Source organism: Chitinophaga rhizosphaerae (genome assembly GCF_003958645.1).
In the GTDB taxonomy this organism is placed as follows: domain Bacteria; phylum Bacteroidota; class Bacteroidia; order Chitinophagales; family Chitinophagaceae; genus Chitinophaga; species Chitinophaga rhizosphaerae.
Window position 1 is genome coordinate 115,344 of the sequence record NZ_RXLO01000004.1, and the last position, 57,671, is coordinate 173,014.

The window sequence follows — 57,671 nt, forward strand, 5'->3', positions numbered from 1 at the left end:
ATCGGCGCCACCTCCTATAACGGTGTACCGGTTATCCGCCCCAACTATTTCGACGGGATCGCGCAGAAAGACCTTTCGTGGGAAGAATCGCGCCAGGGCAACGTTGGTTTGGAAGCAGGGTTCTTCAAAGACCGCATCCGCGTGATCGCAGACCTGTACAACCGGAGCACGTCCAAAGGTTTCTTCAGCTACCTGCTCCCCAATTCCAGCGGCTACACCGAAGCGCAGACGAACGCCATCGGCCTCCGCAACGCGGGCGTGGAACTGACGATCAATACCAGGAACCTCAGTCCGCGCAGCAAACTGCAATGGTATACCGACTTCGTGTTCTCCCACAACCAGAACACCATCACGGCGCTCCCGAACGGCGGCCGTTCCATCATCTTCAACTACAACACCGGCGTTTACGGGCTGGATTACCTCCTGACCGTGGGCAGGCCGGCGAACCAGTATTATGTGTTCGAATCGAGGGGGATTTATTCCACCCAGAAAGACATTCCCTTCAACCTGCTGACCGGCCGGTTGCTGACGAACTTCGTGGGATATGAATACCATCCCGGAGATCCGATCCTCGTGGACCAGGACGGCAACTTCGACATCAAGGAACCGATGGACCAGATCATCGGCGGCGATCCCAACCCGCGGTATTACGGTGGCCTGAACAACAACTTCGAGTACAAGGGCTTTACGTTCGGCGTATTCCTGAGCTACACCTTCGGCCGTTCGATCATGAACAGCTACCTGAACCGCAGGCTGGAGTACCTGTTCGAAGGTTCCGGAGATGGTGGTGAAACGGCGTTTTCCCGCAGGGCCATCTTCGACGTGGACAAGCTCAATTACTGGAAACGCGAAGGCGACATTGCGGATTACCCCACACTCTCCCTGGTGAGAGACCAGCGTTCTCCCTACCGTTTCCTCGACAAGAACACGATGTACATTGAAGACGGCTCGTATGTCCGCATCAAAACCGTGACGTTCGGATACAATTTCCAGAAGCCCATCATCGAGCGGCTGAAATTGAACAGGCTGCGGCTGTACGGGGTGATCGACAACATGTACACTTTCCAGCGGAATAACATTCCCGATGCGGAAGCCGTAAATGCTTACGGTGTATATACCGGCGACGGTTATCCGATCCCGATGAAATTCACCCTCGGCATCGACGTAGGATTCTAGGCTTCCACTTTAAAAATGACATTATGAAACAATCAAGATATGTAATCGCCGCCGTACTGCTTTGTGCTATCGTATTCGGCAGCTGTAAGAGAATCCTGGAGCTGGAACCCAAGACGGGGCCTACCAGTCTCACCTTCTGGAAAAACGACAAAGACGCGCTGGCCGGTTTGATGGGAGGGTATGCCCTTACCCGCGAAGCCCTCATGGACGAGAACCGCTTCTTCGTGTACGGCGATATTACCGCCAACACGTTCCGCGTCACGTATTATTCCGACTATTCCATTCACCAGATCGCCAACGGGGAGCTGGACGGTGTATACTATGGTTACCTGGAAAACCTCCAGAACTGGACCTTGTACTACAAAGCCATCGCCCAGGCGAACCTCCTCGTGCAGAAAATCCCCACCATTCCGGATAACGCTTTCGCGATAGGTGCGCAAAAGGCTTACTATACCGGGGAGGCCCATTTCCTCCGCGCGTTCCTCTATTTCTACATCTCCCGCGTTTGGGGCGATGTTCCCCTGATCCTGGAACCCGTTGAAGACCTCTCCCAGGCAAAAAACATCGGGCGGGAAAAACAAAGCGTGGTGCTGGCCCAGTGCCTCAAAGACGTGGAATCCGCCATCCAGCTGCTGCCGGAAACGCCGATCCAGACCAACGACCGCGGCGTCCGCGCATCCCGCGCTTCCGCCCTCGCCCTGAAAGCGCATATCTACGCCTGGATGAAAGATTTCCCCAAATGCGAAGAAGCGACCCGCGACCTGGTGGCCAGTCCCGGCAAATACGGCCTGAAGTTCATCACCGACTCCGCCGAATACAACCAAATGCCCATCGGCCGCTCGATGGAAGCGCTTTTCGAAATCAATATCGACGAAAAGCAGAACGAAGGATCGGGCCCTGACTATTGGGGTAGCTTCCAGGGCATCGGTTCCAAAACGCTGTATGTACCCTACCTCGCCACCCGCGAACCCCGCAATCCGGACAATGTGCCCTGGATGGCGCATAAGACGACCTACGAAAACGTGTATTGGGAAGATGGCGACCTGCGCGCCCAGCTCTGGTTCGAGAAAGATCCCAATAGCTACATGGAAGGCAATTACATGGTGAAGAAATACGCCAACATCACTTACCGCGACGGCGACGTTAGGAAAGCCCCCCGGCAGTCGAACAACCTGCTCGTCTTCCGCCTTTCCGACGTCATCCTCCTCCGCGCCGAGGCACTGTTCAAAACCGGCAAGGAAGCCGAAGCGCGCGACCTGGTGAACAAGGTCCGCACCCGCGCCCGCCTCGAAGCGCTCGACGGCACTACGGCTGGCGACGATCTTTACTATTTCATCATCACCGAGCGCCAGCGCGAACTGTTCGCGGAAGGCCATGCGTTCTGGGACCTCCTCCGCTCCGGGTTTATCAACGATTTCAACGCACAATTCGCCAATGCGACGGAAATGGGATCAGACAGGTATGGCAAGAACTACTGGCCCATCCCCCGCGCGCTGTTCAAAGATAACCTGCTGATGAAACAGACGCCTTACTGGAACGGAAGACTTTAATCTCAAATCCTAAACCGACAATCATGCAATCAAACATAAAATGGATATGGATGTTGTTGCTGGCAGCCACTTTCGCTTCCTGCAAGAAAACCGATTACTTCATCGGCGGCAACCTCCACGATCCCAAATTCAACGGCACCACATACGAATTCCTGAAAACCAACCCGCTGTTCGACACGCTTGTACTGCTGATCGATAAAACCGGGCTGAAAGATGAAGTCAATGCCGCGGGCACCTTCTTCGCGCCTACCGACTATGCCATCCAGAATTACGTGAAGAAAGTGGTGCAGGTACGGAAACAGCTGGAAGCGAACGACGAAAACCTGAAGTTCGAATTCGGCGAGCTGGATTTCCCCAAGTACAAGGATTCCCTCCGCGCTTACCTCTTCCCGCAGAAAATAGAGCGCGCCGCGCTGACGAAAGATGGCCAGTATTATACGTCCAAAGACGGCGAAAAACGCCACATCACCCTGTGGGACGACCCCAGTGGTTCCTATATCAACGATGGCCTCACCCTCATTCCGCAATACATCTACTTCACGAAAGTCATCGGTACGCTCGACCCGCTGATCAACGACGACGTGCCCACCGAGGAGCGGGACAAACGCGTGGTAGTGCAGACTTCCGGCGTCATTACCAACAACGGCGTCGTGCATGTACTGGCGAACTATCACAACTTCACTTTTGCTGAACTCAATTAATTTTTCTACATGGCTAATAAAATTTTGCAACATACGATCCTGGGATGCGCCCTTGCCGCCGTTGCGGCGACAGGCATGGTATCATCCTGTAAAAAGATCCCGGAAGGCTACATCAGCGAGCAGATCCGTTACGTGAACGACACCTTCCGCGTATTGCGCGGCACCAACTGGAGCTCCGATCCGAAAGCTTTCGAGCTGGACGGGTCTAACTACCCGATTTCCGTGAAGCTGACGGAAATACGCGATCTGGCTACCGGAAAAGCTACCGATGTGTTCAGCCAAAAGAACAAGGTGTACGTCTGGACGGCACTCTTCGACCCGTCCAGCGATACAACGGTGGCGTTGCTGAACAAGAAACGCGAGATCCTGGAAATCCCGGCGCTCCAGCTCATGGAAAAATCCGGACAGCTGATGTTCAATGAAGGTACCGGCAACATTCCGGCGGGCAACTATGCCTTCGACGTGTCTGTCACCAACCAGAGCGGCACCAAAACGTTCCGGGATATTTCCGTGATCCAGCTGCTCGACCAGGCTTACCGGCAGGAAGGCGCGCCCGGATGCGCGTATTTCATCGACGGCACTAACACCAACGGCGACATGGGCTCTCCTGTCATGTCCGTTAAAAAGCTATCCGACGAGGGTTACCAGGTGCGGATCAAGATTACCGACAAAAACGGCAAGGCCTTCAATCCTAAAGCCGGCGAACTGATCAAACGCGGCGACCGCCCGCTGTTCGAATCCTACGCCAAGTTCCATCCGGTGGAATATACCGATACCACGATGGTCTGCAATTACGAAGTAACGCCGTTCCCCCTGAAGCAATACCCCGGCTACGGTTACCTCATGTATTACCGTATCCCCAGCCAGTTCGTAACGCTGGACCCTGGCGTGGCACCCACCGACGAGCAGATATACAATGTAAACCCGCGGTGGACGTTCCGCATTCTCGTAAAAGGCACGTTTGAAGTAACGTTCAAGCTGCCGAAGTGCTCGCGTAAAGCTTGAGCCGATCTGTCGACATGAAAAAAGGCCCGGAACGTTCCGGGCCTTTTTCGTTTATAGCGGTGTAACCTGTTAATGGATAGCGCGGAGGGCCAGGGCGAGGTCGCTGATGAGGACGCCCGGCTCTTCCAGCCCGATGTACAACCGTACCATCCGGTGTTTCGGCACGGCGGGGTCGAATTCGTTTTCCGCCAGGGAAGCGCAGGCCGGGAACGCCAGCGATTCGTGGCCGCCCCAGGAAACCGCCATGAGAAAGCGTTGCAGTCCGTTGCAGAACGCTTCCACCTGCTCCCGCTTTCCGGCTTTCAGCTGGATGGTGATGAGCCCGGCTGCGCCGTGCATCTGCTTTTTCGCCAGTTCGTATTGCGGGAAGGCGGGGTCCATCGGGAAAATAACCCTTTCGATCTCCGGTTGTTCCTTCAGCCATTCGCAGATCGTTTTGGTGCTTGATGCGCTGCGCTCCAGCCGGATTTCCAGCGTGCGGAGCCCCCGCAGCAGCAACCACGCGTTGAACGGCGCGATGCCGCTGCCGATATTAAGCAGTTCCGACATAAATATCTTCCGGGTCATTTCTTCCCGCCCCGTGAGCACCCCGGCCATGGTATCGCTGTGGCCGCTGATGAACTTCGTGGCCGATTGCAGGCACAGATCGATCCCCAGCTCGTGCGGGCGCTGAAAAATAGGGGTGCAGTAACTGTTGTCGATCATGGTCACGATCCCCTTTTCCTTCGCCAGTGCGGCCACCGCGGCAATGTCCTGCAGCTCGAAGGTGAACGAATTGGGAGATTCGAGATAAATGAGGCGGGTATTGGACTGGAGGGCGTTGCGGAAATTCGCGGTATCCGTTCCGTCCACGAACGTGGTGGTCACCCCAAACCGCGGCAGGATGGCCGTGAACAGCTGGCCGGCCCAGTTGTAGGGATCGCGGACAGACACGATATGATCACCCTGCTGTACCTGCGACAGCACTGCCGCAAAGATGGCCGCCGCGCCGCTGCCGAAGATCAGCGCGTCTTCCGCGCCATCCAGCGCCGCCAGCTTCTTCCGAAGGATATCGATGGTCGGGTTATTGCCCCTCGTGTACAGGAAGCCTTTGTATTCATCCTGCAACAAATCCCGCATCTCTCCCACCGATTTGAACGCAAAGTTGCTGCTTTGCATGATGGGTGGTGCAATGGCATTGAAATACTGCTCCCGGTCTTCTCCCAGTTGGTTTATTATAAATGAAAGGTCCATATGTCAAACTGATAGCGCTAATCACGCCGCCGTACGGCATAGCGCATGAAAAAATAAATGGGTAGCCCCGCTACAAACCAAAACATCCCTCCGAGCGCCTGGTTTAGATCTTTTATAAAAATATTGACAGTGACGAATAAATATACGGTGATGAAAATGGCGGGAACGACCGGGTAGAGCTTCATTTTGTAGATGCCCGTTCCGTCGAGGTGCGCCGTTTTCTTCCGGAGCACAAATATCGTGGCTGCAGCTGAAGCAAGGCCAATTGAGTCAAAAAGCATGACATATTGGATAATATTGTCGAAGTTGCTGAGGAAATACAGCATGCCGACGATGAGGATCGCAAAGGTGGTGAGCGCCACTTCCTGTACCTGGGTTTTGGAATTGACCCGTCTGAAAACACCCGGCAGAACGCCGTCTTCGGCCATGGCGTAATACATCCGCGGGTTCGACATGAGGTTGACGTTGGCGTATCCCAGCACCGACAAAAACAGCAGTACCGAAGTTACCTTGAAGCCATATTCCCCGAAAAACGCTTCGGCCATGCGTGCAGCCAGGGCTTCGGTGGTTTTCAGCTGCTCGAACCCGATCACTTTCACATATGCGTAATTGACCGTGACGTACAGCAACAAAATGATCCCGATCCCCAGCAGGATGGCGCGCGGCATGTTTTTCGACGGCTCGCGGACGTCTGACCCGAAGTTGATCGTTTGCTGATAACCGCCATAGGTGAAGAAAACCGGCACGAGCGCGGCCCCGAAAATATAGGCCCAGCTATGTTCCACCACCGAAACGCCTCCCGCGGCCGGGGGCGCCACGTGGCTGCTGAAGGCTGCCAGGCAGAGCAGCAGTACGAGGGTAATTTTGAAAACCGTCAGCACGTTCTGCCAGCTGGCGCTCATGCGGATACCGAGCATATTAATAATATACAATACGACCACGCCCGTGATGGCGATGGTTTTGCGCCCGCCTTCGTGCTGCATCGATTCCGGGAGGATCACGGGGCCGATATATTCCGCTCCCACGATGCAAACCGCCGCGATGGAAGCGGCATTTGATATGACAAGGGTCCAGTTGATCATGAAAGAATACGCGGGGTGGAAGCCGACCGACAGCACTTTGTAAAACCCGCCTGCCACGGGGAACCGGGAGCCGATCTCGGCATAGGTGAGCGCGCCACAGAGCGTAACGAGCCCTCCCAGCACCCAAACCATATAGAATAATTGCGGCGTGCCCGTTTCCCGGGCCACGCTCACCGGCGTGCGAAAAATTCCCATCCCGATGACCAGCCCGACCACGATCATGGTAAGGTCGAACGGCCCGAGTTTCGGTTTGATGCTCATGATATACAAGATAACCGATTAACGCTGTATTTACCAAAATATGCGTAGGTTTGCGGCCGGTACACGGTTGCCAGGTCCCTTTCCGGGGCCGGCATTAATAGGGAATCCGGTGAAAATCCGGAGCTATCCCCGTAGCTGTAAGCCCGCATTTATCGTTTTCCAGGACCCCAGCCACTGTTCCGGCACATCGGAACGGGAAGGCCTCCCGGGAAGCGGGCGAAGCCAGAAGACCTGCCGCATACCACTTTTAATCCGCGCTTTCGGGTGAAAAGCGGAGGGCATATGCGGCATTGCTGCCATCATACGTACTTTTCAATTCTCCCCGGCGCCACTGATTTTTTACAGTCTATGGCCTACATGAAAAAAACACACCTGCTCCTGACCGCCGGCATCCTCGCCGCAGGGCACACCGTGCAGTCGCAAGACTCCGCCCGCATCTCCGAACTGAGCACTTACACCGTAACCGCCACCAAATTCGCCAAGAAACTCGGGGAAACCGGTAAAGTAGTCACCATCATCGGCAACCGCCAGATCGGGCAGAACCTTGGCCGCAGCGTGGCCGACGTGCTCAACGAAACCACCGGCATCGTGATCGGCGGGGTTTATTCCAACCCCGGCAAGAACCGCGAAGTCTATTTCCGCGGCGCCACTTCCCAGTACACCACCATCCTCATGGACGGCATCCCCGTGGCAGACGCCACCGGGCTCACCGGCAACGCCATCGATCTCCGATTCCTGCCCATCGACCAGGTAGAGCGCATCGAGATCCTCCGCGGAACACAGACGACCCTGTACGGCGCAGACGCCATCGCCGGAGTGATCAATATCATCATGAAAAAAGGCGGGAACAAACCCGTGAATGTTTTCGGTGACCTGATGTTCGGCTCTAACCGGACGATGAAGGGCTCCCTGGGCCTCCGTGGCAAACAGGACAATATCGATTACAACATCGCATTCACCCATTTCAGCACAGACGGCATCACCGAAGCCGCGAAGCCCGATACCGTGAAAGACGTGTTCGACCGCGACGGCTACCGCCAAAACGGCCTCAACGCTACCGTAGGCATCCAGGCTACGGAAAACTTCCGCGTCCAGCCATTCCTTTTCTACAGCGATTATAAAAGCCGGTTCGACGGCGGGTCGTTCGTCGATTCCCGTATCAACAAAAACAAATCCGACTTCCTGCATTCCGGCGTGCGCACGCAATACGATATCGGCACCAAAGGCAAGGTGTACGGGAATTTCGCCTACCAGCGCGTAAACCGCTTCGACGAAACCGGATGGGATACCACGCACCTCGATGGCCGCTCGTATTTCGGGGAAGCCTATGGCCACTACGACCTCACCAACTGGCTCCAGGCCCTCGCCGGCGTGGAATACCGCCAGGCCGACATGGTGAACGCCGACGAACTGGATAAAACCTGGGACGTTCACAGCCAAAACACCGTGAGCCCTTATGCCTCGCTGTTCCTGAAAAACTTCCACGGCTTCAACCTGGAACTGGGCGGGCGATACACGGTCCATAACAAATACGGCAACAAGTTCACCTACACCATCAACCCGTCCTACGTTTTTTCCGACAAACTGAAGGTTTTTGCCACGGTGGCCTCTGGTTTCAAAGCCCCCACGCTCACATCCCTCTACAGCCAGTACGGCAACCCCGACCTGAAGGCGGAACATGCAGACAGCTATGAAGCCGGTATCCAGACTTACCTGCTGAAAAACAAACTGGACCTGCGCGTGGTTGGCTTCAAACGGAATATCAAAGACCAGATCTCCTACATCAATTACAAATACATCAACTTCAACCAGCAAAAAGATAAAGGCGTGGAAGTGGAAGTAAGCGCCCGGCCGGTCGAAAAACTGCTGATCAAGGCGTCTTACGCATATGTAGACGGCCAGGTGACGACGCAGAACGCCGCCGGGAAAGACACTACCTATTCCAATCTGGTGCGCCGCCCCAACCATACCGGCCAGATCGACCTTGCCTACCAGGCCACAAAAGGGCTGTTCGTAGGCACAAGCGTTCGCCACACGGGCACCCGAGGCGACCTGTATTATGCGCCCAATGCCTGGACGGCGGAGAGCATCCAGCTGGAAGCCTATACGATCTGGAATGCCTATGCGGAATATAATTTCGGGAAAGCCAAAATTTTCCTGCACGCAAATAATATCACCAATAACAAAAAATATTGGGAAATTTACGGCTACTCCGTCCTCGGTTTCAACATGCAGAGCGGCGTATCTTTTTCATTCTGATCTAAAAACTGACGCATGTCCATCAAACAAATCCAGCCACGTTTCTTCGTATTACTGCTTTTCATCGTAGCGGGCGGCGTGCTTCGCGTGCTTGCCGCAGGCCATCTCACCCCTTTCTCCAACTTTTCCCCGCTGGGCGCCATGGCGCTTTTCGGCGGTGCGATGTTCGCCGATAAATGGAAGAGCTACCTGTTTCCGTTGCTGGCGCTTTTCCTCAGCGATGTGATCATGATGAAAACGGTGTATGCGGCGTATGCGGACGGCTTCCTGTTCGAAGGCTGGTACTGGAATTATATCGGCTTCGCCGCGATGGTGCTCACCGGCCAACTGGTGATCCGCAACGTGAAGGCGCTCCCCGTTATCGGCGCTTCCATCCTCGCTGCGGTGGTGTACTGGCTGATCGTGGACTTCGGCACCTGGATGCGCCCTACCAGCATCGACATCACCACCGGCCTGCCCTTCAGCCGCGATTTCGCCGGCCTCATGAAGTGCTACGCCCTGGGCATCCCCTTCATCAAAAACACCCTGATCTCCAATGTCGTGTACAGCGGCATCTTTTTCGGCCTGTTCAGCTGGCTGGAAAACAGGGTCCCGGCGCTTTCCGCCCGATAATATCACGAAAAGGCCGGCCGCAAACCGGCCTTTTCCCTTTCCACCCAACTACCCGATCCAGATATGACCGCCAGTTCCTTCCTCCCCGCCGCTACGCAAATGATCTACGACATGGGCCTCCAGCATCTGCTCGACGGCATCACGTTCGAATGCCCGCCCGCCGCCCTGGCCGAAAAACAGAAAGTGGTCCGCTGCGTGCTCGAAGGCAAACATTACAGCAGCGAGGAAATCGACCGGATATTCTCCGCTTCCAAAGCGCAGGGCAAAAGCCTCTATTACGTAGACGAACCGCTGCTAGCTTCCATTGCGCCCGACGTGATCTTTACGCAGGACGTGTGTGAAGTCTGCCAGATCGATACGCATTGCACCCAGCAGGCCGTCTACAAGCTGGACAAGCAGCCCGCGCTCGTGAGCCTCAGCCCCAACAACCTCGACGATGTTTTCCAGTGCGCCATTACCATCGGCCGCGCCCTCGGTGAGGAAGCCGCCGCTTTCGCATACGTGACTGCGCTCCAGCAAAGGCTCGATGCCGTGGTAGACCGTCTTCGCCAGCACCGCTCGCCCCTCCGCCGCGTGATGATCATGGAATGGATGGCGCCCGTTTACAACTGCGGCCACTGGATCCCTTACCAGGTGGCCTACGCAGGCGGGGTCGACATGCTGTCTAACCCCGCGGGCGACTCCATCGTAACGCCCTGGGAAAAAATATTCCGCTACGATCCCGAAGTGCTGGTGATCGCTCCCTGCGGGTTCCTCACCGGCCGCTCGCTCGACGAGCTGGACCTCGTCACCAAAGTACCGGGCTGGGAAAACCTCCAGGCCGTGCGTAACAACGAAGTCCACCTTGCGGACTACGATCTTTTCACGCAACCCAGCGCCAGTACGCTCACGGACGGCGTGGAAGTGCTCGCGCACCTCTTCCATCCCCACATCTTCCCGCCGCCGCAACACTTGCAACATAAATTCCGCTCCATCGATTCCCGGGCGGTGACCGCATAAAAAAAGGGGCTTCCAGACGGAAGCCCCTTTGCGTTTCAATCACTGTTTACTTGATCAACCACATTTCGCCGTTGATATCGTCTGTACCGCCGAACTGCCGTTGCAGCGCGGCTTTCACCTGTTCGTTATTGGTTTGGTATTCCGCCTGCGGATAGAGCCAGCGCTTGGGGATGCGCCCGCCATTGGCATTGCTAGGCCCGATATCGAACGCCGGAATACCGGTACGGCGGTACTGATAATACGCCTGGCGGCCGGAGTTCATGAAGAAGGCGAGGTATTTCTGGATGAGGATCTGCTTCAACCCTTCGTTGTTATTGCCTTTGAACTGCGCCTTGGCCGTGGCTGCGTACCAGGTGTTTAACGTGTTGGCGTCCAGCCCGTAGAACGCGAAGGAAGCTTCGATACCTTTTTTGTACCAACTGCCCGCATCGCCCGGCACCCATCCGCGAACGATCGCTTCTGCGATGGTGAAGCAGGTTTCAGGGTAACCCAGCTGGATGCAAGGCTCGCCGCTGCCGGATTGCCAGTAGCGCACTGTATTGCCGTAAGACAGTACCTTGGCGGAGTTTTGCGCGGCCAGATCGCTGATCCGGTCGCCCGTGCGGCCGCCCTTGTAGGAGGAGAAACGGGTCTCGAACCCGGGGATGTTGTTATCCTTGGCCGTGTCTACCGGTTCCGCCACTACGAACGTACGGGGATCGCGGTAGGCGGTAAGGGTATCAAGGTAAGTAGCGCCCATGTTGTTGCGGCCACGGTCGAAGCCGCTGTTGTAGGGGCCCGTGGGATAGCGGTTCTCCTGGATGCTGCCGTTGTACACGACCTCGTAGTTATCGCCGTTGCCAGTCATGATGGGGTTTTTCGCCAGGTCAGACAGGATGGCGGCGAAGGTGGCTTTCACCTTCAGGTCGGCATCGTCGGCATGTTTGCTGAGCGTGATCAGTACACGGAGGCGGGCGCTATTGATGAGTTTCTGCCAGCGTTCCGGCTTTCCGCCCATCATGAAATCGCCCTTGAAATTGCCGCGCCTGGCGCTGGTGATATAGGCATGCATTTCCGAGTTGGCCGTTTCCAGCAGCGCGAGGCATTGGCGGAACACGGCTTTTTGCGCGTCGTACTTCGGTGTGAAATTGTCTTCGCCGGATTTCATGGCCTCGCTCATGGGCACGTCGCCGAACTTCATCGTCATATCGTAATAGCACCAGGCTTTCAGGAGCTTCGCGATGATGAGGTAAGGCTTGTTCTCGTCTCCGCCCAGCCGGTTGGCTTCTTCTTCCATTTTCTGAATGTTGCGCAGCACGCCGAACCGCGTGGAAGCCGCGCCCCAGTTATAATTCTGGCGGGCGTAATAATCGAAGTTGGATACCCAGAACTGGTTTTCGCGCTGCGACTGGTCCCAGGGGCTTTCGCGCAGATCGATGAGGATGCCGGTCAGGATGAGGTCTGGCGGCGACTGGGAGGGTTTGTTCGGATTGTCCTGCAGATCATCGAATTTCTTGCAGGCGCCGAGGCCGGCGATGAGCGCAGCGGATATGAGGATTTTGGAAATCGTTTTCATGCTGAAGGTTTTGATCGGATCAGAAAGTAAAGTTGAGGTTCACGCCGTAGCTTTTCACTGAAGGCGTTTGCAGGCCGTTGGCACCGTCCACGAACTGGTCCAGGTCGATATTCTTGTGTTTGGTGATGTACAGCAGGTTGCGGCCTACCAGGGAAACGTTCGCGGATTTGAAGAACGTGTGCTGGAGGGTTTTGGCGGGAAGGTTGTAAGTGAGCGTCACGTCGCGGAGTTTCAGGAAGCTTTGGTCGATCACGTTCGAAACTTCAGCGCCCATGAGCCGGTAAGCCCAGTCCTGGTACGTGGTTTTATAAGTGTTCGGTGCAAATTTCCGCGTGTCTGAAATCACGTTCCCGTCGCCATCGCGCTTCAGTTCGCCGCTGGTAACGATGACGCCGTCGCCCGTCCAATGGGGAATGGTATTGTCGTTGCCGTCGCGCAGCGCATCCTTGATGCGCTCCGGGGGCGCGGCGTCCGGGTGGCGGCCGCCCTGCCAGAGTTTCTGGTTCACATAGTTCAGCGTCTTTCCACCGAACCTTCCGTCCACCATGAACGTAAACCGCCAGTTGCCGTAAGTGAAAGTGTTCGTCAAGCCGCCGAACCAATCAGGCGTGAAATATCCGATCTTCTTCGGGATGTTGTCGGAAATCGGCAATCCGTCTGTTCCATACACGATCTTCCCGTCGGGCGAGCGTTGGAAATCGGTCACGTAATACGCATCTGAACGCTCACCCACCTTGATGTATTTCAGCTTGGTCTGGTTGCCGTAGATTTCTTTCAGATAAGGTTTGTAGGTCGACCAGTTGGCCATCACGTCCCAACGGAAACCGCCTGCGATCACCGGCGTAGCGGTCAGCGTCGCCTCGAGGCCTTTGCGGAGGTACTTCAGACCGTTCAGCTTCTTCGTCACGTAACCCGACGCTTCGGAAACCGGGTTATCGAATACCTGCGGCCCGTCGAGGCTGCGGAACCAGGCCACGTCGAGGCCCACGCGGTTTTTGAGGAAACGCATGTCGATGCCCGCTTCCAGCGAAGAACTGAACGCCGGCTCGATCTGGCTGTTGAAAATCTTGTCGGTATAATACGCAGAGGGCATACCGGCCCAACGGGTACCGAGCGAGTAGCTGGCTACGTTGCTGTAAATGTCCAGATCGCCACCCACACGCGCATACGAGCCGCGGAGCTTCAGGAAGCTGATCGCAGACGGGAGTTTCACCATGTCCGAAATCACCGCCCCGAGCGATATTGAAGGATAGAAGTAGGTGTTGTTGCTGATCGGCAGGGTAGACGAGCGGTCTACACGGCCGGTAAGGCCAAGGAACAGATAATTATTGAACGCCAGGTCGGCAGAAGCGTACGCGCTCGCCACCTGCTTGGTAGCGGTGTAGTTAGTGGGGCGCTTCGGCTCGCTGGTGTTTTCGAAATTATACCACATAGGCACGAGCAGGTCTGCCGTTTCCGCGTAAATGTTGCGGGTATTGAGGGTGCGGAGGTTGGCACCGGCGTGGGTAGACAGGTCGAATTTACGGCCCAGCTTTTTGTCCCAGGTCAGGAGGAAGTCCGTATTGTTCTCGAAATTATACGTCCACCATTCGCGGTATTTGCCTTTGAGGTTGGCTTCGTAAGCGCCGGCGGAATAGGGCAGCTTATTGTTTTCGTACAGGTTGCTGGTGTTGATGTGGGTACGTACCATCACGTTGAGGTCCTTCGCCAGCTTGTAGTTCAGCGAAACGAACCCATACACGTCGTCTTTGTAATATCCGCGCAGCCATTCGTTCGCCACAAACCAGGGGTTGTTGTAGCGGAAATATTCGAAGTTGTATTGCTGGATGCCTTCTTTCCCTTTCTGCCAGTAATTCTTCAGGTCGCGCACATCGAAGTCCGCGCCGCCCCAAAGCGTCAGGTAATAGATAAAGCTGTTGGGGCCATAGGCTACGTTGGGAAAGTTGGGCGTGTATTGCTTGTTGTAGTTGACATTCACGTCGATGCGCAGCTTGTCGGTCAGGTTGATGCCGCCCGCCGCGTTCACGTTGGAAATATTGACATAGGTGTTGGGCACCTGGCCGCGCTGATATGTGTGGGAAGCCGAAATACGGAGGTCCGTTTTTTCGTTGCGGGACGACAAAGCTACGTTGGCCGTGGAAAGGAGCCCATTGCGGAGGAAGTTCTTCAGGTTATCCGGTCCGCGCTGGAGCCAGGGCGTGGGAACGGGCTTGCCGGTGGCGGGATCGATGGGGCTGTCGAACTGGGGAAGCTCCATCCATCCGCTGGCGGTATTCGGATCTTTCTGGTTGAACTTCGGGCCCCACTGGTTATAATCCACGTCGTTGATGCCGCCGCCTTTGCCGTCGCCGAACGCGTATTTACCGTAATCGCCGGGACCGTAATCGTTCTGGGTTTTGGGAATGGCGTTGTAGCCCGCCTGCAGTTGGTGACTGGTGTTGAATTCCACACGGGTACCGGTGGCGCCGCGCTTGGTGGTGATCTGGATGGCGCCGAATTGTCCGCGGGAGCCGTAGAGGGCGGATGCGGTGGGGCCTTTGAGCACGGAATACGACTCGATGTCGTCCGGACTGAGGTTCCAGGAATCGGAGCTGATGGGCACGCCATCTACCACGATGAGGGGTTTCACGCCGCGGAGTCGGATGTCCGGGTTACCGAAGAGATTGGGGCTGGAGGCGATGAGCAGGCCAGACACTTTGCCCGACAGGGAATTGATGGCATTGGGCTCGCGGGCTTTCACGAGGTCGGCCCCTTTTACTTCCTGCACGGAAAAACCCACGGCTTTCTTTTCTTTCTTGATGCCCAGGGCGGTTACCACTACTTCATCCAGCGATTTTTTGTCGGTAACGAGGATGACGTTGATGGACGATTGCCCGTTGACAGGTACTTCCTGGCGGATAAAACCGAGGGAAGTGAATTGGAGCACTGCGTCGGAAGCGCAGCTGATGGAGAATTTGCCGTCGGCGTCGGTGACGGTGCCGGTGTTTCCACCTTTAACTTTAACGGTGACGCCGGGAACGGGCTGGCTGTCTTCGGACGCAACCTTGCCCGAAACCAGTGTTTGCGCCCATGCGGGGATGCATGGCAGCGCGAGGATGAGCGCCAGGAGCGCAACCCTGAGAAGTGGTTGTAAAATGTAATGCATAGTAAAGGAAAGGATTAAACGGTTTTCGAATACAAAAATGGGGACTACATATAAACCAAATGTTAAGTATCACTAAATTTAATAGTATAGAAATATTAAAATAATAATTCCTTAACACACTAAACTCCTTGGAAAAACCCAAACGCGCGACCTTCGCTCAATTGCAATATAACAGCCTGCTACAGTAGATTATGATCTAGTTTTAAAAATTCTACGTGGAAACTTTTCTCGAATTTAAAGAATTTTCATAATTTACAAATATTAAACTTTAAGAGGGTGACAGGTTGGATATACTAAACACACGTTACTATGATCCACAAAAGGCTTCAACAACCGTCGGGCGTATTTTTCATCGCCTGGTGCCTCCTTGCCTCTTTCGGCACGTATTTCTGCATGTACGCATTCCGCAAGCCCTTTAACACAGGGCTTTACGAAGGACTGACCCTATTCGGGCTGGGATATAAAACGGTGCTGATCATTGCGCAGGTATTGGGGTATATGGTCTCCAAGTTCGCTGGCATCAAGATAATTTCAGAATTGCGTCCGGAACAGCGCATCCGGCTGGTAGCGTGTTTGATCGGGTTTGCATTGCTCGCGTTGCTGGGGTTCGCGCTCGTTCCCCATCCCTATAATTTCTTCTTCCTTTTCCTGAACGGCCTCCCGCTGGGAATGGTCTGGGGCGTGATTTTCAGTTTCCTGGAAGGCCGTCGCTTCACGGAGATCCTGGGCATGGGGCTCAGCATTTCCATCATCGCCGCCTCCGGCATCCTCAAAACCATTTACCTGGAAATACAGTCACTGCTCCCCTGGATCACCGAATTCTGGATGCCTTTCGTCATCGGCCTCCTGTTTATCCCGCTCACCTGCCTCTTTATCTGGATGCTCTCCGTCATCCCCGCCCCCAGCGAAACCGACAAACTCCTCCGCGCGGAACGCGCGCCCATGACCCCGGCCGATAAATCGGACATCGTGCGCAACTTCTGGCCCGGGCTGCTCTGCATCCTCCTCATATATTGCCTGCTTACCACCCTCCGCGATTTCCGCGACAATTTCAGCGTGGAAATATGGAACGAGATCGGCGGCAACCACTGGAGCCGGAGCATCCTGGCGCAAACGGAGCTCATTAGCACCGTGATCGTAGTGGCCTGCGTATCCTGCCTGTCGCTCATCCGCAACAATATCCGTGGATTGTGGGCCACCAAAGGCCTGATCGCGATCGGCATCATCATGACGGGAGCCAGTACACTGCTGTACCACCGTCACGCCATCGGCCCCTACGGCTGGATGCTGACGCTCGGCACAGGGTTATTCCTGGCGTATATTCCCATCCAGGTGGCGCTGTTCGAAAGACTGATCGCGCTGTTCAAACTGAAAGCCAACGCCGGATTTTTCGTGTACGGCTGCGACGCCATCGGGTACCTCGGCAGTGTAGGGCTTTTGCTCTACCGCGAGTTTTTTATGAAAGACCTCCGCTGGAGCCGCGTGCTCATGCAGTTCAGCTACCTGCTCTGCTTCGCCTGTCTTGCCCTGTTAATTACCGCTTTCGTATATTTCAACCGCAAACACGGCATCCGGAACCTCTTCCGCAAAACGGAAGCGCCCGTTACGCCGAACCTGCACAACTTTACAATACATTTATGAAGAAACTGTTATTCACACCCGGCCCGCTCACCACTTCGCACACCGTAAAAGCCGCTGCCATGGAAGATATGGGCTCGCGCGACGCCGCTTTCGTAACCACCGTGAAAGAGATCCGCGAAGCATTGCCGGTACTGGGCCATGTGTCGAAAGAAGAAGGGTATGAAACCGTGCTGATGCAGGGCTCCGGCACCTTCGGCGTGGAAAGTGTCATCAGCAGCGCCATCGGCGAAAACGACCACCTGCTGGTATTGAGCAACGGCGCTTACGGCGAGCGAATCGTCAAAATGTGCGCGATCCACAAACTGCCGCACACCGTGCTCCGCTTCGAAGAAAACGAAATAACAGACCCCGCCGCCGTGCGCCGCCAGTTGGAACAAGCGCCCCATATCACGCATCTGGCCTGCATCCATAGCGAAACCACCACCGGACTTTTCAATCCCATCGAAGCCATCGGCGCCATTTGCGCAGAACTTGGCAAAACGTTTATCGTAGACGCCATGAGCAGCTTCGGCGGCGTGGAGATCGACATCCGCAAGGCCCATATCCAGTTCCTCGTTTCCTCTTCCAACAAATGCATCGAAGGCATTCCCGGTTTCGCGTTCGTGATCGCGGAAAAAGCGGCGCTCCTCAAAACAAAAGGCCAGGCACGCAGCCTCAGCCTCGATCTGTATGAACAATGGAACGGCCTCGAAACAAACGGACAATTCCGCTTTACCCCGCCCACGCTCAGCATTATGGCTTTCCGCCAGGCGATGCGCGAACTGGAGGAAGAAGGCGGCATCCCCGCCCGCGAGGCGCGATACCGCAAAAACAAGGAAACGCTCGACAAGGGGATGGAAGCCCTCGGCTTCGTGCAGTACCTGCGCCCGGAAATCCAGGGGCACATCATCACATCGTTCCTCTATCCTAACGATCCCTCTTTCCACTTCGAGGAATTTTACCAGGCACTCAGCGACCGCAACTTCGTCATCTATCCCGGCAAACTGAGCAAAACCAACGCTTTCCGCATCGGCAACATCGGCCAGATCTTCCCGGAAGACGTTTCCGCGCTCGTGCAGGCCATCGGCGAGATCATGCAAAAAGAAGCTACGCTTTCCAAATAACTATTTTTTCAACACAACTATGAAGGCGCGCCCATCACCGGGTGCGCCTTTTTCTATCTTCCCCCGAAAAAGAAAACGGCCACGGTAATCCGCGGCCGCCATCATGCAAACAATAACTGGGTTCCTGTTACCAGGGCAGTGAAAATGTTTTGACGTACGTGAAGCATTTCATGGCCTCGATCACGCCTTCCTTGATGCCCAAACCGGAATCCTTGATGCCGCCGAAAGGCGAGCTTTCGATCCGGTAACCAGGCACTTCGTTGATGTTGACCGTTCCCATCCGGAGGTTTTTCACCGCATGGAGCGCCTTTTCCATGTCTTTTGTTACAATACCGGACGACAGCCCGAAAGCCGTACCATTGGCCAGCTCGATGGCGTCTTCGAGGTTTTTCACTTTCATGACGGGCGCCAGCGGACCGAAAGATTCCTGCACGACCATCTGGGCATCGCGGGGAACGTCGGTAATGACGGTGGGCTCGAGGAGCGCGCCGGTCCTGCGGCCGCCGATGCGCACTTTCGCACCCTGGGCCACGGCTTTGTTCACCACATCTTCGAGATATTTTGCCGCGGGCTCGTCGATCACCGTACCCACACGCGTTTCGGGGAGTTCGGGATCACCGGCCAGGTATTCCTTTGTTTTCTCGATCAGTTTTTCCACGAACGCATCATGAATACTTTCCTGCACGAGGATGCGCTTCACCGCGGTACAGCGTTGACCGGAGTTGCGGTAAGCGCCTTCGGCTGCGAGGGTGACGGCGAGGTCCATATCGGCATCTTCGAGGATGATCAGCGGATCGTTGCCACCCAGTTCGAGGATCACTTTCTTGTACCCGGCCTGTTTGGCGATGATCTTCCCCACCGCCACGCTGCCGGTGAACGACACGAGCTCCACGCGCGGGTCTGTCACCAGCACTTCCGCCACTTCCGCCGTAGGCCCGAGCAATACGCTCAGCATGGCCGGCGGCAATCCTGCTTCGTACAGCAGCTCCACGAAACGAACGGCCGTGAGCGGCGTTTTCTCGGAAGGCTTCAGGATGACGGGCGTTCCCGTGGCGATGGCCGGCGCGATTTTATGCGCCACCTGGTTCAGCGGATGGTTAAAGGGTGTGATGGCCACCGCGAGCGACAACGGCTCACGGGTCGTGAATATTTTGCGGGCCTTGCCCTGCGGGGAAATGTCGCAGGAGAAGATCTGTCCGTCGTCTTTGAGCGATTCCAGCGCCGCGAAATGCAGCACATCCCGCGCGCGGCCCACTTCATAGCGTGCCTCGCGGAGCGCGAGCCCTGCTTCGGAAGTGATCAGGCGGGCAAATTCCTCTTTACGTTCTTCGAGCAGTTGCCGTGCCTTATCGAGCACTGCGAAACGCTCGTAACGCGTTTGTTTTACGTTGGCGGAAAGTCCGGCTACGATGGCAGCTTCGGTGTCTTTCCGGGTAGCCAGCGATACCGTTCCGGCGAGACGGCCGTTGTACGGACTCCGCACTTCCAGCTTCTGTGCGGAAATGACGGGTTCTCCGGCGATGTATCCTGTGAGCGACAAAGTTGCGTCTGGTGCAATGGTATTTGACATAACAGGTATTAATTGAGCGTGGTACCGTTTACGGTAAAATCGAAAACATCGAAGTTGCGGGGGTCGCCGCCGGCTTTGCTGCGGTAGGTGGCTTTCAGCGGGTGCGAAATGAGCAGGGGCACCATTTCTTCGTACCGCCCGCCGTGGGAGCGCAGGCCGGAGTCGAGCGCGGAGAGGTCGTGATGCGCGGGGGTGCGGCCCACCACTACATCGCGGGCGGAAAGCACCACCAGGTCTGCGATCCGGTCTGCCGGCTGTTCCAGCAAATGAACGGCCATGTCTTTATTATGCACTTCGGTGATACCGGGTTGTGCCTGCAGCCAGCCGGCCACTTCCGTTTCGCTCACGCCTTCGGGCAGGTGAACGGCCACATAGGAGCCAAGGGCGCCGTGGTGTTTCACGTAAGGGTCGGTGATGGGGCAGATCACGCGGAAGCCGGGGCCGAATTTTTCGGTGAGCATCGTTTCCACGTACAACACGTTAGGTGTGCCGTCTTCCTTCTGCTTGGCGTTCATGCCATGGTCTGCCGTGGCGCCGATAACGGCTCCTGCGGCCAGGAGCCTTCCCAGCTCATGATCGATGGCTTCGTAGAACGCCAGCGAGGGGCCATCCTCGGGCGCGTAGGTATGTTGCATGTAGTCGGTCAAAGAGAGGTAGAGGAAATCGGCGAGGCCTTTTTCGATGAGGGCAACACCGGCGCGGAGCACAAAGAGGCTGGCGTCTGCACTATAGATCGCGGGGGTAGGGAGGCCAAGCACGGTTTCGACGTTGCCGATGCCGTGGGTGGCTTCCTGGGCCTGGTTGGCTTTTTCGGCGGAAAACGCGATGCCGGTCATTTTGTGGCTGAGGATGTCGCGGAGTTTTTCCTTGGCGGTAACCACGGCTACCTTGCGGCCAGCGTTGGCGGCGGCGGCGAGGATGGTCTCGGAGCGGAGGTATTCCGCGGAGTTCATCATCACTTCCTCCTTGCGATCGGTGTCATAGAAGAAATTCCCGCAAATGCCATGTACGGCCGGTGTTACGCCCGTTACGATGGAGGAGTTGTTGACGTTGGTGAACGAAGGCAATGCGCCGCGGACCATGCCCCGGTAGCCCGAAAGGGTCATTTTTTTCAGGTTGGGCATACGGTCGTGCGCCAGCGTGATGTCGAGATATTCATCGGCGGAGCCGTCGAGGCAGATTACAACTACCGGTTGCGCCGGAGGTGTGTAGGTTTTGCCGTTTACGGTGAAAGATCTGGTGGAAATTGACATATGACTTAGTTTATAAATGCTAACTTTTGAATAGTAAAAGTAAACATTTTTACACAAGTCGCCTGTTAATTTTTTATGAAAGTTTTCCCCTGGGGAAATTATTTTTCCCCTTCCTGGAAGAAATAAATAACCAGGAGCAGGGCGGTATCGTCGCCCACATTGGAAGGTTTATGGCCGAGGCGGCCGTCGAAGAAGATGGAATCTCCGGCTTCGAGGATATATTTTTCGTTGTTGATGAGGTATTCCACGGTGCCCGAGATGACGTATTTGTATTCGTAGGCATCCGTTTTTACGATCTGGTTGCGGCGGGCGCCGGGCTTCAGTTCGAGGAGCACAACGTCTGTAGGGCCGCCTTTGATGTTGCGGGTGAGTACCCTTTTATAGAGGAATCCTTTCGCGTTTTCCTTTTCGAAATGCTGGTATTGGTCTTTTTTGATGATGAGGACCTTGGCCGCCTGTTTTTGCTGGTTGATGTCGTTGAAAAACTCGTTCATGTCCAGGTTGAGGGCCCGGATGATATTGACAAGCACGAGCAGGGAAGGAACGGTGCGGTTGTTCTCGATCTGGGAAATGAGACCTTTGCTCACGTCTGCCTTATTGGCCAGTTCCTGCACCGTAATGCCTTTCGCCTTCCGCTTTTCCTTGATTTTATTGCTGATCTGAATGATGATGTCTTCCTGCATCGTGTGTTCGTTTTACCTGGATGAAATTCGCTGATATTCCCGCCAAATTAGCTATTTTAAGGCATATTCGGGGGATAGAAAACCTTACTTTTGCTAAAATTTCCTCATATGTTCAGTATCGACCAGATCGTTACCGTAAGTTTTACCCTGTTCGCCGTGATCGATATCCTGGGATCTATCCCGGTTTTGCTGTCGCTGAAGGAAAAGATCGGGGAAATCAACGCGGTGAAGGCCACGCTGGCTTCCGGCATATTGATGGTGGCGTTTTTACTGGGTGGAAAGGCGTTTTTGAACCTGATGAGCGTAGACCTCCAATCGTTCGCCGTGGCCGGTTCCATCGTGATCTTCATCATCGGCCTGGAAATGATCCTGGGAATTGAATTCTTCAAAAGCGATCAGGACACCAAGACCGGGAGCCTCGTCCCCATTGCGTTCCCCCTCATCGCGGGCTCGGGCACCCTCACCACCATCATGTCCCTGAAAGCCGATTTCGGGGATTACAACATTCTGGCGGGCATCGTCCTGAACCTGCTGATCATCTACATCGTGCTCCGGTCGCTGAGCTACATCGAGCGCATCCTCGGAAAGGCAGGCCTGATGGTGCTCCGAAAGTTTTTCGGGGTGATATTGCTGGCCATTGCGGTCCGTATTTTCAAAAGCAACATCGGCACTTTATAAAATTCTTCCTAAATATTCATTTTTCCATTACATTTGCATTCCTTCAAAAGGCCCGGCCTCGTAGTACAATGGATAGTATAAGAGTTTCCGAAGCTCCAGATACAGGTTCGATTCCTGTCGAGGCTACCGGTAAAAACCCGCAAACCAGCTACAATAAAGCGTTTGCGGGTTTTTTTATTGCCCGGCGCTGTCAACTTCGTGGCCCTTTCCCGCTCCTTCCCCTTTTCAGCCCCGAAAGTCCCGGATGCTTTTGAGCCAAAATCATTAGTTTTAAACCTAAATTCCTATACCCATGTATACCCAAACTGAAGAAAACATACTCGACGAAGAAGTCGTATTAACCGAAGCCTCCACTGGCAAACGATTTGCCAATTACATCATCGATCTGATCGTTTTTTACCTCATCATGTTTTCGCTGGGCATCGTTATCGCCCTGATCTTTGGCGCCGAAGCGCTGGAATATGAGGAAACTGCCAGTTCAAAAGCACTGGAACTCATCCTATCGTTCGCCATTTACGGTACTTACTACGGCCTGACAGAAGGACTTTCAAAAGGTAAAACCCTCGGCAAAGCGATTACCGGCACCCGCGCCGTGCAAGAAGACGGCTCCCCGGTCAAACTCGCTTCAGCCTTCAAACGCGGCCTTATCCGGCTGATCCCCTTCGAAGTGCTGAGCGCGTTCGGCAGCCCCAGCTATCCATGGCACGACAAATGGTCGAATACGCTCGTTATCGATGAAAAACGGAGCACCGGTCGCAACGAATCCAACAACTGATCCGAAGCAAATAAATAATCCCTGCAAATAGGGCTGACCGCATGCAAACGGTCAGCCCTATTTTATGTACTGATACTACATCATTCCATCACCATTCCCTACCTGATCGCATAAATCCTGTATGCAACTTTCCCCACACCCGACAACCGCCCCACCCCGATCGCAACCGTATGATTCAGCCAGGCGTATTTCGGGGAACTGGTCTCGAAAACGGGGTTCGACCGGAAATAATAATCCTCCGGCGAAAGCGTATGCCCTTTCCCGGCGCCGATAACGGCATTCGTTTTCGCATCCGCAAACAGGTATCCCTGATAGGTTATATAAATCAGCGCCCCGTCGTCTGTCTGGACCGTGGCGCGGACGTCCATTTTAAAAGTGAGGGAGTCTGCAACGATCCCCCAATCCGCGCCGCCGGGCAACACCTTTCCATTGATCTTCCCCTTGACCGTTCCGCCGGTGGCGGGATAGATGACGCGGGTGCCGGGCAATACCTTGCCCACCATTTGCGGGGCCGACAATTCGAGCTCCATGTCGAAAATAAACTCAGATTTCAGTTCCTGTGAAAATAATTGCTGCCGGATGCAGGTGGATAGGATGAAAAGCGTGATAATAAATCTGTGCATACATGATAAATTTATAATCATGAAAAACGGCGCCCGTCTGCAACGGGCGCCGTGAGAGTTATGACAAATATAGGCATTAGTGCGTCTGCTTGAGCGCTCCCTGGCTCCGGTCGATCTGCTGTTGCGGAATGGGGAACGTTTCGTCTTTCGCGTCGAAAGTAATGTTCTCGAAGGCAGAGAGGATATTCCCTTCGAAGCCCGAGTAACTTTCGATCGTTTGCTTGGCGATCCCCCAGCGCACGAGATCATAGAAGCGATGGCCTTCCAGCGCCAGTTCCAGCCTGCGCTCGAAGCGCACCGCGTTGCGCGCCATGTCTTGCGACGTAAACACCAGGTAAGGTTTCACGTTGTAAGCCGCTGCAGGCGTACCGCCCACCGTTCTCCCCGGCAGGTTGGCGGCCCGGGCGCGCACCTTGTTCACGAGCGCAAGCGCCGCCGCCAGGTTGTTCTTCTCGACATAGATTTCCGCTGCCATCAGATACACGTCTGCCAAACGGATAATGTTCACGTTCAGGCTCGTTACGTAGTTGGCGCCGGCAACCGTTTCCGTCCCGCGGGAGGATGCGTCTACCATGTGTTTCACGGCAACGAACGGCCCAGCGTACGCCGGGTCCCGGATCCAGGCGTCGCCCGGCATGATACCCCAGTCGCGGTAAGGAACGCCGCGGCGGCCAACGGTATAATCGAGGCGGGGATCGAATGCGAGGGATTTATTCACCTGGTAGTTATCCTTGGCGTTACCCGTCAGCCCGAAATCGGACAGATACGGATTGGTACGATAGCTGCCATCGAGCATGGGAAGGCCGAGGGGGGTTACGCGGAATGAATTCACCAGGTCGAAAGTAGGCTGGAAGAATCCGCAGCAGGAAACCGGCGCGGTACCATAGAAACCGCCGAGCATATCGCCGACGTTGGCGTTATCGCCGCTACCATCGGGGTTGATGGCGTGCTGTGCGGCGAAGATGCTTTCAGGGCCGTTTTCTTTCGTTACGTTGAAGTTATCGTCGAAGGGGATCGTCGTAATGTCGGGCCTTGCGGCGATAACGGTCGTGAACAGCGGCAACGCTTCGTCGTATTTTTTCTGATAGAGGTACACTTTCCCCAGGTATGCCTGCGCAGCGGTCTTGTTGGCGCGGCCGGGATCAGACATGGTAACCGGGAGATTGTCCATCGCGAATTTGAAGTCGGCCTCGATCTTCGGATACACTTCTCCTTCGTTGGTCACTTTCAACGCGTCTTCGGGCGACATCGTTTCATCCACATAGGGAAGTTTGGAGAAAGTCCTGCGGAGGAAAAAGTAATAGTGCGCACGGAGGAAGCGGGCTTCGGCCTCTACTTCCCTGGCCCTCGTATCGGAGAGCTTGTCGGCAGAACCGGCCTGTACCAGTTTCAGCAACCGCAGTGTGTTGTTACAACGGGCGATGCCTTCGTAGTACCGGTTCCACATGATCTCGGTATTATCGTTGGTGGGCGACACATAGTGCAGCTCTACCTGGTTCATGTTGGGCTGGTCGCCGTTATTACTGCCTTTGTGGGCGTTATCGGCGCCTACTTCCCCGAACAGCCATTGGCTGGGCGCGGAGGAATAGTTGCCCCAGGTACCGGAAACGTTGCCGTTTACCAGGCCGTATGCGCCTGTCAGCATACCTTCCACACCCCGGGCGGATTTGATCTGGTCCTGGCTCAGTTCTCCCTGGGGGTTCCTTTCCAGGAAGTCTGCGCCGCAGGAGCCCAGTACTGTAGCGCATGCCACTAATATGATGCTATGAATCCTTTTCATGTTCAAATACTTTTAAATTAGAAACCTGCACTAAAACCGATTAAAAACTGGCGAGACACGGGGTACACGCCGAAATCCACGCCCAAAGCCGAGAAAGTGGAGTTGGTCTGGCTCACTTCAGGATCGAGACCAGTGTACTTTGTGAGCGTAAACAGGTTGGATGCGCCTACGTATGCACGCAGCGTACGCATGTTGCCCTTGAACCAGTTGTCTACTTTAAAGTTGTAGCCGATCTGGAGGTTCTTCATGCGGAAGTAACTACCGTCCTGCACATAATATCCGGAAGACGCCAGCTCGTAGTCAGACGCTTTGCGGTTCGGCGTATGGATCCTGGAGTTCGGGTTGGTGGGAGACCAGCGGTCGAGCATACGCACGCTGGCGGTACCGTCGAACGTACTGAAGTCCGTAAAGTAACGGGTGGCTTCATACAGGTCGTTGCCCTGCGAACCGTTGAAGAACATGGCCAGGTCCCAGCTTTTGTACTTGGCGTTGATGCCGAAGCTATACAGGAAGTCGGGGTGCGGGTTGCCGATGATGGTACGGTCGGCCGGCGTGATCTGCCCGTCGCCGGTAACATCGACGTATTTGGGGCCGCCTACGCGCGCGCCGCTGTATTTGGGGCTTTTCGCGAGATCGTCTGCGCTGGTATAAACACCATCCCATTTGTAACCGTAGAAGGAACCGAAGGGCTCGCCCGGACGGAGGATCGTGGTTTGAAGGCTACGGAAAGTGCCGTACACCTGCTCTTTCACGGAAGGCGCCAGCGCTACTACCTGGTTCACGTTACGGGAAATGTTCACGTTGACGTCGAGCTTGAAGGGTTTATTTTCACGCTGGCCGTAATGATAACCCAGGCCCAGTTCGATACCGGTATTCTTCATGTCGCCGATATTCACGAAAGGCGCCGCGCCCATACCGATGGATGCCGACGGCAGGGGGACCGGGTACAGCATGTCGGTGGTTTTACGGCTATACCAGTCGATGGCGCCGTCGAATTCGCCATTGAGCAACGTAAAGTCGAGACCGATGTTGAAGGATTTGAGCTCCTCCCATTTCACGTTCTCGTTTTTATATGCTTTCTGCCAAACGCCCCCGGTAACCGACTTCCCGTTGAAGGGATAGAAGGCGTTGGCGATAAGGCTCTCGTAACGGTCGATGTACTGGAACGCAGGGATACGCTGGTTACCGGTAATTCCATAGCCCGCACGCAGTTTCAGATCGGTGATGAAATTGTTGCCTTTGAGGAAATCCTCTTCGGAAAGGCGCCAGGCCACGCTTCCTGCAGGGAAGGTACCGTACCGGCTGTTCTTGCTGAAGTTGGAAGATCCGTCGCGGCGAACCGTGAGGCTCAGGAGGTAACGGTCGCGGTAGGAATAATCCGCACGGCCGAAGATGGAGAACAGCGAGCCCACACCGCCGCTAGACGTGTTGTTGATGTTGGACGCACCGGCCGGGAGGTAATAATAATCCGTCAGCCCGAGCAGGAAGTAATCGTTACGACCGGCAGACAGGAAGCGGTTGCGGGAGCGGAACGCTTCCGTACCGGCGAGCACCGTCAATGAATGCACGTTGGCCACTTCCCATTTGTAGGTCAGGGTATTGGTCCAGGTCCATTCGGTGTTGAAGCCCTGGTTTTCCGACATACCGTTGGCCGCGCTGCCTTCGGAGAATTCGAGGTTCGGGTATGTGAGCGAAATGCCGCTGTAGTTTTCGTAGCGCAACCCGAAAGAGGTTTTGGCCACGAGCCCTTTCACGAGGTCCACTTCACCGAATACGTTCCCGAAGAAGAAGTTTCTTTTCTGGACGTTGTCTTTAGCACGATAAAGCAGCGCCAGCGGGTTCTGGGCGTTGCCGAGCTTATCGCCGCGGCTGCCGGCGAAGTTGCCCATAATATCATATACGGGGATGATCACCGGGATGCGGTACGCAAAGCCGAGGGCACTGCCTTCGCCCTGGTAGTCGCCGGAAACGTTGGGGTTCACACCTACGCCCACAAATTCTTCGTAGCTGTACTGCATATTTTCGCCGAAGCGGAAATGGTTGTTGAACGCGGAGAACCGGGTGTTGGCGCGACCGTTGTAGCGGTTATAGCCGGTGTGGCGGATGGTGCCTTTCTGGCCCAGGTAACCCGCGCCGATGGCGTAGGTAGCGTTATCTCCACCGCCGTTTACGCCCAGCTGAACGTTGCGGATGGGCGCGGTTTGCGAGATTTCGTCGAACCAGTTGGTACCTTGTTTGTTCGCCTTGGTGATCTGGTAAAAGGTTTCGCTGGCGCGGCTGTAATTATAACGGGAAGGGTCTGCATCGGCAGCGGTCACTTTCTGCCCCGTCACTTTACCGGCCACGAGGTACTCGGGTAGCGTCGGCGTGGCGCCGGTACCGTAGTTGTTACCCGTGGTGCCTTCCTGGCCCGGGGTTTGGCCGGAGTTCCGGAATGCTTCGTAGACGTACTCCGCGTATTGCTGCGGGTTCATCATTTTGGGGAAGGCGTTCTTGTTGGGCACCTGCGTACCGAAATAAGAGCTGAGATTGATCTTCGGCGGCCCTTTCACGCCCTGGCGGGTGGTGATGATGACAACGCCGTTGTTGGCGCGGGCACCGTAGATGGATGCAGAAGATGCATCTTTCAGTACCTGCATGGTTTCAATGTCGTTCTGATCGAGCCATGAAAGTTTGCCTTCATACGGCACACCGTCGATGACGAACAGTGGATCGTTGTTGTTGATAGTGCTGAAACCGCGGATACGGATCTGGGGCGTGGCACCGGGGGCGCCGTCGCTGATGATCTGAACACCGGTGGCTTTACCCTGGAGCGATTCCACGGGGCTGGCCACGGGCTGCTGTTTCATCTGGTTTACGTTGACTACGGCCACCGCACCTGTCAGGTCTTTCACGCGTTGCGCGGAATAACCTGTTACCACAACTTCATCGAGCGAAGTATTGGAAAATGCGAGTGTAATGTCGTAGGATTTGCCCGCCGCAACGGCTATTTCCTGGGCAGTGAAGCCAATGCTGGAAATCATGAGAATGTCTCCGGTATTGGCCTGAATGGTGAATTCACCATTTTCGTTCGTAACGGTGCCTTTGCTCGTGCCCTTGATTTGCACGGCGGCGCCGGGAACAGGCTGCTTGTCTTGTTCACTGATTACTTTGCCTTTAACGGTTTGTACCTGTTGAAAGTACAGGCCGGTGGCTATGGAAGCGTGAACGGAAAGGGGACCGGATAGTGCGGCGGTAAGGAAAAAGGTTCCGCTTATCGCTTTTGTCAAAAAAGCAATATTCCTCTTTTTTTTCATATTTTTGATGCGTTATAGTTCAGCGAAGTTTTTTGAACTGTATCTCGGCAAAGCTTCTCCCGGCTTTGCCTGCCGGCAATACTCCCATATTGCCGGTTTTATGTGAAGGCCTAATTATCTGTCATAACATGGATTTTAAAAGTGAATAAAATGCCGCGTACACGGCACAACCGTCTACACCGGTCACAAACAGGCATACGTCTGCAGATACGGGCCTGCCGTCGGTTTTAAGAATGGACTATTAAGCTTGGATTGAACTGACGTGGTTCAACTATATCGATCTTGATTTTTGGTTTTCTCTTTTGAGCCGGTTCCCATAAAATGTTTTTTAGTGAATGGACATATTCGATCTAACCTGATAAAAAATGGACATCCCAGGGACGTTGCTGGATAATAGAATGGCGGAGGGTTAATGCATGTAGTTCATGCGTTGCCAGTAACGGTGGAATTTTTTTCGTTCAAATAATATTAGTATTTACTAAAAGTACATGATCTTTTATATAAATCCAAGCACTGCGATAAAATCTTCTGCCCGATTTTATAAACATAGCTTTTAATTGACGATCGGCAGACGATTCTTCCGGAAGCCGCACCAACATTGCTGCCTGTGCTACGCTATCCCGGTTCCGGATGTGGCTCAACTTATCTGGTGACGCGCCGCTTCCCGTTTAGTACCATCCCATTTCAAAAAAAATTCCCTCCTTCCGCAAACCTCCTTGACTCCTCCCTGTTTCAATAATAAAACCCGTACCATGCAATACGGCGGCACCGGCGTGTTCATGGGATCCGGCCGCAACATCGCCCGGCCAGAAAAAATTTCAGGCCGCAAAACCTATATTACGATATGGAGCATCAGTTTTTCCTCTTCATCCTGCTGGTAATTTTCATCCAGCTGATCGTTATGCTGTCGCAGAAAATCCGCGTCGCCTATCCCATCATCCTGCTGCTGGGCGGCCTTTCGCTCTGCGCCATTCCCGGCATCCCGGCCGTGGCCATCAATCCGCAGTACATCTTCGTCATCTTCCTCCCTCCCTTGTTATATGAAGCGGCTTGGTACACTTCGTGGAAGGACCTCTGGCGCTGGCGCCGCGTCATCGGCTCGTTCGCATTCATCATGGTGATCGTTACCTCGTTCATCGTGGCCTGGGTGAGCAGCTCCTTCATCCCGGGATTCACCATGGCGCTGGGTTTCCTGCTGGGAGGGATCGTATCGCCGCCAGACGCCGTCAGCGCCACTTCGGTACTCAAATACGTGAAAGTGCCCAAACGGCTATCGGCCATCATCGAAGGGGAAAGCCTGCTGAACGATGCATCCAGCCTCATCGTCTTCCGCTTTGCGCTCGTGGCGGTAGACTCCGGCCGTTTCATTTTCCGGGAAGCCGCCATCAGTTTCGTCACCGTGATCTTCATGGGCATCGCCATCGGGATCGCCGTGGCCGTCGTCTATTATTTCCTGCACCGCAAACTCCCCACTTCCGCGAATATGGACATCGTGCTCACGCTCACCGCGCCGTACGTGATGTACCTCACCGCGGAAATGTTCCATTTCTCCGGCGTACTGGCCGTGGTGAGCGGGGGATTATTCCTTTCTTACCGCAGCCACGAATTCCTGTCGGCCGGCAGCCGGTTGCGGGGCTCATCTGTCTGGAGTACCGTCGCGTTCGTGCTCAACGGCCTCGTGTTTTTGCTCATCGGGCTGGAGATGCCCGTCGTCATCCGCGACCTGGGGCCCGTTTCGCTGGGCAGCGCCATCGGTTACGGCGTGCTCATCACGGTGGTGCTCATCCTCACACGGCTGGCCTGTACGTATTTCGCTTCCGTGTTCACAGTTTTCATCAGCCGTTTCATCACCACGGCCGATCCCAGCCCCGGCTGGAAAGGCCCGCTGATCTTCGGATGGGCGGGCATGCGCGGCGTGGTATCGCTGGCGGCGGCGCTTTCGCTCCCGTTCTCTTTCCCGCAGCGCAACCTCATCCTGTTCATCACGTTCACCGTTATACTGCTGACGCTCGTGGTGCAGGGGCTGTCGCTGCCCTGGCTGGTGAAGAAACTGGACATGGAAGATGCGGACCATCCCAAACCTGTCGAAGAGCAAGACCATATCGTCCGCGAAAAACTGGCGGCCCTCGGCATCAGGTATCTCGACGAACATTACGCAAACGAGTTGGCCGGCAACATCCCGTTGCAGCATTTGCGGGCGCGGTACGTGGCGGAAGAATTGGCGCGGGGGAATGTGGCCGACGGCGATCATGAGGTGTACCGCAAAGTGGCGTTCGAGCTGCTGGGGGTGCAGCGGAATTATTTGCTGGAGATCAATGCGGCGTCGTATAGTACAGACGACGGGGTGATCCGGAAGTACCTGGGGTTGTTGGACCTGGAAGCGGAAAAGCTCCGGTTGAAATCGGCGGAGGAGGGAGCTGAATAGGCAAACTGGTATGTGCAAATCCTGTCAGTAAAAAAGCCCTGGTCACCTTACCCCCATCGTGCCCGGGGTGCATCTATAATATGTATCAACCGAAATTTTTCACCTGCCGCCCCCGTCAATCGAGAAGTATGTGCCTGTTCTTCCACCCGCAAACCCAGCGTTATGAAAGCCTCCGGTAGCTCACTGGCAGGCCGTTATTCCGGCGTGCTGTCGAAGGATCACGTCCGGATGCTGTCCTGGATGGAACGGAGCGGCATGTGCACGCGCGAAGAAGCCCTGACGGGGAGCGCCCTTCCCCCGGAACCCGCGCTGGCAACCCTCACGCAACTGGAAAGGCATTATCTCCTGCAGGAAACGGGTGGATGGATGCGCATCACCCCGGAAGGAAGCTCGCTCCTCACCACTTTGGGCCAGGGCGCAGGGAGTTTCCGCTCCTTCATCCCTCCCGGCACATTGCCAGATATGGAACAGCGCTGGCTGGAAACCATGGCCCTCCAATACCGGGAACATTACCACACCGCCTGGCTCAACACCCTCCAATGCCTGAAATTCTGGAGCTGGATACGCCGGCCCCGCTCTCGGAAGGACCGCCGCAAGCACAAGCCCGTTAAACAATATATCGCCATCCTGCTGCACGACCTCCTGTTCCACCCCCTGCCCGCCGTGTTCCCACCCGGATTCACCGACGCAGGGAAAGTGCCATCGTTCCTCAAAACCTGGCAGGCAGTCTGCGATATCCGCCCCGCGCCGCGGTACTCGCTCACCGAATACCTCCGGCTCAAAGACCTTTTCTTCCGACACGAGCGCTACAGCATGATGTACCTCCTGGAAGCGCGCCATTACCGGGCGCCCCACTTCCGGCTCAACATGCGGAATATATACCGTTACTTTCTCCACGAAACACGGCCACACCGCAAAACGGTCATCCCTGCGCCACCGCCGCCCGGCGCCATTACGTTGCCGGTACTGTCGGCCGCCGTGGCAACGGAAGACCTTCGCCACGTCCCGCAGGATTACTGGCCGCTGCAAATCCCCTGCGCGCTGAAGCACTTTTTCCGCGACAGCGCCCACGACCGCCTCAGCCAGGTGATCCGCGTGGCGCCGTTCACCATCCGGATTCACGACATCATCACCCACGAACCGCTGCACCTGAGCCCCGAAGAACCCAAGGAGCCTTGCTGCTCCATCCAGGTACTGCAAAGGGTAATGCCTTGTGAACACGCGGAAAAAACGGCTTTCTTCGGATGCGGAATGTACCAGGAAGAAGACCCCGGCGAAAAATTCCACCGTCTTTCCGCCGACGTGTATTACTGCGCATTCAGGGCAGACATCCGGCCGGAAGACCTCGTCCGCCTCGCCGCCACCTGGCCACAACTGGCCACCCTGGCCGGCAAAGCCGCCGCCTGGCTCCATGGCGCACAGCCTGCAGTGAACCTCCGCGCCAATGAGCTGGTGAACATGCTGCTGACCCAGGTATTGCATTGCAACTACATCGGCGATGTGGCGCAATGCTTCCTCCGCCGCATCTGCATCGATCTGCTGCTGGCCGCCGCCATGCAAAACAGGATGGCCGCCATCAAAAGGCACGTACGCCTCACCCCGGCCGACAAAGCGGCCCTGCACGATATTTTCACGCAGGCCCGGCAAGACGTAGGCATATTGACCGACGTGCAGATGCTCACCGAACGGTTCCACCTCAGCCGGTATAAATTCCAGAACGGCTTCCTGCAGGAATTCGGCATCTCCCCGAACGACTACCATCACATGCTTATCATGTACCACGCCTTCCACCTTTTGCACCGCAACGGCAAATCGATGCTCATCACCGCCATCCGCTGCGGTTTCGAAACGCCGGCGGCACTGCGCAGCGCCTATATCCGGCACTTCGGGAGCGATCCCTGCCATCTCGCCCATATGCAATAGCGATTTTGGATTTTAATTAACAGGTCATCTGTTAATATAAATCTATCCCACCTATGCTTTTTCCACCGGCCAGATCGTCTTCACGAAAAAAGATTCCAGCATCTTGGAATACCGGAAGTTCGACAAACGGGTGAAAGGCGGGCACGTCCAAATCCGCCACCAGCCAGACACTGCGGGCAATTACCGCCGGCAACGATATGGTTACCGATGAAATTGACGTAATTTGGGGCATGACCCGATTTACCGCCATCCTGAAAAAATTTGCCAAAGCCGGAGATAAAACCGGCTGGACGTACCTGGAAATTCCGGCAACCATCGCCGAGAAGCTAAAACCGGGCATGAAGCAAACTTACCGGGTGAAAGGGCTCATCGATCAACACGCCATCGCCCAGACGGCCATATTACCCTCCGGCGACGGAAATTTCATCCTCCCTGTGAACGCCGGTATGCGCAAGGCGATCGGGAAGAAACAGGGTGCTTCCGTGCAGGTGAGCCTTGAAGAAGACACACAGGCTTACGCGATGAACGCCGATTTCGCCGACTGCCTGGCCGACCTGCCTGCTGCGCAGGAATTCTTCGGATCGCTGGCCCCGAGCCACCGCCGATACTTCTCGAAATGGATAGACGATGCCAAAACGGAGGAGACCCGGGCGAGGCGCATCGCCGCATCGCTCAACGCTTTGGAGCGCCGTATGAACTACGGGGAAATGATCCGTTCGCTGAAGGCCGACCGTGGGGCTTGACCGCTTTCGTTTTTAACTTTTCCTTAGAATCGGGTGGGATATCTTACGGTAATGAAGCCCTTCTATCTCCTTTGGTGTACCGGTATCCTGCTGCTCCCCACAGGCCTTGCCTCCGCGCAACAGGCGCAGGGCACGGTGTATGCGCACGATTCGCTGCCGCTGCCGGGCTCGGCCGTCACCAATATCCGCAATCATGTCACGATACTTTCCTGCCTGGCGGGCCGCTTCGTTATTCCCGCGCTTCCCGGAGACACATTGCTGATACAGGCGTTGGGGCATTTACCCTCGTCGGTGACCGTGCGCACCGGCGCGTTGCACATTTACCTGTATCCGAAGATCGAGCAATTGGCGGGCGTGGAGATCCGGCAGCGGAAGCGACGGCTGGATTCGCTGGAAGACCGGGAAAATTTCCGTGCGGGCTTCAATTTCCGGCGGCCGAAGTTCCGGGAAGTGGTCTTGATCACGCCCACGGGTATCGGCATCAATATCCATAAATTATATAAAGCATTATCCTTCTCCAATAACCGGTCGAAAGCCACGTTCCGGCGAAGGCTGATCGAATACGAGCAGGCGCAGTTTACCAGCGAGCGTTTCAGCGATTCGCTGGTGGCCCGGTATACGGGGCTCAGGGGCGACAGCCTGATTTTCTTCATCAACCGTTTCCCGCCCGCCTACAAATTTGCGTTGGAGGCATCCGATTACGATTTCATCCGGTACATCCGCCAGGCGGCAGACAGTTTCAGGCTGGGGCTCAGCCGTTACCCCTTGCCTCGATGAAGGCCGCGATTTTCGGGAAAGCGATATGGAACCAGTGGGTGTAAATGCCGGGATGGGCGATAAGATCTTCGCGGATTTCGTCCAGCGAAAGGAATTTGTGCGCCTGCACTTCGGCGGCGTTTGGCTGAACGGGGCCGTTGTAGGTGCCGAGCAGTACGTGGTCGAACTCGTTTTCGGTGAGGCCGTTATCGAATTCGGCGCGATAGGAGAAGCTGAAAATTTCTTCGAGGGGGCAATCGAACCCCATTTCTTCGGCGAGGCGGCGGTGTGCGGCCGCGGGCGTGTCTTCTCCGGGAAGTTGGTGGCTGCAGCAGGTGTTGGTCCATAGGCCGCCGGAGTGATATTTATCCGCCGCGCGTTGTTGCAGGAGCATTTTCCCGTTGCCGTTGATGACGAAAACGGAGAATGCGCGATGGAGGAGGCCTTTCTGGTGAGCTTCCAGTTTTTCCATGGTGCCAACGGGCTCGTCTTTTTCGTTGACGAGGATGACGGGAGGTAAAGACATGTTGATGCCGGAAATGGTTCGGCCCTCAAGTTAGGGCAAGTTCCTTGCATTTTGACAGCATTCTTGTTGAATGGCGGGTTGGCTATGTCCCGCTGCGGTCTACCGGCAGCGGGGGAACGCGTATGGCAATGGACTTCCTGCGCCTGGGCGGCGGTCTGGGCGGGAAAGCGGCGGTGGGCGTATGGAAGGGGATCACGCCGGGACATAGCTTTTCCGGGACCGTTTTAGCGGGCGACGAAAATCAGAGGTATAAAAGGGATCGTGGTTCAGATGGATTATATCCGGGGCTCAGTCGGATATTGGTAGAAAAGGGAAACTCGAACAAAACAGCAATTAATAGCGGGCTACCTGGGCTTTCAACATTTTACGGGCGAAGTGGATACGGCTTTTGATGGTTCCTAAGGGTTCTTCCAGAATTTCGGCGATTTCGAAGTACTTAAATCCGTCGAGGTACAAAATGAAGGGTTTCTTGAAGATGACGGGCAGGTTGTGAACGGAGGTCTGAATGTCTTTGATCCTGAGACCGCTTTCGGCCTGGTTCCCGATGATGACTTGCTGTGTGTTGAGCAGGAAATCGTTTGTTGAATTGTCGAAACAAACGTGTTGTTTTGATTTCCGCCGGTAATTATTGATGAAAATGTTGCGCATGATGGTGTAGAGCCACGCGCGGATGTTCGTGCCTGCCAGGTATTTCTCCTGGTTTGAAAGCGCTCTGAACATGGTTTCCTGATAAAGATCTTTGGCGGATTCGGCGTCCTTGGTCAACGTAATGGCGAAGGGCTTTAGGAAGTCAGCGTTGCTGAGCAATAGGGTGTTAAATTCAGCGGATGACATATTGTTTAATTTTTGTTAGACTAATTTAAACAAAATAAGACGTTACTCCAAACAATTTCTGCGATTTTTTTTCGTTGAAGCAACAAAAAACACTACATTAACAATTTAATAATCAGCAGTTAGCGAAGAAATGGGAGTATACATTCACAATACTTTAATGGTCTACGGGGGGAAAACTGTTTAATTAAAGAAGGCTCAGGTTTAAAACAAATATATAATTATAGGAATATAACACAAAAAGTCCACATGCGACCTTAATATATACGCATAAGTATGGCGGATGGTTTGTAGTTTTGCAAAAAATATTAGGCCCCGGAACGTTTGTGCCTCATCAACACTTTCACTATGTATAAATTAATATTTTTGCCGGGATCTGACCGGCATCGGTTGGATTCCCCCATTTCCTGTGAACGACCATTGTCTGCCTGCGCTGTAAAAGAGACAGCCGGGAAAATCACATTTCAAACAATGGTTACTAACTTTATAAACTACTGAAAATGAACCTTCAAGAAAGAAAAATCGCTATCATTGGATTGGGTTACGTTGGCCTGCCGCTGGCTATCGAGTTCGGTAAACAGTACGATGTATTGGGATTCGACATTAATATTTCCAGGATCGAGGAGCTGTCTCGCGGCGAAGACCATACTATGGAAGCCAACCTTGAGGATCTCAGAAAGGCCATGAGTGGGCATTCCGGCTCCGCGGGCAAACAAAACGGCTTATCGTTCTCCTCTAATAAAACCGACCTGCAGCAGTATAATACCTATATAGTTACCGTTCCTACCCCGATCGACCAATATAAATCCCCGGACCTCAATCCGCTGATCAAGGCATCGGAAATGCTGGGCAGCGTGCTCAAGCGGGGCGATATAGTAATATATGAATCCACAGTTTACCCGGGCTGTACGGAAGAAGTGTGCGTTCCTGTCCTGGAAAAGGTGTCTGGCCTGACTTTCAACGTAGATTTTTATTGCGGCTATTCCCCGGAGCGGATCAATCCCGGCGATAAGGTCAACACGCTTACCAAAATCATGAAAGTGACCTCGGGCAGCACGCCGGAGATCGCCGACCTGGTAGACGCGCTTTACAGCTCCATTGTTGAGGCGGGCACTCATAAAGCCCCCAGCATGAAGGTGGCAGAAGCTTCCAAGGCGATCGAAAACGCCCAGCGCGATGTTAATATCAGCTTTGTCAATGAGCTGGCGCTTATTTTCGACCGGATCGGCATCGATACGCATGACGTACTCGACGCTGCGGCCACGAAGTGGAACTTCCTGAAGTTCAAACCAGGGCTCGTAGGTGGGCATTGCATCGGTGTAGACCCCTACTACCTGGCTCATAAAGCGCAGGCGTTGGGTTATCATCCGGCGGTAATCCTATCCGGCCGGCGGGTAAATGATAACATGGGTATGTTCGTGGCTAATAAAGTGGTGAAACTGATGATCCGGCAAGGAATCCAGGTAAATGGTGCCCGGGCGTTAATCCTGGGGATTACTTTCAAGGAAGATTGCCCCGATATCCGCAATTCGCGGGTGGTGGATATTTACCGGGAACTTCAGCAGTTCGGGATGACCGTAGACGTATTCGACCCACATGCCAATTCTGAAGAAGTGAAAGAAGAATACGGTATTTGCCTGGCGCCTGCTATTTCCGGGCGTTACGACGCCATCGTGCTCGCGGTATCCCATACCGTATTCTTGGAAATGGATTATAACAGCCTGCGGAAAGACGATGGTACGATTATTTTCGATACCAAATCGGTACTAGACAGAAGCAAGGTAGACGCCAGATTGTGATTTCAAAAGTGCAGATCTGCATACCTAAATACCAATTGCGCACAACTGTTAAATCAAATTTCAAAAATCATTAATTTATATCCCTACTAACATTTATATGTTATTTTTGATAAATTTGCCCTTTCTTTTACGCAAGCCCTTCATTGGCAAGGACTTTGCTTATTTCGATCATACAAATTAAGAATGATTATCCGGAACTACATGAAGAACATACTGCTGCCCCTTTATTTACTGATGTTTAGCATCAGTCTGCAAGCACAAGTTATACCACCTACTGTTAATGTTCAGCAAATAAAAGTGGACGACCTGACGGATGATCAGGTCCGCCAAATCGTTTCCGAGATGAAAAAGAACAATGTAGGGTTGGATCAGATCGATAATTTTGCGTCGCAAAAAGGCATTGCTCCATCGGAGGCGGCTAAACTGAAAGCCCGAATCAGCAGCTTGAACCTGGGGCAGGAATTGACAAGCAAGGAAAGGTCCCCTCAGGCTGAAACACAAGTTGCAGACCGTTCGATAATCGATGGGAAGATGATCTCTGCGCGGGACATACAGCCGCTTTCTTTGGAAGATGTGCGGCGTCAGCGAATTTATGGTTCGGAATTATTCAATAATAAAAATCTCACGTTCGAGCCGAATTTGCGCATACCCACACCTCCCAATTACCAGATCGCGGCGGACGATGAGTTGATCGTTGATGTGTATGGTTATTCGGAGGTGCAACATAAACTGAAAGTTTCTCCTGAAGGTTATGTCAGAATTCCATACGTAGGCCCCGTTTATGTCAGCGGACTCACAATCATTGAGGCACGTGAACGCATCACCAAACAACTTAGCACCGTATACGGGGGCATAAAGTCTGGCAACACTTCCGTGCAGCTTACACTGGGCAATATCCGAAGCATTCGCGTATTGCTAATCGGGGAAGTGGTACGGCCCGGTTCATACACCCTACCCTCCCTCGCCACTATCGCCAATGCCCTGTATGTATCCGGAGGACCAAACGAAAACGGTTCGTTCCGCGACATCCAGGTAATCCGAAACGGTACGGCGATCACCAAGTTCGACCTTTATGACTTTTTACGCAACGGAGACCTCACTAATAACATTGTGCTTCGCGATCAGGATATCATCAAGGTAACACCTTACCAATCGAGAGTGGAAATCGTGGGCGAAGTAAAACGGTCGGCAATTTTCGAGGTAAAGGAGGGGGAAACTCTACAGGATGTTATCAATCTCGCTGGCGGATACACCGATGTGTCTTATAAAGATGTTATCCGTGCTTACAGGATCTCCAACAAGGAACGGGAGGTAATCAATATTTCTGCTGCGGAAGTTGCAGGTTTTAAACCCAAATCGGGCGACAAGTATTTTGTAGAAGCAATACTAAACCGGTTTTCAAACCGGGTTATACTTTCTGGAGCAGTCTTCCATCCGGGAGAATATGCCCTTGAGCCCGGCATGACACTGGGCTCGCTTATCAAGAAGGCAGACGGCTTTAAGGAAGATGCTTCGCTTGAAAGGGCGCTAATCTTCCGTCTGAACGGGGAACTGAAACCATACAGCACCAGCGTCAATCTTAAAAACATCCTGAGCGGCCGGAATGATGTTCCCTTGCAGCGGGAAGACAGTATCGTAGTATATTCCCACAATAATCTGAAAGAAGCATTCCAGGTTAAAATTTCCGGAGAAGTGAACAATCCAGGATATTTCCAGTTCGCCGACTCTATGCAGATTGCCGATCTTATACTGGTGGCCGGAGGTCTGAAAGACGCAGCCACATTGAAAAGGATCGAAATTTCACGGAGAATCCGCAATGCCCTTGCGTCTTCCCCTGACTCAAACATCGTGATCGTCGCCCAGTTCGACATGACCGACCTTACTGCTATGTCAGGATTTTCATTACAGCCTTTCGATGAAGTGATCGTACGGAGATCCCCGGTATATCATGAACAGCAATCAGTATCCATAGACGGAGAGATTCTTTATCCCGGTCAATATGTATTAAGATCGAAAGAAGACCGAATTTCCGACATTCTGAACCGGGCTGGAGGCCTGCTTCCGGATGCATATCCGGAAGGCGCCGTACTGCTTCGGAAAACTTTTGTGAATGCCAGCGACAGTGCGCTGCTGCAGAATAAGCTGCAAATATATTTCAACAAGCTCCAGGACAGCAGTGATATTGCAACCTTGCAGAAAACATTGTCTTTCCGCGATCAGTTGGTAGATATCAACCTTTTAAACATCCTCTCACATCCCGGAAGCCGTTCGGACCTGTTGCTGGAGCAGGGAGACATTATCAAAATTCCCAAAAAACTGCAGACGGTACAGCTATTTGGCGAAATTTACTTCCCAAAGAAAGTACAATATGCACAGGGTAGACGATTCAGGGATTACGTTCGAGCAGCGGGCGGTTTCACCAGCAATTCGCTTAAGAAAGCCAGCTACGTGGTCTATGCAAATGGAGAAGTGAAGAGCACGCGCAAGGTGCTTTTCTTCAACCGTTATCCGGCTATCAGGCCTGGTGCGGATATTTATATTCCGAAGAAGGGTGACAAGAAGAAATTTTCCGGGCAAGAGGTTGTGGGCATGGCAGCTGGGTTCGCGTCGCTAGCTTTGATTATCGTTACTATCATGGACCGCGTCAAATAGTAAACCACCCGAATTCTAACCGCTATTAATCTCACCTGCAATTCATATGGAGTCAATCAATAATCCCGGATCCCGGTCAGTCAATGAGGAGTTATCGCTGAAGGACCTTTTCTTAAAGATCAAGGACTGGTTCAGTTACCTACTCTCGAAATGGGTGCTAATTCTTATCGTAGGTCTCGCCGGTGGAGCATTGGGCCTGACTTATTCTTTATTTTCCAAAACGCAATATGTCGCGGAATTAACTTTTACGCTAGAAGACGGCAAATCAAACCCCTTCGCCGCCTATGCCGGCCTTGCCAGCCAGTTCGGGATTGACCTCGGCGGAAATAGTAGCGGCCTTTTCTCGGGGGATAATATCCTCGAATTTATGAAATCACGGCTTCTAATACAAAAAACCCTTTTGAGTCCAGTGGGAGACAGCGGCAAGAAGCAATCGCTTGCCAACATGTATATCGACGTATATGAACTTCGCGACGCATGGAAGTCTAACGAACAAATCCGCGATATACAATTCCCTACCAACACTGACCGGTCCAAGTTCACCCTTCAGCAAGACAGTGTCCTTAATATCATCTACGAAGGGATTCTAAAACATCGTCTGAAAATCGCCAGACCCGATAAAAAGCTCAATTTCATAGTGGTCCAGACGACCACCCCCAGTGAAATGTTTTCCAAACTGTTTACAGAGCGGCTGGTTGACGAGGCCATCGACTTTTACATCCAAACCAAAACTCAGCGTTCTTCAGCAAACGTCGACAAGCTTCAGGGCATCGCAGATTCCCTAGGCATCCTACTGAACAAGAAAACCGCATCGGTCGCAGCCACCCAGGACATCAATACGAACCCAGCCAGGAGCATGGCCATGGTGCCGACGGAGTTGGCCACCCGAGACAAGATCATGTTGCAAACGATGTACCTTGAGGTGGTGAAAAACTTGGAGATCACAAAAATTGCCATGAACCAGGAAACACCAATCATACAAATCGTTGACACCCCGATCCTACCGTTGGAAGAAGATAAGGTCGGGAAAGTTAAAGGTATTGCTATTGGAGGGTTTCTAGCTGGATTCCTGGTGGTGCTGTTCCTGGTGATTCGCAAATCGCTCAGGGATATTATTAGCTAAACGAGCTTTTGATTGTAATAATATCTAACCTCTATAGAAAAATCCAAAAATGCTATCACCCAAAAAGAAAGTGCTGGTTGTCTTCGGGACGCGGCCGGAAGCCATTAAAATGGCTCCCCTGGTAAAAGAGTTTCAACGAAACAGTGAAACTTTCGATTCCCGGGTTTGCATCACTGCGCAACATCGTGAAATGCTCGACCAGGTACTGGCATTCTTCGAGATCGTCCCCGACTACGATCTTAATATCATGCGCCCCAACCAGAATCTTTATCAGTTAACATCCGACGTATTGTTAGGCATGAAATCCGTCTATGAAGACTTCGCACCCGATTTCGTGTTTGTCCACGGCGATACTACCACCAGCACCATTTCTGCGCTGGCGGCATTTTATGCCGGCGTAAAGATTTGCCATGTGGAGGCGGGCTTGCGGACGTACAATAAAATGGCCCCTTTCCCCGAAGAGATCAATAGACAGTTGACGGGCAGGCTGGCCGATTTTCATTTCGCCCCCACCGGCAGATCGCGTCAAAATCTACTAAACGAACAGGTTCCCACGTCACAGATCATCGTTACCGGAAATACGGTCATTGATGCACTGATGGAAAGTGTCAGGAAAGTGAACTCACCTGAGTTCCAACACCCGGAAATAGCATCAATCAGGCAATTGGTAGGAAGGTGCCAGAAACTGATACTCGTAACCGGCCATCGCCGGGAGAATTTCGGGGATGGTTTCAAAAGGATCTGCCAGGCTCTTCTGGACATATGCGAAGCAGACCCGGCCGTCCAGGTCATCTACCCCGTTCACCTTAACCCCAACGTCAGGGAGCCCGTTTTCAGTCTGCTCGGCAGTCATCCTCAGATCCACCTCATCGATCCGCTGACGTATCCAGCATTCGTTTGGCTGATGGATAAGGCCACCATCATTATAACAGACAGTGGCGGTATACAGGAAGAAGCACCCAGCCTAGGGAAACCCGTGCTCGTTTTACGCGACACCACCGAACGGCCCGAAGCGGTAGATGCCGGAACCGTAATCCTTGTAGGAACAGACAAAGCAAAAATTGTAGCCGAAGCCTTAAATTTGATACAGAACGAGGAGCGGTACAAAAAGATGAGCATTTTACACAATCCTTATGGCGACGGAAAATCATCTGCCACCATCGTACATTATCTGAAAACGTTAAATGGGGAAATCCTCGCGGAGCCATCACTCGCTTAAACCCATCATACATTCAATATAAATTCAATACAAATGCAACAAATTGACGTAGTAATGGTTGGGCTCGGCTATATCGGATTACCAACCGCAGCCCTGATGGGAGGAAAAGGACTGAAAGTTCATGGAGTAGATATAAACCCGCTTGTCATAGATACCATCAATGCCGGCAAAATCCATATCGTAGAACCTGATCTGGCAGGATTAGTACATCACACCGTCAACTCGGGCTTTCTCCGGGCGTCTACACAACCAGCAACGGCGCCTGTTTACCTGATAGCAGTACCTACTCCGTTCAAAAATGACCATGAACCGGATATCTCGTATGTAATGGACGCTGGCCGCAACCTCGCTCCGTTCCTTAACGAAGGGGCGCTGGTAGTACTGGAATCCACTTCTCCCGTCCGCACTACCGAAAAGCTTAAGGAGTTGCTGGATGATTTGCGTCCGGAACTGCGCAACAAATACTTCATCGCATATTGCCCGGAAAGAGTATTGCCCGGCAACGTAATCTACGAACTGGAACACAACGACCGCGTGATAGGCGGAATAGATGACGCATCTACGGAGAAAGCCATGGCATTCTACAGCCGGTTCATCAAGGGAACCTTACACCCCACCACCGCGCGTACGGCAGAAATGTGCAAATTGGTAGAAAACTCCTACCGGGATGTCAACATAGCATTTGCAAATGAGCTCTCCCTTATTTGCGACGAAGCCGGTATTAACGTCTGGCAGCTTATACATTTGGCAAACAAGCATCCCCGTGTAAATGTGCTTCAGCCCAGCAGTGGCGTGGGCGGGCATTGCATCGCGGTAGACCCCTGGTTCATCGTCCATGATTTCCCCAAACAGGCCAAAATGATCAGGGCCGCCCGCGAAGTAAATAATTACAAGTCGGCATGGGTATTCGAAAAAGTCAGGAATACAGCGCTCGAGTTCGAGCTGAAAAACGGGCGTAAACCGTTGATCGCCTGCATGGGCCTTGCTTTTAAGCCGAATATCGACGATCTGCGGGAATCTCCGGCGCTTGAAATCACCCACAAGCTCGTGGAAGCCGGCTTTAACATCGAAGCCGTTGAGCCTAACATCCAATCGATCCAAGGCATCAAACTGACCGATATTCCGACAGCCCTGCGGGATGCCGATATCCTGGCCTATTTCGTAGGACATAGTCAATTCAAGAAAGAAAACACCGATAAAATCCTGCTGGATTTCTGTGGTATACTTAACAGATAAATACGATTAGCAAACGCGACCGACTAAGCTGCAATGAAAAAATTAAAAATATTTGTACCGGAGTATATTCCGATGCAGAATAAAGGGGAAGAAGCGATCCTCCGTGGATACGAAAGTATGATCCACGCCAGTTATCCCGGCCAGTATGAATTGACCTGGGGTATTCTGGACGATACTCCAACCGTAAAAACCGTCGGCAATGTGACGATCTTTCCCCGCAGATGGGTTGAAAATTCAGTTTGGCCCAGCAAATACTACCGGTACAACCGGGTGATATGGGATTTCCTTTACGCGATCGGCCTGGAAGGCAAGATCAGGAACATGCATACTTCCAACCCCGACATGAAACAGCTAGCAGATTTCTGGCGGGATATGGACCTGATGATCGTTGGGCACGACGGATACTTTAAACCCGCCAGCGCCATGTTGCTTATCAAAGCCCAAAGAGAAGGTAAAAGAAGCGGTATCCTCGGTTCCGGGTTCTACCATTTGCCAGCCGGTGGATGGCGCGAGAAAATACAGCGGAAAGTTTATTCCCAATGTATGGCAGTAGCGGATTTTGCTGTTTTTAGAGAAAGTACTCCATATAAGTACATGAAGGCCCTCGCACCAGCCGGCAGTGTAGATGCGGTACTGGCTCCTGATCCCGCCTTCCTCATGGCGCCAGCAGCCCCCGCCATTGTCCAGGAAGTACTTGGCAAATACAATTGGTACACCTCCCTCCGCCGGGCAAACCGCCCCTTCATCGGCGCAACGGTTTGCCAGAACGATATTCATACCATGCCCTTTATGCAAAAATGGAATTCCGACATGGAGGGGTATTGGAAATACCTCGCGGGAATTTTCGACGACTTCATTGAAAAAACAGGAGAACAGGTTATTTTCCTGCCCCATAGTATCGTACCGGGCAAAAACGACGACGTCGAGAACGCGCGCATCGTTATTTCAAATATGCGGCATGCCGCTTCCTGCATCGTCATGGAAGATGACCTTCCGGCTACTACGTTAAAAGGCATTATCTGCCAGCTCGATTTCCTCATCGGCCAGCGGACGCATTCCCTCATCGGGAGCGTAGGTGTACAGACAGCCGCCGTCGCCATCACCAGCAGCCGCGACGGGAGGACCCATGAAATCCTGAAAGATTTCGCCGGATTTTCGGAGAACATCATTAATATCGATGAAGTACCGGCACAAAAAGCCGGTGAAATCGCTATACAGAATTATCAAAACCGGGTAAAGTTAAAAGAAGAAGTGACCAGGCATTATCAGCAGATCAGGGAACAACTGATGGCAGTATCATCCGGGCTCATCAAGTGATGAAGAGCCCCGCCCGTACTATCGGGCCTGAAAAAACAAATTATAAATGAAGAGTATTCGAGACGTCATACAGGCAGATCTCTGCATTTCCTGCGGCGCTTGTTTTGCGGCCGCTCCGGAATATATAGTCGGAATGAGGCTGGATAAAAATGGCAGGAAATTCGTGCCTGCACTGCCTGACCGGAATCGCGACAACGCCCTGGAACAGCAACTGCTCTCGATTTGCCCCGGGAAAGGATACCAGATCGTGCAGATGGGAAAAGAAAATTTCCCGAATAGCGGATACAGTTTCGAATTGGGACGGTACGCAGAAGCTTGGGCAGTCCACAGCACCCGGCAGGAAATACTTGAAAAGGCATCATCCGGCGGAATCATGACCGAACTAGCGATATACATGCTCGAAAACGGCATTGTTGACGGCGTAACCGCCACCCGGTTCACGTACGGAGAGATAGAGGGTCCGCTAGTTGAGATGTACATAGCCCGAAACCTGCCGGAACTGATGCAGTCCCAAGGTTCCAAATATGCCCCGACTTCAATTAATATGCTGGTCGACTCCTGCCGCAAATCCGGGGGGAAGTACTTTTTCGTGGGTCTCCCATGCCAGGTGGCCGCATTGAACCTCATGATGCGCCTCGATCCTGCATTACGTGAAATATTTCCGTACACCATGGCCAATTTTTGCGGTGGGTACAAAGACTACAGCAGTCTCCGTTACCTGGTCCGCAAAGAAGGCATTATTCCCGCAGATGTACGCCATTTTCAGTTCAGGGGTGAAGGCCAGCCGGGATATATGATCATTCGGAATAAAGATAACCAGGAAGTCAAAAGAAAGTACCCCGAATACCTTCGTGACTGCCCGATACCCAAGGAGAAACGCTGCGTGTATTGCGTAGACGCAACCGGCGAATTGGCCGATTTCTCCTGTGGAGATGCCTGGCTCGAAAAATACCGCCAAACGGATAAGCCCTGGTCGATCATCCTCCTGCGCTCGCCAAGGGCGCAACAACTGTTCGGACAGATAAAAGGCAAGGGGAACATATTGTACGAGCCAGTAACAGAAGAAGAAGTGATCCGCTCCCAGCGCCTTAACATCACCTCCAAAAAATTCAGACAATACAAACGGATGTTCGTTTCCCGCATGGCGGGTATCCGTATTCCGAAATGGGACCTTTCATTGCCCAGGGCTGGATCGTACTTCCACGAAATTTATGTCTTGCTCAATAAAAAACGAAAATCCTTCCAGCTTTGGAAAAATAAAGTGAAGAGATGACAAGTGAAAGGAATACGAGAATTGCCAACATAGTCGTTCAACAACTGCGATTCGTGGTAACCGCGGTAACGGGCCTCATCTCTATCCGCATAATATTCAACCATTTGGGACCGGGCGTTTACGCCAACCTCGCTATCGTTCTTTCCATTATTAACCTGGTATCCGTCCTGAGCAGCTCCCTGACAGGTGCTGTTATGCGATTCCTGACACAAAATGTCACCGGGGGCAAATTCAAGGAAGCCAGCAGTTATTTTACAAATTCATTCTTTTCTGTCGGCGTCATCGCTATGGCTTGCATGATCATCATCATCGGCGGCCTTTTATATAACCCTTCCATATGGGGTGAACTCCCGCCGGAGTTCACCGTAACCATGATCCTGGTGCCCGTCCTGAGTGCCTTTACAGGTATTCTGGCAAGCGGTAATTTCTATGCGGAACGGTTCGTTCCCTCTTCCTTGGCGTTCATAGCTGGCCAGATCATCTACCTCGGAATGCTGGTGGGACTTTTGGAATATGTGGCAAACAACATCTGGGTGATCGCAATTTCCAATATTGTCAGCAATCTTTTTACCTGTACGATACTCGCCTATCAATTCCGCAAAACACTGCCGCAGGTTACTTTCAACTTGAGCCTGCTGTCTACCGCTAGGGTCATCGAATTCTTTATGTTCGCCGGTTGGATGCTGCTAACTTATATTGGTATTTACATGGTAACATCCGGACTGTTGGTCGTTTCTCAACATTTTCTGACTGCCGTGATCCTTACCAAAATGGCACTCACATTCCAGATCGGTTCGCTGATCAACCGGAGCCTCACTAATTTCGGCATCCTAACTTCCCCTGCAACCTATAAATATCTTTCTCGCCAGAAATTCAGAGCCGCCAGCTTAATGGTGGAGAAATTCTGGTCGCTTTCATTTGTTTTCGGGCTGTTTGCCTGCCTTATCTCGTTCCTGGAAGGTGACGGAATCCTCAAGTTATGGCTGGGGAAAGATTATCCTAGAGATACAGAATGGATGATGCTTGGCGGAACGCTGTCGTTTACGCTCAGCACATTAAGCATCCCGTTAAGTGTGTTTTTTGCGGGTATAGACAAGGTGAAATATTACGGGTTAGTTTCTCTATGCGAAGGTATCATCGTCCTGACGGGCGCATCGCTACTGCTGATCCTAGCGCCGGCCAAAGGGGAATGGGTAGTATGGCTTCCAGCCATCGTATCGATCATGAAATTCATTTTCATCTTGTCTACACAACATGATACGCTCAAAATCTCACGTCCGTTCCGTTATTTCAGGTTTGTACTACTTCTTTGCCTGCTGACAGTGGTGATCGTAGTCTTGCAAATGATGCTGGCGTATTACGAAGTACATTTCATCCTAAGGATTTTATTATTGGGCGCGGTTTACCTTTTACTGACCTTCAGACGAATCAAACTTTAATCAGTGGATAAACGTGGTTCCGGTTCATCAATACTTGCATATGGGTAATATCATACAATACTTAAAGGCAGACTTCCGGGCATTACGATATGCACGGACTTCGCCGTCCAAAGCCAGGCTTTTGATGGAAGCCTTCCTGAATTACTCGTTCCGCATCGTAATCCGGGTACGACTTTCGCATGCACTGTATAGTAAAGGGTTGGCCGGCAAAGTGCTGGCGAAGTTTCTGTACTGGCAAAACCTGCGGAGAAGTGTGGATATTAACCCGAAAGCGAAGATAGGGCCCGGGCTGAGGCTGGCGCATCCTGTGGCGGTGACGATTGGAGAAGACGCCTGCATCGGATCATATGCTCATATTCTCCAAAACGTCACTATCGGCGGGAACAGTGGGAAAAAGATCGAGCGGCCGGAAGGTATCCAGTCGATGCCGAGGATCGGGAATTTCATCAGAATCGGCGCAGGTGCCGTGCTTGCAGGCCCAATATCGATCGGTGACTACGTGATCATCGGTGCCAACTCGGTCCTTACATCAGACTTACCCGATTACGCAACGGCGGCCGGTATCCCTGCAACGATCATTCAACAGGGCCAGGGGCCACATTCTTTGGGACTTAGCCTTATTTTTGCGCCATGAAGAAGTTGACCATACTTTTGGGGACCTACCCCGACCTATTCTTCCGGACGGGCGGACTTCAAAACCAGATCCTGAAAACCAGGCAGGAACTGGAAGCTTTGGGGCATAAGGCGCTCCTTTACTATGAGTACCTCTCCGCTCCCCAGCCCATCGATATTTATCACCATTTCAGCGTGGAACCTGATTCGTTAAGCATTTTCAAAGCGGGGAAAAAACTAGCACGCAAAACGATCCTTTCCCCCGTCTTCAACCATAGCAACAGCAACTTACGCATGTCGATCATCCAAACTGCCAACCGGCTATCGCCGGTTAGTCTACTTGGATATAAAGAAAGACAACAAATCTGGAACGGGGCAGACGGAGCCGTATACCTGGCCAACCGGGAAAAGCGGCTGGTGACCGGATACCTGGGGCCACAGACCTTGCCGGAGAAAATCATTCCCAACGGGTTGCCGGAAGCTTTTACGGCTGAAGTCGTTTCCACCCCCCGCCCAGCGGGAGCACCATATCTCTTGCATGTCGGAGGCATCTACCCGCTGAAAAACCAGCATATTTCCATTGCGATCGCCAGGCAACTGGGTATCCCCCTCAAGATCATTGGCCCGATTCTGGATGAATCATATGCAGCACAGCTCCGGCAAACCATCGGGGATACGGGTACAGATGCCGAAATCCTGAGGCCTATTCCCAATCATTACCCGGAATATGCCCGGTTGATCAGGGGAGCCACTGCAGTGTTGTTGCCCAGTAAATCGGAGGTTTTTCCTTTGACGTTCATAGAATCCATAGTGCTAGGCACGCCGATCGCATGCACTTCCAATTGTTTACTGAAAGATGAATACTTCAGTGATGCCACCTGGTGCAAGTTCGCAGTTCCTGAAGTTACCGCGTTTTCCAAAGCGGTTGCGGCAATCATGGGCCAACAGGTGCCTCCGGAAACGATTGAAAATGTCCATTCCAGGTTTCAATGGAGGCGTATCGCCGAAAATCTAACCTCATTCTATCATGAAACATTGGCTTAAATATTTAACATATATTGATTACGCAGCTTTCGTCATTCTCTGGTGTCTGTTGTGTGGCGGGGGGTTGATCAAATTGTCGGCCCCATTGCAACTTTTTGCGCTGATGCTCTATGCATGGCTTTGCTTGCGTCGCGCCATTTACGGTCTGAGCCTGTACCTAATGTTCTATTATAATTATCCCATCGCGCTCGGGCTGCCACTTCCATTCCAGATCACACTGGCGCTGGTGCTCTTCCGCAGTTCGCTCGATATTCTGAAAACCGGCAAGCTACTCTTCAACATGACCGCCACCTATGTTGTGGTAATATCTTCCGTTTTCCTCCTGTATTGCTTTGCTACGATCCTCTGGGCAAGATATCCAGATATTATTATGGATTACAGCGCTTACCTGCTAAGTTCCTTCCTCACCCTCGTTATTTTTATCATCGGCATACGTTCGGCAGAGTCCCGGCAAACGCTTTTCAGGCACTGGGGCATTTGGGGGGCCACGGGTGTGGTCATTGGCTTCCTGCATAGCATCACGCCATTTTCCTATATGAAAATGGAAATGGTCGATAAAGATTTAACGAAAGATTTCACCGCGGTTGAAGGGATGGAAATCCTCCGCTGGATCCCCCCCTTTAAGGAGCCTAACTATTACGCGACTACACTCCTGATCCCGTTTGCGATCAATTTCGGATACTTCCTGCTTTCCAAAGGCAAGAATAAGATCGCAAGCGCGTTCCTGTTGCTGCTCAGCACCATCGGTGTTATTTTTTCGTACAGCAGGAGCACTTACCTTTCGGTTTGCGTCATTTTCCTTCTTTACATCATCAGCTTAAAGGGCGTCAAACGATTTTATCTGATTTCAGCTAGTTTCATGGTAATCCTGGTTTCGTCCTTCTTTCTACCTGCCAGCATTTTTGAAAGGCTCTCATCTATCAGCGAAAATATCGTGGAGGAAGGAGGAACAGGCCGGTTTAACCTGTTCTCCCAAGCGTTAAAACTGTTCCTCGAAAACCCGGTGAACGGCATCGGCTACTGGCAATTTTTCAATTTCGCCAGCTTCGCAGCACATAACACCTACCTAGAATTTCTCGTGTCCTATGGCCTGATCGGCATTATCCCATTTATTGTTATCGTATATTTGTGCGCAAGAATCGCTCGGAGAAGTGTATGTCCAATGACTGTGGAATATTACTTCATGATGGGCGTGATCGGGTATATGGTCAATTTGAATACCGTATCGCTCTTCAATTACTCCGATATTTTCATCGTTGTCGGAATAATATGTTCAATGACGTTTTACCAGTTTCGGGCAGTCAAGCCTGTGCTATTACCATCTTTAAATTGAACCTGATGGAACGTAGAGAATTTCTGACATCACTGGGGCTAATGACGCTCGCCATTCCGGAACTGCTGGCCGCCAAAACCGCCGAATCTGCCACTCCGCAAGGCACCTGGCGCGGTTTTAATCTCATCGAGCTTTACCAGGACAATTTTAAGACGCCGATCAGTGCAAACGATTTTGCGTTTATGCGGGAGTGGGGCTTCAACTATGCCCGTATTCCAATGAATTACTGGCTTTGGGGGAACAGGAACAGCTGGTCGGAAATCAATGCGTCTTTTTTTAAGTCGTATGTAGACCCCATCGTGAAATATGCGGCAGACAATAACATTCACGTTACATTCTCCCTGCACCGCGCGCCGGGATACTGCGTAAATCGCAGAGACCTTGAGCCGGCAGACCTTTTTAAAGGACCGCAAGCCGACCGCAAACGAGCGGCTGCAGGCTTCAGGCGCCATTGGCAATTTATCGCGGAACGATATGCCAACATTTCTTCTGATACCCTGAGCTTCAATCTCCTCAATGAACCGCCGTTCATGGAAAACCAGAATGATTACGTCAATATCCTGCAACCAGTTATTCGTGCGATCCGGCAAACCGACTCTGGCAGGAAAATTATTATCGACGGATTGAACCTGGGCAGAAGACCCATCCGTCTGCAGAACGAAAAGAATATTGTACAAAGTCTCCATGCATATGCTCCCAGCCAATTCACACACTATAACTTTGATACCTGGCGCACCCTCAAAGCCGCTAACAGACTCCAATGGCCCTTCACAGACACCAAAGGCGAAAAATGGACACCTACACGGCTAAAACGTGAATACCGCGGCTGGACGGATTACGCCGGAAGAGGAGGAAAAGTGTTGGTAGGTGAATGGGGCGTAACCGGTTCCACTCCGCATGGTGCCACGCTTTCATTTATGGAAGACCAGCTCCGCATCTGGAAAGATAACAATTGGGGATGGGCGCTTTGGAACCTAAGGGGCACATTCGGCGTGATGGACAGCGGAAGGAAAGATGTAAAATATGAATCCTATAAAGGCCATCAACTCGATCGGGAAATGCTGTCACTATTGCAGCGATATTAAAAACTAAAGCTTACAACCGAAAATACACAATGAAAGTACTGCATGTTTTGTATCAGTCACTCCCCACAAAGCTAGGCACCAGCATTCGCACCCGTGACCTTCTGCGCAGCCAGCGCGACGCCGGCATTGATGTAATTGCCGTTACCTCGCCCTTCCAGGAGCCGTTCCAGCCCGGAGCTACCGTAGAATATATAGATGGAGTCAAAACATACCGTACACATGCCAAGTCGGACCACCTTGCGTCTGACAAAACATCCAATCTCTTCATCCGGATCAAAAAAACTTTCCGGCTTTTTTCTTTTTTCCTAACCGTTTACAAACTGGCCAAGAAAGAGAAAGTCACCCATATTCACGCCCACGCCACCTTTTTCACCGGCCTAGCTGCCAAGTTCGCTTCCATATTCACCCGCGTGCCGTTTATTTATGAAGTCAGATCGCTTTGGGAAGAAGGTGCACATGTAATCAGCAACCAAAGCTGGAGTGCACGCTTGCAAAAATCCATCATTATTTATTTCGAGAACCTGGTGTGCAACAAGTCGGACGCACTGGTAGTTATTAATAAAAATCTGGGGGAAAGGCTTGTTGGGCGCGGTGTACGCAAAACACCACACGTCATCCCCAATGCATTTTACTTCCTGCCTTCGGCCATAAACGGAAATGCTCTCCCAGACAGGTCTCATCGCAAAGTTTTCGGTTTTATCGGCAACATCAACCTCTATGAGGGGTTAGAAATGATCCTGGATGCCGCTGACGCTTTGCCGGACTGCAGGTTCCTTTTCTGGGGCAACGGGAAAGATCTCGAATCCTTCTTGCAAAGCATCGATCGATATCCTAACGTAGAATACCGGGGCCTCCTTTCCCCCGAGAACATCGGTGAAGCCTACAGCGTCATCGACTGCGTACTGAACCCGCGTTTCGGATCAGATCTTACCAACAACGTTACTCCGCTCAAACCGATCGAGGCGATGGGTCATGGAAAACTTATTATCGCAAGCGATATTGGCGGGATGCGGGAGATCATCATTCCCATGAAAACGGGTTTACTCTTCAAAGATAGGGATACCTCCGACTTCATAGAAAAAATCAGGTGGGCAATCAATCCTGACCACGATGCAGACTATGGACAAATCATTGCAGACGCGAAAAAGTATGTTCTGAAAAACCGTAACTGGGCTAACAACGCCGATTCTTACGCCCGCATTTACTCATCTATCAGCCGGAATTAAAACCCATGCCTGAAGTCATCAACTTTGGTAATATTCGATTCAACGGTCTTCGACTTGAAAATGTCATTGAGATCGCCCCTACGTTCAAACACGTGATCACCGCCAATGCCGAATTTATCGTCGAAGCAAATAAAAACCCGGCATTCCGCCAACTGCTTTCCGGGGGATGCGTCACTTTCGATGGACAAATACCCTTTCTGGCTTCCAGGTTATTCAACCGTGGGAAAGTTTACGAGAAAATATCAGGTTCAGACCTGATATATCATATCTGCGAATATTGCCGGCTACACAACAAGTCGGTATTCCTTCTGGGTGCCTTGCCGGATGTAAACACTGCAGCGATTCACAAGCTGCGGGATAAATACGGCATCACCGTTGATGGTTATTCTCCCCCGCATAGCAAGTATCCCTTTCCCGAAGAGCATAACGACGTCATATTGGGTAAGGTTGCGGAGGTCCGCCCAGATTTCCTTTTCGTTGCCTTCGGCATTCTGAAACAGGAATTCTGGATCGCCGAACATCGGGAAAGACTGATTGCAGCAGGTGTAAAAGTGTCTATCGGATGCGGCGGTACGCTCGATTTTGTGGCCGGAAGGATCAAAAGGGCCCCCCGTTTCATTCAACGCATCGGCCTCGAAGGCATTTACAGGTTCCTGAAAGAGCCTAAATTATTCCGACTCGTCAGATTAATAAAAAGCCTCCAATTTTTCCGTTATATTCCTTGAACCGTCGCATACCGAATTATTCAAGGGCATAATATTTGCATCCCCGAAACATCAAATTAAATCACATGAAATATTTTTTCATCATATTAATGGGAACCCTATTAACGTCGGTAGCCAGTGCACAAGAAAAACTCCCAGTTATATCACCATATAACTATTTAAATATCAGGGAATTATTCCTTGATTCCGTAAACAGGCATACCGCACTGAAAACAATCCTGCGGGAAGATACCTCAGGCCTATATGATATCGATACCACCGAAAAAAGATCGTTTTTCCACAGAAAGCTTTTCAAAGAGCATCTTCTCGAATTCCGCCAAAAAGATTATAATGTATTCATAGACTTCCTCCCGGATTTCACGATTGGCCGCAGTAATCGCGATAAGACACTCTGGCTGAATACCCGGGGCGCCAGGGTCCAAGCCAATATCGGGAAGAAATTTTATATGGAAAGCTCCTTTTATGAAAACCAGGGCGTATTCCCAGTCTATATAGACAGTTTCGTCAGTGCCTCCCGGGTGATTCCTGGACAGGGCGCCATCAAATACAGCGACAAACTTGGGAAAAGTTATGACTTCGCCAATGTAAATGCCCTCATATCTTATACACCCATCCAATTTTTCAACGTCACCCTCGGCTACGGGAATAACTTTTTTGGAGACGGATACCGGTCGCTCATCCTTTCCGATATCCCATTCAGCTACCCCTATCTGCGGATGACAACCGAACTCGGTCGCGTACAATACACCGCCATGTGGGCACAATTCATCGACAAACAGGGCAAAACTTACGGACAGGCATATGAAGACAGGGGATTCAATAAAAAATGGGGCGCGTTCCATTTTCTCGACTGGAATGTTTCCAGGAAATTAACGATCGGCCTGTTCGATGCAATTGTATGGGGAGATGTGGATACGTCAGGCATGAAAAGAGGATTCGACTGGAGCTACGCAAATCCCATCATTTTCCTAAGGCCGGCAGAATATTCAGTAGGCTCGTCGGATAATGCCACATTAGGTATGAACGTCAAATACAAACTGTTGCCCAAATTGACAACATACGGACAATTCTTCCTCGACGAGTTCAAGTTTAAGGAATTCTTCGGCAACAAAGGCTGGTGGGCCAACAAATGGGGCCTCCAAGCAGGGTTCAGGTCGTTCGACTTATTCAAAGTACCCAATCTGGACCTGCAGGGCGAGTTTAACATGGTACGCCCATATACCTACTCCTTTAGGAACACATTAGGCAACTACGCACACTATAACCAATCGCTGGCACACCCCCAGGGGGCCAATTTTAAAGAGGCACTGGGTATCCTCAATTATCATTATAAGAGATGGAATCTGCGCGGGCAGTTGACGTTCACTCAATTCGGGGCCGATCGTACACCTAAAGATAATGTTGGACAGAATATATTCAAGTCATACAACGATCGCAACCAAGAATACAATAACAAAATCGGCCAGGGCCTTAAAACGAACCTCTTCTACGGCCAGGGCACCGTCGCCTTCGTCCTCAACCCGAAATACAACCTCCGCCTGGAAGCCTCCGCAGCACTGCGTAACGAGAAAAACGACCTGCGCACCAACCGGGAATTCATTTTCAATTTCGGCCTCCGCAGCACCTTCCGCCAGTTCTATTACGATTTTTAAAAATTATGAACTAAAAATATGTGAAAGCCCCTCCGCACCGAGGGGCTTTCTTTTTGTTTCAAAAAATCACACAAAAATGGTGTTATAACATTCACGCGATATTTCTTAACTTAGGAACAGTACTTTAATCTAATTGTCATGACTAGCCTGTTCCTGAATTTTCTCTCCGGTGGGATCGTGTTCCTCGGCTTATTCTCCTTCGCCTGGATCATGAAAAAGGTGGAAAAAGCCCGATAATCCCTACCTAACCTACATCATCTTTTTCTGTAGCAAAATCGATTTAAAGCCTCCCTCTCCAGGGGAGGCTTTTCCTTTCCCATCCCCCCGCAACGAAAAAATCCCGCCCATACAGGCAGGATTTTTTATTCTCCTTCAACCAGGGGAGACAAACAAAAGATACCACAAAAAAATGGAAAAAGGCCGTGTCTGGGGCAAGCGATGGATGAGCCTGCTTCTGCCGGAGCTCCCCTGCTATATCATTTTCACCCGAAGCAATTACGGGATGCCATTATATTAATTGATTCTTATAGTAACGCTGGAAGGCTATAATAAGGTTCCCATTGAAAAAAATCCCATCTGTTATTCCCTTTATGAATATACGAAAAAAATATTGAAAAAACCAATTTTCTGAAAAGGGTTTAACTTCGCGCCATGCATTACGTAACGGTGGAGGGCCTCTCCAAATCATTCGGCGAGAAGCCCCTTTTTGAAAACATCTCTTTCCACATCGAAGAAGGCGATAAAATCGCCCTCGTTGCCCTCAACGGCACAGGAAAATCGACCCTCCTCAGGATCCTCACCGGCACCGAACACGGCGACGAAGGCAAAGTCTGGATCCATAAAGATGTTACGGTTGTTATGCTCGAACAGTCGAGCCGCCACCAACCCGGCGAAACCGTCCTCCAAAACATCTTCGACCACGACCACCCCATCCTCAACGCCATCAAGGACTACGAAGCCCTCACCGACCCGGACGCCCCCGAGCCCGACGCGCTCGCCCTCTCCGCCGCCATCGAGAAAATGGACGCCCTCAACGCCTGGCATTTCGACGCCAAAGTCAAACAAATCCTCGGCAAACTCAATATCCACCACCTCGATCAACCGGTCGACAAACTCTCCGGCGGCCAGCAGAAACGCGTGGCCCTCGCCAAAGTCCTCATCGATATCGGCTTCGAACATAAACACACCCTCCTCATCCTCGACGAGCCCACCAACCACCTCGACGTTTCCATGATCGAATGGCTGGAACATTACCTCGACCAGGAAAACGTCACCCTCCTCCTCGTTACCCACGACCGCTATTTCCTCGACTCCGTCTGCAACGAAATCATGGAAATCGACAATAGCGAGCTCTATATCTATAAAGGGAATTACGAAAACTACCTGGAGAAAAAGGCCGCCCGCGAGGAATCTGACCGGTCCAGCACCGAAAAAGCCCGCAACCTTTACCGTAAAGAGCTGGAATGGATGCGCAAACAACCCAAAGCCCGCACCACCAAATCCAAATCCCGCCAAGACGCCTTCTACGACGTAAAGGAAAAAGCCGCCAAACGCCTCGAACAACAACAACTCGAACTCAACGTCAAAATGACCCGGCTCGGCGGTAAAATATTGGAACTCAAGAAGGTATACAAAGCCTACGGCGATCTCCAGATCCTCCGCGGCTTCGATTACACCTTCAAAAAAGGCGAAAGAATAGGCGTTGTCGGCAAAAACGGCGTCGGCAAATCCACCTTCCTCCACATGCTCCTC

The 57,671-nt window shown here is 52.6% G+C and carries 45 protein-coding genes, 1 tRNA gene and 1 riboswitch (2 of these 47 cut by a window edge); of the genes, 32 read left to right on the plus strand and 14 right to left on the minus strand.

The annotated features are described in order from the left end of the window. The 4 genes in view from EJ361_RS11010 to EJ361_RS11025 are tightly spaced (at most 23 nt apart) and all read left to right on the plus strand, a layout consistent with a single transcriptional unit that may run on beyond the window. On the plus strand, positions 1-1,176 hold the final stretch of the coding sequence (locus tag EJ361_RS11010; RefSeq protein ID WP_164714185.1) for a SusC/RagA family TonB-linked outer membrane protein. Its footprint begins 1,980 nt before the window's first position; the window shows 1,176 of its 3,156 coding nt (coding positions 1,981-3,156); its start codon lies off the left edge, out of view; its stop codon occupies positions 1,174-1,176. 23 nt (positions 1,177-1,199) lie between these two features. After that, positions 1,200-2,726, plus strand: coding sequence for a RagB/SusD family nutrient uptake outer membrane protein (locus tag EJ361_RS11015; RefSeq protein WP_126245674.1), 1,527 nt, complete (start codon positions 1,200-1,202; stop codon positions 2,724-2,726). Positions 2,727-2,749: 23 nt separating this feature from the next. Further along, a complete protein-coding gene (locus tag EJ361_RS11020; protein ID WP_240646607.1) occupies positions 2,750-3,427 on the plus strand; it encodes a fasciclin domain-containing protein in 678 nt (225 codons plus the stop codon). A 9-nt stretch (positions 3,428-3,436) separates the two neighbouring features. Continuing rightward, positions 3,437-4,432 carry a DUF5007 domain-containing protein gene (locus tag EJ361_RS11025; protein WP_126245675.1) on the plus strand — a complete coding sequence of 332 codons (996 nt, stop codon included), beginning with the start codon at positions 3,437-3,439 and terminating at the stop codon, positions 4,430-4,432. Positions 4,433-4,501: 69 nt separating this feature from the next. On the opposite strand, the gene EJ361_RS11030 is transcribed toward EJ361_RS11025, so the two are convergent. Further along, entirely contained in the window at positions 4,502-5,665 is a 1,164-nt protein-coding gene (locus EJ361_RS11030; protein ID WP_126245676.1) for a trans-sulfuration enzyme family protein, read from the minus strand. Positions 5,666-5,682: 17 nt separating this feature from the next. Next, complete coding sequence (locus EJ361_RS11035; protein WP_126245677.1) at positions 5,683-7,008, minus strand: APC family permease; 1,326 nt, start codon at positions 7,006-7,008, stop codon at positions 5,683-5,685. A gap of 47 nt (positions 7,009-7,055) precedes the next feature. Beyond that, a riboswitch (cobalamin riboswitch) is annotated at positions 7,056-7,261 on the plus strand. A 104-nt stretch (positions 7,262-7,365) separates the two neighbouring features. Here EJ361_RS11035 and EJ361_RS11040 point away from each other — a divergent pair. The 3 genes from EJ361_RS11040 to EJ361_RS11050 all read left to right on the plus strand — a co-directional run bounded on the left by EJ361_RS11040 (position 7,366) and on the right by EJ361_RS11050 (position 10,878). Continuing rightward, positions 7,366-9,267, plus strand: a complete 1,902-nt coding sequence (locus EJ361_RS11040) for a TonB-dependent receptor plug domain-containing protein (protein ID WP_164714186.1) — start codon at positions 7,366-7,368, stop codon at positions 9,265-9,267. Positions 9,268-9,282: 15 nt separating this feature from the next. After that, positions 9,283-9,879 (plus strand): DUF6580 family putative transport protein, encoded by a 597-nt coding sequence (locus EJ361_RS11045; protein WP_126245679.1) that lies wholly within the window; start codon positions 9,283-9,285, stop codon positions 9,877-9,879. A 63-nt stretch (positions 9,880-9,942) separates the two neighbouring features. Beyond that, positions 9,943-10,878 carry an ABC transporter substrate-binding protein gene (locus EJ361_RS11050; RefSeq protein WP_126245680.1) on the plus strand — a complete coding sequence of 312 codons (936 nt, stop codon included), beginning with the start codon at positions 9,943-9,945 and terminating at the stop codon, positions 10,876-10,878. Positions 10,879-10,924: 46 nt separating this feature from the next. Here the strand turns inward: EJ361_RS11050 and EJ361_RS11055 are convergent, their stop codons facing one another. Then, entirely contained in the window at positions 10,925-12,433 is a 1,509-nt protein-coding gene (locus EJ361_RS11055; protein ID WP_126245681.1) for a SusD/RagB family nutrient-binding outer membrane lipoprotein, read from the minus strand. A 19-nt stretch (positions 12,434-12,452) separates the two neighbouring features. Then, positions 12,453-15,578 (minus strand): SusC/RagA family TonB-linked outer membrane protein, encoded by a 3,126-nt coding sequence (locus tag EJ361_RS11060; RefSeq protein ID WP_126245682.1) that lies wholly within the window; start codon positions 15,576-15,578, stop codon positions 12,453-12,455. Positions 15,579-15,887: 309 nt separating this feature from the next. Between EJ361_RS11060 and EJ361_RS11065 the strand changes: the two genes are divergently transcribed. Beyond that, positions 15,888-17,219, plus strand: a complete 1,332-nt coding sequence (locus tag EJ361_RS11065; protein ID WP_205686993.1) for a DUF5690 family protein — start codon at positions 15,888-15,890, stop codon at positions 17,217-17,219. Next, on the plus strand, positions 17,216-18,322 hold the full coding sequence (locus EJ361_RS11070) for a 2-aminoethylphosphonate--pyruvate transaminase (protein ID WP_126245683.1): 1,107 nt from the start codon (positions 17,216-17,218) through the stop codon (positions 18,320-18,322). Before EJ361_RS11065 ends, EJ361_RS11070 begins: the two co-directional genes overlap by 4 nt. A gap of 127 nt (positions 18,323-18,449) precedes the next feature. On the opposite strand, the gene phnY is transcribed toward EJ361_RS11070, so the two are convergent. From phnY to EJ361_RS11085, 3 genes are all read right to left on the minus strand, one after another. Then, positions 18,450-19,892: a phosphonoacetaldehyde dehydrogenase gene (gene phnY, locus EJ361_RS11075; RefSeq protein WP_126245684.1), complete on the minus strand. Its 1,443-nt coding sequence runs from the start codon at positions 19,890-19,892 to the stop codon at positions 18,450-18,452. A gap of 8 nt (positions 19,893-19,900) precedes the next feature. Further along, positions 19,901-21,145 carry a phosphonoacetate hydrolase gene (gene phnA, locus EJ361_RS11080; protein WP_126245685.1) on the minus strand — a complete coding sequence of 415 codons (1,245 nt, stop codon included), beginning with the start codon at positions 21,143-21,145 and terminating at the stop codon, positions 19,901-19,903. Positions 21,146-21,243: 98 nt separating this feature from the next. Continuing rightward, positions 21,244-21,828: a helix-turn-helix domain-containing protein gene (locus EJ361_RS11085; protein WP_126245686.1), complete on the minus strand. Its 585-nt coding sequence runs from the start codon at positions 21,826-21,828 to the stop codon at positions 21,244-21,246. Between the two features lie 108 nt (positions 21,829-21,936). Between EJ361_RS11085 and EJ361_RS11090 the strand changes: the two genes are divergently transcribed. The 3 genes from EJ361_RS11090 (at position 21,937) to EJ361_RS11100 (ending at position 23,281) form a co-directional block, all read left to right on the plus strand. Next, positions 21,937-22,506, plus strand: coding sequence for a MarC family protein (locus EJ361_RS11090; RefSeq protein ID WP_126245687.1), 570 nt, complete (start codon positions 21,937-21,939; stop codon positions 22,504-22,506). Between the two features lie 54 nt (positions 22,507-22,560). Then, positions 22,561-22,632, plus strand: a tRNA-Arg gene (locus EJ361_RS11095). Positions 22,633-22,798: 166 nt separating this feature from the next. Continuing rightward, positions 22,799-23,281: an RDD family protein gene (locus EJ361_RS11100; RefSeq protein WP_126245688.1), complete on the plus strand. Its 483-nt coding sequence runs from the start codon at positions 22,799-22,801 to the stop codon at positions 23,279-23,281. A 98-nt stretch (positions 23,282-23,379) separates the two neighbouring features. On the opposite strand, the gene EJ361_RS11105 is transcribed toward EJ361_RS11100, so the two are convergent. From EJ361_RS11105 to EJ361_RS11115, 3 genes are all read right to left on the minus strand, one after another. Then, complete coding sequence (locus EJ361_RS11105) at positions 23,380-23,904, minus strand: DUF3237 domain-containing protein (RefSeq protein WP_164714187.1); 525 nt, start codon at positions 23,902-23,904, stop codon at positions 23,380-23,382. Between the two features lie 76 nt (positions 23,905-23,980). After that, the gene (locus EJ361_RS11110) at positions 23,981-25,684 is read right to left on the minus strand and encodes a RagB/SusD family nutrient uptake outer membrane protein (RefSeq protein WP_126245690.1); all 1,704 of its coding nucleotides are present in this window, start codon (positions 25,682-25,684) and stop codon (positions 23,981-23,983) included. Between the two features lie 17 nt (positions 25,685-25,701). Further along, positions 25,702-28,953 carry a SusC/RagA family TonB-linked outer membrane protein gene (locus EJ361_RS11115; protein WP_240646608.1) on the minus strand — a complete coding sequence of 1,084 codons (3,252 nt, stop codon included), beginning with the start codon at positions 28,951-28,953 and terminating at the stop codon, positions 25,702-25,704. 871 nt (positions 28,954-29,824) lie between these two features. On the opposite strand from EJ361_RS11115, the gene EJ361_RS11120 reads away from it, so the two are divergent. Next, positions 29,825-31,405 (plus strand): Na+/H+ antiporter, encoded by a 1,581-nt coding sequence (locus EJ361_RS11120; RefSeq protein ID WP_126245692.1) that lies wholly within the window; start codon positions 29,825-29,827, stop codon positions 31,403-31,405. A gap of 162 nt (positions 31,406-31,567) precedes the next feature. After that, positions 31,568-33,328, plus strand: coding sequence for an AraC family transcriptional regulator (locus EJ361_RS11125; protein WP_126245693.1), 1,761 nt, complete (start codon positions 31,568-31,570; stop codon positions 33,326-33,328). A gap of 31 nt (positions 33,329-33,359) precedes the next feature. Here EJ361_RS11125 and EJ361_RS11130 read toward each other — a convergent pair whose 3' ends face one another. After that, a complete protein-coding gene (locus tag EJ361_RS11130; protein WP_126245694.1) occupies positions 33,360-33,560 on the minus strand; it encodes a hypothetical protein in 201 nt (66 codons plus the stop codon). Between EJ361_RS11130 and EJ361_RS11135 the strand changes: the two genes are divergently transcribed. Next, entirely contained in the window at positions 33,559-34,071 is a 513-nt protein-coding gene (locus EJ361_RS11135) for a YdeI/OmpD-associated family protein (RefSeq protein WP_126245695.1), read from the plus strand. The two genes, EJ361_RS11130 and EJ361_RS11135, sit on opposite strands and share 2 nt — an antisense overlap. Before the next feature lie 51 nt (positions 34,072-34,122). After that, positions 34,123-34,848 (plus strand): hypothetical protein, encoded by a 726-nt coding sequence (locus tag EJ361_RS11140; protein ID WP_126245696.1) that lies wholly within the window; start codon positions 34,123-34,125, stop codon positions 34,846-34,848. Here EJ361_RS11140 and idi read toward each other — a convergent pair. After that, complete coding sequence (gene idi, locus EJ361_RS11145) at positions 34,823-35,353, minus strand: isopentenyl-diphosphate Delta-isomerase (RefSeq protein ID WP_126245697.1); 531 nt, start codon at positions 35,351-35,353, stop codon at positions 34,823-34,825. The two genes, EJ361_RS11140 and idi, sit on opposite strands and share 26 nt — an antisense overlap. Before the next feature lie 333 nt (positions 35,354-35,686). After that, a complete protein-coding gene (locus EJ361_RS11150) occupies positions 35,687-36,187 on the minus strand; it encodes an RNA polymerase sigma factor (RefSeq protein WP_126245698.1) in 501 nt (166 codons plus the stop codon). Between the two features lie 497 nt (positions 36,188-36,684). Between EJ361_RS11150 and EJ361_RS11155 the strand changes: the two genes are divergently transcribed. From EJ361_RS11155 to EJ361_RS11220, 14 genes are all read left to right on the plus strand, one after another. Next, entirely contained in the window at positions 36,685-37,983 is a 1,299-nt protein-coding gene (locus tag EJ361_RS11155) for a nucleotide sugar dehydrogenase (RefSeq protein WP_126245699.1), read from the plus strand. Between the two features lie 201 nt (positions 37,984-38,184). Then, entirely contained in the window at positions 38,185-40,635 is a 2,451-nt protein-coding gene (locus EJ361_RS11160) for an SLBB domain-containing protein (RefSeq protein ID WP_164714188.1), read from the plus strand. A 46-nt stretch (positions 40,636-40,681) separates the two neighbouring features. Further along, complete coding sequence (locus tag EJ361_RS11165) at positions 40,682-41,758, plus strand: GumC domain-containing protein (RefSeq protein ID WP_126245701.1); 1,077 nt, start codon at positions 40,682-40,684, stop codon at positions 41,756-41,758. Positions 41,759-41,807: 49 nt separating this feature from the next. After that, complete coding sequence (wecB, locus tag EJ361_RS11170; RefSeq protein WP_126245702.1) at positions 41,808-42,977, plus strand: non-hydrolyzing UDP-N-acetylglucosamine 2-epimerase; 1,170 nt, start codon at positions 41,808-41,810, stop codon at positions 42,975-42,977. Positions 42,978-43,010: 33 nt separating this feature from the next. Further along, a complete protein-coding gene (gene wecC / locus EJ361_RS11175; protein ID WP_164714189.1) occupies positions 43,011-44,213 on the plus strand; it encodes a UDP-N-acetyl-D-mannosamine dehydrogenase in 1,203 nt (400 codons plus the stop codon). A gap of 72 nt (positions 44,214-44,285) precedes the next feature. After that, a complete protein-coding gene (locus tag EJ361_RS11180; RefSeq protein ID WP_164714190.1) occupies positions 44,286-45,530 on the plus strand; it encodes a polysaccharide pyruvyl transferase family protein in 1,245 nt (414 codons plus the stop codon). Between the two features lie 46 nt (positions 45,531-45,576). After that, positions 45,577-46,803 carry a Coenzyme F420 hydrogenase/dehydrogenase, beta subunit C-terminal domain gene (locus EJ361_RS11185; RefSeq protein WP_126245704.1) on the plus strand — a complete coding sequence of 409 codons (1,227 nt, stop codon included), beginning with the start codon at positions 45,577-45,579 and terminating at the stop codon, positions 46,801-46,803. 53 nt (positions 46,804-46,856) lie between these two features. Then, the gene (locus EJ361_RS11190) at positions 46,857-48,242 is read left to right on the plus strand and encodes an MATE family efflux transporter (protein WP_126245705.1); all 1,386 of its coding nucleotides are present in this window, start codon (positions 46,857-46,859) and stop codon (positions 48,240-48,242) included. A gap of 40 nt (positions 48,243-48,282) precedes the next feature. Next, entirely contained in the window at positions 48,283-48,876 is a 594-nt protein-coding gene (locus EJ361_RS11195; RefSeq protein WP_126245706.1) for a serine O-acetyltransferase, read from the plus strand. After that, positions 48,873-49,898, plus strand: coding sequence for a glycosyltransferase family 4 protein (locus tag EJ361_RS11200; RefSeq protein ID WP_126245707.1), 1,026 nt, complete (start codon positions 48,873-48,875; stop codon positions 49,896-49,898). Before EJ361_RS11195 ends, EJ361_RS11200 begins: the two co-directional genes overlap by 4 nt. Beyond that, positions 49,882-51,231: an O-antigen ligase family protein gene (locus EJ361_RS11205; protein ID WP_126245708.1), complete on the plus strand. Its 1,350-nt coding sequence runs from the start codon at positions 49,882-49,884 to the stop codon at positions 51,229-51,231. The genes EJ361_RS11200 and EJ361_RS11205 overlap by 17 nt, the downstream gene beginning before the upstream one ends. A gap of 5 nt (positions 51,232-51,236) precedes the next feature. Further along, positions 51,237-52,316, plus strand: coding sequence for a glycoside hydrolase family 5 protein (locus tag EJ361_RS11210; protein ID WP_240646623.1), 1,080 nt, complete (start codon positions 51,237-51,239; stop codon positions 52,314-52,316). 29 nt (positions 52,317-52,345) lie between these two features. After that, positions 52,346-53,542 (plus strand): glycosyltransferase family 4 protein, encoded by a 1,197-nt coding sequence (locus tag EJ361_RS11215; protein ID WP_126245710.1) that lies wholly within the window; start codon positions 52,346-52,348, stop codon positions 53,540-53,542. A 5-nt stretch (positions 53,543-53,547) separates the two neighbouring features. Next, positions 53,548-54,267, plus strand: coding sequence for a WecB/TagA/CpsF family glycosyltransferase (locus tag EJ361_RS11220; RefSeq protein WP_126245711.1), 720 nt, complete (start codon positions 53,548-53,550; stop codon positions 54,265-54,267). 239 nt (positions 54,268-54,506) lie between these two features. On the opposite strand, the gene EJ361_RS25615 is transcribed toward EJ361_RS11220, so the two are convergent. Further along, positions 54,507-55,010, minus strand: coding sequence for a hypothetical protein (locus EJ361_RS25615; protein WP_164714192.1), 504 nt, complete (start codon positions 55,008-55,010; stop codon positions 54,507-54,509). Positions 55,011-55,019: 9 nt separating this feature from the next. On the opposite strand from EJ361_RS25615, the gene EJ361_RS11225 reads away from it, so the two are divergent. Together EJ361_RS11225 and EJ361_RS11230 are read left to right on the plus strand one after the other, a co-directional pair. Beyond that, the gene (locus tag EJ361_RS11225; protein WP_164714193.1) at positions 55,020-55,919 is read left to right on the plus strand and encodes a hypothetical protein; all 900 of its coding nucleotides are present in this window, start codon (positions 55,020-55,022) and stop codon (positions 55,917-55,919) included. 651 nt (positions 55,920-56,570) lie between these two features. Continuing rightward, positions 56,571-57,671: the 5' portion of an ABC-F family ATP-binding cassette domain-containing protein gene (locus EJ361_RS11230; protein ID WP_126245713.1), read on the plus strand. The gene runs 798 nt beyond the window's last position; 1,101 of the gene's 1,899 nt are visible here — the first part of the coding sequence; the start codon lies at positions 56,571-56,573; the stop codon falls past the right edge of the window.

Coding starts and splice junctions, on each gene's coding strand:
- EJ361_RS11015 (WP_126245674.1), top strand. CDS start 1,200: ATGAAACAATCAAGATATGTAATCGCCGCCGTACTGCTTTGTGCTATC.
- EJ361_RS11020 (WP_240646607.1), top strand. CDS start 2,750: ATGCAATCAAACATAAAATGGATATGGATGTTGTTGCTGGCAGCCACT.
- EJ361_RS11025 (WP_126245675.1), top strand. CDS start 3,437: ATGGCTAATAAAATTTTGCAACATACGATCCTGGGATGCGCCCTTGCC.
- EJ361_RS11030 (WP_126245676.1), bottom strand. CDS start 5,665: ATGGACCTTTCATTTATAATAAACCAACTGGGAGAAGACCGGGAGCAG.
- EJ361_RS11035 (WP_126245677.1), bottom strand. CDS start 7,008: ATGAGCATCAAACCGAAACTCGGGCCGTTCGACCTTACCATGATCGTG.
- EJ361_RS11040 (WP_164714186.1), top strand. CDS start 7,366: ATGAAAAAAACACACCTGCTCCTGACCGCCGGCATCCTCGCCGCAGGG.
- EJ361_RS11045 (WP_126245679.1), top strand. CDS start 9,283: ATGTCCATCAAACAAATCCAGCCACGTTTCTTCGTATTACTGCTTTTC.
- EJ361_RS11050 (WP_126245680.1), top strand. CDS start 9,943: ATGACCGCCAGTTCCTTCCTCCCCGCCGCTACGCAAATGATCTACGAC.
- EJ361_RS11055 (WP_126245681.1), bottom strand. CDS start 12,433: ATGAAAACGATTTCCAAAATCCTCATATCCGCTGCGCTCATCGCCGGC.
- EJ361_RS11060 (WP_126245682.1), bottom strand. CDS start 15,578: ATGCATTACATTTTACAACCACTTCTCAGGGTTGCGCTCCTGGCGCTC.
- EJ361_RS11065 (WP_205686993.1), top strand. CDS start 15,888: ATGATCCACAAAAGGCTTCAACAACCGTCGGGCGTATTTTTCATCGCC.
- EJ361_RS11070 (WP_126245683.1), top strand. CDS start 17,216: ATGAAGAAACTGTTATTCACACCCGGCCCGCTCACCACTTCGCACACC.
- phnY (WP_126245684.1), bottom strand. CDS start 19,892: ATGTCAAATACCATTGCACCAGACGCAACTTTGTCGCTCACAGGATAC.
- phnA (WP_126245685.1), bottom strand. CDS start 21,145: ATGTCAATTTCCACCAGATCTTTCACCGTAAACGGCAAAACCTACACA.
- EJ361_RS11085 (WP_126245686.1), bottom strand. CDS start 21,828: ATGCAGGAAGACATCATCATTCAGATCAGCAATAAAATCAAGGAAAAG.
- EJ361_RS11090 (WP_126245687.1), top strand. CDS start 21,937: ATGTTCAGTATCGACCAGATCGTTACCGTAAGTTTTACCCTGTTCGCC.
- EJ361_RS11100 (WP_126245688.1), top strand. CDS start 22,799: ATGTATACCCAAACTGAAGAAAACATACTCGACGAAGAAGTCGTATTA.
- EJ361_RS11105 (WP_164714187.1), bottom strand. CDS start 23,904: ATGCACAGATTTATTATCACGCTTTTCATCCTATCCACCTGCATCCGG.
- EJ361_RS11110 (WP_126245690.1), bottom strand. CDS start 25,684: ATGAAAAGGATTCATAGCATCATATTAGTGGCATGCGCTACAGTACTG.
- EJ361_RS11120 (WP_126245692.1), top strand. CDS start 29,825: ATGGAGCATCAGTTTTTCCTCTTCATCCTGCTGGTAATTTTCATCCAG.
- EJ361_RS11125 (WP_126245693.1), top strand. CDS start 31,568: ATGAAAGCCTCCGGTAGCTCACTGGCAGGCCGTTATTCCGGCGTGCTG.
- EJ361_RS11135 (WP_126245695.1), top strand. CDS start 33,559: ATGACCCGATTTACCGCCATCCTGAAAAAATTTGCCAAAGCCGGAGAT.
- EJ361_RS11130 (WP_126245694.1), bottom strand. CDS start 33,560: ATGCCCCAAATTACGTCAATTTCATCGGTAACCATATCGTTGCCGGCG.
- EJ361_RS11140 (WP_126245696.1), top strand. CDS start 34,123: ATGAAGCCCTTCTATCTCCTTTGGTGTACCGGTATCCTGCTGCTCCCC.
- idi (WP_126245697.1), bottom strand. CDS start 35,353: ATGTCTTTACCTCCCGTCATCCTCGTCAACGAAAAAGACGAGCCCGTT.
- EJ361_RS11150 (WP_126245698.1), bottom strand. CDS start 36,187: ATGTCATCCGCTGAATTTAACACCCTATTGCTCAGCAACGCTGACTTC.
- EJ361_RS11155 (WP_126245699.1), top strand. CDS start 36,685: ATGAACCTTCAAGAAAGAAAAATCGCTATCATTGGATTGGGTTACGTT.
- EJ361_RS11160 (WP_164714188.1), top strand. CDS start 38,185: ATGAAGAACATACTGCTGCCCCTTTATTTACTGATGTTTAGCATCAGT.
- EJ361_RS11165 (WP_126245701.1), top strand. CDS start 40,682: ATGGAGTCAATCAATAATCCCGGATCCCGGTCAGTCAATGAGGAGTTA.
- wecB (WP_126245702.1), top strand. CDS start 41,808: ATGCTATCACCCAAAAAGAAAGTGCTGGTTGTCTTCGGGACGCGGCCG.
- wecC (WP_164714189.1), top strand. CDS start 43,011: ATGCAACAAATTGACGTAGTAATGGTTGGGCTCGGCTATATCGGATTA.
- EJ361_RS11180 (WP_164714190.1), top strand. CDS start 44,286: ATGCAGAATAAAGGGGAAGAAGCGATCCTCCGTGGATACGAAAGTATG.
- EJ361_RS11185 (WP_126245704.1), top strand. CDS start 45,577: ATGAAGAGTATTCGAGACGTCATACAGGCAGATCTCTGCATTTCCTGC.
- EJ361_RS11195 (WP_126245706.1), top strand. CDS start 48,283: ATGGGTAATATCATACAATACTTAAAGGCAGACTTCCGGGCATTACGA.
- EJ361_RS11200 (WP_126245707.1), top strand. CDS start 48,873: ATGAAGAAGTTGACCATACTTTTGGGGACCTACCCCGACCTATTCTTC.
- EJ361_RS11205 (WP_126245708.1), top strand. CDS start 49,882: ATGAAACATTGGCTTAAATATTTAACATATATTGATTACGCAGCTTTC.
- EJ361_RS11210 (WP_240646623.1), top strand. CDS start 51,237: ATGGAACGTAGAGAATTTCTGACATCACTGGGGCTAATGACGCTCGCC.
- EJ361_RS11215 (WP_126245710.1), top strand. CDS start 52,346: ATGAAAGTACTGCATGTTTTGTATCAGTCACTCCCCACAAAGCTAGGC.
- EJ361_RS11220 (WP_126245711.1), top strand. CDS start 53,548: ATGCCTGAAGTCATCAACTTTGGTAATATTCGATTCAACGGTCTTCGA.
- EJ361_RS11225 (WP_164714193.1), top strand. CDS start 55,020: ATGTGGGCACAATTCATCGACAAACAGGGCAAAACTTACGGACAGGCA.